Annotated in this window: 51 protein-coding genes, 3 tRNA genes and 2 pseudogenes (1 of these 56 only partly in view); 22 read left to right on the top strand and 34 right to left on the bottom strand. The window is 63.2% G+C overall.

Annotation, left to right across the window (positions count from 1 at the left end; genetic code table 11):
* From RYH74_RS17405 to RYH74_RS17395, 4 genes and pseudogenes are all read left to right on the top strand, one after another.
* Positions 1–254, top strand: partial view of an APC family permease gene (locus tag RYH74_RS17405; protein ID WP_317409822.1) — the 3' portion only. The gene continues 1,099 nt to the left of window position 1, outside the view; 254 of the gene's 1,353 nt are visible here — the last part of the coding sequence; its start codon lies beyond the left edge, outside the window; its stop codon occupies positions 252–254.
* Between the two features lie 66 nt (positions 255–320).
* Positions 321–1,526, top strand: a pseudogene (locus tag RYH74_RS26550) (HAMP domain-containing protein); the annotation flags it as partial.
* Positions 1,527–1,628: 102 nt separating this feature from the next.
* The gene (locus RYH74_RS26545) at positions 1,629–2,384 is read left to right on the top strand and encodes a methyl-accepting chemotaxis protein (RefSeq protein WP_371858046.1); all 756 of its coding nucleotides are present in this window, start codon (positions 1,629–1,631) and stop codon (positions 2,382–2,384) included.
* A 147-nt stretch (positions 2,385–2,531) separates the two neighbouring features.
* Positions 2,532–3,491, top strand: a complete 960-nt coding sequence (locus RYH74_RS17395; protein WP_317409820.1) for a cation diffusion facilitator family transporter — start codon at positions 2,532–2,534, stop codon at positions 3,489–3,491.
* Between the two features lie 178 nt (positions 3,492–3,669).
* On the opposite strand, the gene RYH74_RS17390 is transcribed toward RYH74_RS17395, so the two are convergent.
* The 18 genes from RYH74_RS17390 to RYH74_RS17305 form a co-directional block, all read right to left on the bottom strand.
* A tRNA-Lys gene (locus tag RYH74_RS17390) sits at positions 3,670–3,745 on the bottom strand.
* A 60-nt stretch (positions 3,746–3,805) separates the two neighbouring features.
* Positions 3,806–4,480, bottom strand: coding sequence for a 7-cyano-7-deazaguanine synthase QueC (queC, locus tag RYH74_RS17385; protein WP_317409819.1), 675 nt, complete (start codon positions 4,478–4,480; stop codon positions 3,806–3,808).
* Positions 4,481–4,497: 17 nt separating this feature from the next.
* The gene (queE, locus tag RYH74_RS17380; protein WP_015271468.1) at positions 4,498–5,145 is read right to left on the bottom strand and encodes a 7-carboxy-7-deazaguanine synthase QueE; all 648 of its coding nucleotides are present in this window, start codon (positions 5,143–5,145) and stop codon (positions 4,498–4,500) included.
* A gap of 160 nt (positions 5,146–5,305) precedes the next feature.
* Positions 5,306–6,112, bottom strand: a complete 807-nt coding sequence (ybgF, locus tag RYH74_RS17375; protein WP_004375252.1) for a tol-pal system protein YbgF — start codon at positions 6,110–6,112, stop codon at positions 5,306–5,308.
* 6 nt (positions 6,113–6,118) lie between these two features.
* Positions 6,119–6,619: a peptidoglycan-associated lipoprotein Pal gene (gene pal, locus RYH74_RS17370; protein WP_003254755.1), complete on the bottom strand. Its 501-nt coding sequence runs from the start codon at positions 6,617–6,619 to the stop codon at positions 6,119–6,121.
* A 53-nt stretch (positions 6,620–6,672) separates the two neighbouring features.
* Positions 6,673–7,944 carry a Tol-Pal system beta propeller repeat protein TolB gene (gene tolB / locus RYH74_RS17365; protein WP_038408273.1) on the bottom strand — a complete coding sequence of 424 codons (1,272 nt, stop codon included), beginning with the start codon at positions 7,942–7,944 and terminating at the stop codon, positions 6,673–6,675.
* 26 nt (positions 7,945–7,970) lie between these two features.
* A complete protein-coding gene (gene tolA / locus RYH74_RS17360) occupies positions 7,971–9,068 on the bottom strand; it encodes a cell envelope integrity protein TolA (protein WP_317409818.1) in 1,098 nt (365 codons plus the stop codon).
* The gene (tolR, locus tag RYH74_RS17355) at positions 9,068–9,520 is read right to left on the bottom strand and encodes a protein TolR (protein WP_003254760.1); all 453 of its coding nucleotides are present in this window, start codon (positions 9,518–9,520) and stop codon (positions 9,068–9,070) included. The genes tolA and tolR overlap by 1 nt, the downstream gene beginning before the upstream one ends.
* Before the next feature lie 14 nt (positions 9,521–9,534).
* On the bottom strand, positions 9,535–10,230 hold the full coding sequence (gene tolQ / locus RYH74_RS17350) for a protein TolQ (RefSeq protein ID WP_139657458.1): 696 nt from the start codon (positions 10,228–10,230) through the stop codon (positions 9,535–9,537).
* 2 nt (positions 10,231–10,232) lie between these two features.
* Positions 10,233–10,685: a tol-pal system-associated acyl-CoA thioesterase gene (gene ybgC / locus RYH74_RS17345; protein WP_015271472.1), complete on the bottom strand. Its 453-nt coding sequence runs from the start codon at positions 10,683–10,685 to the stop codon at positions 10,233–10,235.
* Positions 10,686–10,810: 125 nt separating this feature from the next.
* On the bottom strand, positions 10,811–11,857 hold the full coding sequence (gene ruvB / locus RYH74_RS17340; RefSeq protein WP_004375289.1) for a Holliday junction branch migration DNA helicase RuvB: 1,047 nt from the start codon (positions 11,855–11,857) through the stop codon (positions 10,811–10,813).
* Positions 11,854–12,471 (bottom strand): Holliday junction branch migration protein RuvA, encoded by a 618-nt coding sequence (gene ruvA, locus RYH74_RS17335; RefSeq protein WP_015271473.1) that lies wholly within the window; start codon positions 12,469–12,471, stop codon positions 11,854–11,856. Before ruvA ends, ruvB begins: the two co-directional genes overlap by 4 nt.
* Before the next feature lie 109 nt (positions 12,472–12,580).
* Positions 12,581–13,105, bottom strand: a complete 525-nt coding sequence (gene ruvC / locus RYH74_RS17330) for a crossover junction endodeoxyribonuclease RuvC (protein WP_004375291.1) — start codon at positions 13,103–13,105, stop codon at positions 12,581–12,583.
* A 185-nt stretch (positions 13,106–13,290) separates the two neighbouring features.
* The gene (locus RYH74_RS17325) at positions 13,291–14,037 is read right to left on the bottom strand and encodes a YebC/PmpR family DNA-binding transcriptional regulator (protein WP_013973810.1); all 747 of its coding nucleotides are present in this window, start codon (positions 14,035–14,037) and stop codon (positions 13,291–13,293) included.
* 114 nt (positions 14,038–14,151) lie between these two features.
* Positions 14,152–15,927: an aspartate--tRNA ligase gene (gene aspS, locus RYH74_RS17320; protein WP_025340263.1), complete on the bottom strand. Its 1,776-nt coding sequence runs from the start codon at positions 15,925–15,927 to the stop codon at positions 14,152–14,154.
* Positions 15,928–16,022: 95 nt separating this feature from the next.
* Positions 16,023–16,244 carry an FmdB family zinc ribbon protein gene (locus RYH74_RS17315; RefSeq protein WP_003254776.1) on the bottom strand — a complete coding sequence of 74 codons (222 nt, stop codon included), beginning with the start codon at positions 16,242–16,244 and terminating at the stop codon, positions 16,023–16,025.
* A gap of 92 nt (positions 16,245–16,336) precedes the next feature.
* Positions 16,337–16,666 (bottom strand): ribbon-helix-helix domain-containing protein, encoded by a 330-nt coding sequence (locus RYH74_RS17310; protein ID WP_024087590.1) that lies wholly within the window; start codon positions 16,664–16,666, stop codon positions 16,337–16,339.
* Between the two features lie 273 nt (positions 16,667–16,939).
* Positions 16,940–17,413: a Dps family protein gene (locus RYH74_RS17305; RefSeq protein ID WP_025340264.1), complete on the bottom strand. Its 474-nt coding sequence runs from the start codon at positions 17,411–17,413 to the stop codon at positions 16,940–16,942.
* Positions 17,414–17,692: 279 nt separating this feature from the next.
* Between RYH74_RS17305 and RYH74_RS17300 the strand changes: the two genes are divergently transcribed.
* Positions 17,693–18,286, top strand: coding sequence for a cold-shock protein (locus RYH74_RS17300; protein WP_025340265.1), 594 nt, complete (start codon positions 17,693–17,695; stop codon positions 18,284–18,286).
* Positions 18,287–18,349: 63 nt separating this feature from the next.
* Here the strand turns inward: RYH74_RS17300 and RYH74_RS17295 are convergent, their stop codons facing one another.
* Together RYH74_RS17295 and RYH74_RS17290 are read right to left on the bottom strand one after the other, a co-directional pair.
* Positions 18,350–18,556: a SlyX family protein gene (locus RYH74_RS17295; protein WP_025340266.1), complete on the bottom strand. Its 207-nt coding sequence runs from the start codon at positions 18,554–18,556 to the stop codon at positions 18,350–18,352.
* 1 nt (position 18,557) lies between these two features.
* Positions 18,558–18,977, bottom strand: coding sequence for an HIT family protein (locus RYH74_RS17290; protein ID WP_286100375.1), 420 nt, complete (start codon positions 18,975–18,977; stop codon positions 18,558–18,560).
* Between the two features lie 692 nt (positions 18,978–19,669).
* On the opposite strand from RYH74_RS17290, the gene RYH74_RS17285 reads away from it, so the two are divergent.
* The 3 genes from RYH74_RS17285 to RYH74_RS17275 all read left to right on the top strand — a co-directional run bounded on the left by RYH74_RS17285 (position 19,670) and on the right by RYH74_RS17275 (position 23,785).
* Positions 19,670–20,935, top strand: coding sequence for an OprD family porin (locus RYH74_RS17285; protein WP_075046061.1), 1,266 nt, complete (start codon positions 19,670–19,672; stop codon positions 20,933–20,935).
* A 160-nt stretch (positions 20,936–21,095) separates the two neighbouring features.
* A complete protein-coding gene (locus RYH74_RS17280) occupies positions 21,096–22,811 on the top strand; it encodes a proline--tRNA ligase (protein ID WP_075046062.1) in 1,716 nt (571 codons plus the stop codon).
* Between the two features lie 20 nt (positions 22,812–22,831).
* Positions 22,832–23,785: a hypothetical protein gene (locus RYH74_RS17275; protein ID WP_084785247.1), complete on the top strand. Its 954-nt coding sequence runs from the start codon at positions 22,832–22,834 to the stop codon at positions 23,783–23,785.
* A gap of 167 nt (positions 23,786–23,952) precedes the next feature.
* Here the strand turns inward: RYH74_RS17275 and dinB are convergent, their stop codons facing one another.
* Complete coding sequence (gene dinB / locus RYH74_RS17270; RefSeq protein WP_162276788.1) at positions 23,953–25,011, bottom strand: DNA polymerase IV; 1,059 nt, start codon at positions 25,009–25,011, stop codon at positions 23,953–23,955.
* A 220-nt stretch (positions 25,012–25,231) separates the two neighbouring features.
* Here dinB and RYH74_RS17265 point away from each other — a divergent pair.
* From RYH74_RS17265 to RYH74_RS17250, 4 genes are all read left to right on the top strand, one after another.
* Positions 25,232–25,308, top strand: a tRNA-Met gene (locus RYH74_RS17265).
* Positions 25,309–25,442: 134 nt separating this feature from the next.
* Positions 25,443–25,519 (top strand) — tRNA-Met (locus RYH74_RS17260).
* Between the two features lie 260 nt (positions 25,520–25,779).
* Positions 25,780–28,422, top strand: a complete 2,643-nt coding sequence (gene mprF / locus RYH74_RS17255) for a bifunctional lysylphosphatidylglycerol flippase/synthetase MprF (protein ID WP_317409817.1) — start codon at positions 25,780–25,782, stop codon at positions 28,420–28,422.
* Positions 28,422–29,714 carry a virulence factor family protein gene (locus RYH74_RS17250; protein WP_025340272.1) on the top strand — a complete coding sequence of 431 codons (1,293 nt, stop codon included), beginning with the start codon at positions 28,422–28,424 and terminating at the stop codon, positions 29,712–29,714. Before mprF ends, RYH74_RS17250 begins: the two co-directional genes overlap by 1 nt.
* 388 nt (positions 29,715–30,102) lie before the next feature.
* On the opposite strand, the gene RYH74_RS17245 is transcribed toward RYH74_RS17250, so the two are convergent.
* The 3 genes from RYH74_RS17245 to RYH74_RS17235 all read right to left on the bottom strand — a co-directional run bounded on the left by RYH74_RS17245 (position 30,103) and on the right by RYH74_RS17235 (position 32,728).
* Positions 30,103–32,013, bottom strand: coding sequence for a potassium transporter Kup (locus RYH74_RS17245; protein ID WP_286100376.1), 1,911 nt, complete (start codon positions 32,011–32,013; stop codon positions 30,103–30,105).
* Positions 32,014–32,163: 150 nt separating this feature from the next.
* The gene (locus RYH74_RS17240) at positions 32,164–32,490 is read right to left on the bottom strand and encodes a helix-turn-helix domain-containing protein (protein ID WP_075046068.1); all 327 of its coding nucleotides are present in this window, start codon (positions 32,488–32,490) and stop codon (positions 32,164–32,166) included.
* Positions 32,474–32,728: a type II toxin-antitoxin system RelE family toxin gene (locus RYH74_RS17235; RefSeq protein ID WP_075046069.1), complete on the bottom strand. Its 255-nt coding sequence runs from the start codon at positions 32,726–32,728 to the stop codon at positions 32,474–32,476. The genes RYH74_RS17240 and RYH74_RS17235 overlap by 17 nt, the downstream gene beginning before the upstream one ends.
* A gap of 310 nt (positions 32,729–33,038) precedes the next feature.
* On the opposite strand from RYH74_RS17235, the gene rimO reads away from it, so the two are divergent.
* On the top strand, positions 33,039–34,370 hold the full coding sequence (rimO, locus tag RYH74_RS17230) for a 30S ribosomal protein S12 methylthiotransferase RimO (protein WP_013973825.1): 1,332 nt from the start codon (positions 33,039–33,041) through the stop codon (positions 34,368–34,370).
* A gap of 200 nt (positions 34,371–34,570) precedes the next feature.
* Here the strand turns inward: rimO and RYH74_RS17225 are convergent, their stop codons facing one another.
* The 4 genes and pseudogenes from RYH74_RS17225 to RYH74_RS26540 all read right to left on the bottom strand — a co-directional run.
* On the bottom strand, positions 34,571–35,320 hold the full coding sequence (locus RYH74_RS17225; protein ID WP_024087593.1) for a hypothetical protein: 750 nt from the start codon (positions 35,318–35,320) through the stop codon (positions 34,571–34,573).
* Between the two features lie 55 nt (positions 35,321–35,375).
* Complete coding sequence (locus tag RYH74_RS17220; protein WP_317409816.1) at positions 35,376–37,040, bottom strand: DUF5666 domain-containing protein; 1,665 nt, start codon at positions 37,038–37,040, stop codon at positions 35,376–35,378.
* Complete coding sequence (locus RYH74_RS17215; RefSeq protein ID WP_274121081.1) at positions 37,037–37,882, bottom strand: DUF6502 family protein; 846 nt, start codon at positions 37,880–37,882, stop codon at positions 37,037–37,039. Before RYH74_RS17215 ends, RYH74_RS17220 begins: the two co-directional genes overlap by 4 nt.
* A gap of 195 nt (positions 37,883–38,077) precedes the next feature.
* Positions 38,078–38,626 (bottom strand): annotated as a pseudogene (locus RYH74_RS26540) (hypothetical protein); the annotation flags it as partial.
* Positions 38,627–39,135: 509 nt separating this feature from the next.
* Here RYH74_RS26540 and RYH74_RS17205 point away from each other — a divergent pair.
* The 4 genes from RYH74_RS17205 (at position 39,136) to tsaA (ending at position 41,585) form a co-directional block, all read left to right on the top strand.
* A complete protein-coding gene (locus tag RYH74_RS17205) occupies positions 39,136–39,588 on the top strand; it encodes a GNAT family N-acetyltransferase (RefSeq protein ID WP_317409814.1) in 453 nt (150 codons plus the stop codon).
* Between the two features lie 77 nt (positions 39,589–39,665).
* Entirely contained in the window at positions 39,666–40,376 is a 711-nt protein-coding gene (locus RYH74_RS17200; RefSeq protein WP_013973831.1) for an rRNA pseudouridine synthase, read from the top strand.
* A gap of 48 nt (positions 40,377–40,424) precedes the next feature.
* A complete protein-coding gene (locus RYH74_RS17195; protein WP_075046074.1) occupies positions 40,425–40,886 on the top strand; it encodes a DUF1456 family protein in 462 nt (153 codons plus the stop codon).
* 6 nt (positions 40,887–40,892) lie between these two features.
* On the top strand, positions 40,893–41,585 hold the full coding sequence (tsaA, locus tag RYH74_RS17190; RefSeq protein WP_317409813.1) for a tRNA (N6-threonylcarbamoyladenosine(37)-N6)-methyltransferase TrmO: 693 nt from the start codon (positions 40,893–40,895) through the stop codon (positions 41,583–41,585).
* A gap of 179 nt (positions 41,586–41,764) precedes the next feature.
* Here tsaA and RYH74_RS17185 read toward each other — a convergent pair whose 3' ends face one another.
* From RYH74_RS17185 to RYH74_RS17170, 4 genes are all read right to left on the bottom strand, one after another.
* Positions 41,765–43,087 (bottom strand): dicarboxylate/amino acid:cation symporter, encoded by a 1,323-nt coding sequence (locus tag RYH74_RS17185; protein WP_075046076.1) that lies wholly within the window; start codon positions 43,085–43,087, stop codon positions 41,765–41,767.
* 411 nt (positions 43,088–43,498) lie between these two features.
* Positions 43,499–44,845, bottom strand: coding sequence for an ATP-binding protein (locus RYH74_RS17180; protein ID WP_075046077.1), 1,347 nt, complete (start codon positions 44,843–44,845; stop codon positions 43,499–43,501).
* Positions 44,842–45,519: a response regulator gene (locus RYH74_RS17175; protein ID WP_025340281.1), complete on the bottom strand. Its 678-nt coding sequence runs from the start codon at positions 45,517–45,519 to the stop codon at positions 44,842–44,844. Before RYH74_RS17175 ends, RYH74_RS17180 begins: the two co-directional genes overlap by 4 nt.
* A 150-nt stretch (positions 45,520–45,669) precedes the next feature.
* Complete coding sequence (locus RYH74_RS17170; protein ID WP_013973837.1) at positions 45,670–46,275, bottom strand: outer membrane beta-barrel protein; 606 nt, start codon at positions 46,273–46,275, stop codon at positions 45,670–45,672.
* 129 nt (positions 46,276–46,404) lie between these two features.
* Here RYH74_RS17170 and RYH74_RS17165 point away from each other — a divergent pair, with 129 nt between their 5' ends.
* Both RYH74_RS17165 and RYH74_RS17160 read left to right on the top strand, forming a co-directional pair.
* On the top strand, positions 46,405–47,196 hold the full coding sequence (locus RYH74_RS17165; RefSeq protein ID WP_084785251.1) for a dienelactone hydrolase family protein: 792 nt from the start codon (positions 46,405–46,407) through the stop codon (positions 47,194–47,196).
* 176 nt (positions 47,197–47,372) lie between these two features.
* Positions 47,373–48,074, top strand: coding sequence for a 4'-phosphopantetheinyl transferase (locus tag RYH74_RS17160; protein ID WP_075046079.1), 702 nt, complete (start codon positions 47,373–47,375; stop codon positions 48,072–48,074).
* 3 nt (positions 48,075–48,077) lie between these two features.
* Here RYH74_RS17160 and RYH74_RS17155 read toward each other — a convergent pair whose 3' ends face one another.
* Positions 48,078–49,685, bottom strand: coding sequence for an ATP-binding protein (locus RYH74_RS17155; RefSeq protein WP_317409812.1), 1,608 nt, complete (start codon positions 49,683–49,685; stop codon positions 48,078–48,080).
* Complete coding sequence (locus RYH74_RS17150; RefSeq protein ID WP_317409811.1) at positions 49,682–50,380, bottom strand: response regulator transcription factor; 699 nt, start codon at positions 50,378–50,380, stop codon at positions 49,682–49,684. Before RYH74_RS17150 ends, RYH74_RS17155 begins: the two co-directional genes overlap by 4 nt.
* Before the next feature lie 829 nt (positions 50,381–51,209).
* Between RYH74_RS17150 and RYH74_RS17145 the strand changes: the two genes are divergently transcribed.
* From RYH74_RS17145 to RYH74_RS17135, 3 genes are all read left to right on the top strand, one after another.
* Positions 51,210–54,089 carry a ribonucleoside-diphosphate reductase subunit alpha gene (locus RYH74_RS17145; protein ID WP_025340287.1) on the top strand — a complete coding sequence of 960 codons (2,880 nt, stop codon included), beginning with the start codon at positions 51,210–51,212 and terminating at the stop codon, positions 54,087–54,089.
* Between the two features lie 246 nt (positions 54,090–54,335).
* Complete coding sequence (locus RYH74_RS17140; protein WP_024087598.1) at positions 54,336–55,586, top strand: ribonucleotide-diphosphate reductase subunit beta; 1,251 nt, start codon at positions 54,336–54,338, stop codon at positions 55,584–55,586.
* A 196-nt stretch (positions 55,587–55,782) separates the two neighbouring features.
* Positions 55,783–56,247 carry a Bro-N domain-containing protein gene (locus RYH74_RS17135; protein ID WP_286100385.1) on the top strand — a complete coding sequence of 155 codons (465 nt, stop codon included), beginning with the start codon at positions 55,783–55,785 and terminating at the stop codon, positions 56,245–56,247.
* Positions 56,248–56,355 lie beyond the last annotated feature (108 nt).

Raw genomic sequence — 56,355 nt, 5'->3', positions numbered from 1 at the left:
TCGCGTTCAGCTTCGTCAACCTGTCGGTGATCAACCACTGCTACCTGCGCGAAGGCAAGCGCCAGGGCCTGGCCAACCAGCTGACATACCTGGTGGCACCCACCATCGGCTTCTGCATCATCGTCTCGCTGTGGCTGGACCTGAACGCACACTCGCTGCTGTTCGGTGGCGTCTGGGCACTGCTCGGCCTGCTGTACCTGGCCTGGCTGACCAAAGCCTTCAGGGTCTCCCCGCCCAACTACATCGCTGAATGACCCATGCTGCCGACAACGCCCGCGCCTGATCGCGGGCGTTGCATTTGATCGAAAAGGAAAGCCCTCATGCCGCTGCGTCGCCTCTCCATCCAGTGGAAGATCACCCTGCTCGCCGGCCTGTGCCTGCTGGCCATTGTCGCCCTGCTGGTAACCACATCGCTGGCCCAGGCGCGGCGCAGCGCGGCATTGGTCAACCAGGCCAACACCGAAATGCTCGACAGCAGCGCACGCCTGCGCCTGCAGGCCCATGCCGAAACCCAGGCCCTGCGCATCCAGCGCTATTTCATGGACGCCTACCAGTACGGCAATGGCTTTGCCCGCCTGGTGCAGGTGCTCAAGGCCCGTGGCGGCAACGACCTGCGCGCCGAACTGACGCGCCAGGCCCGAGCCAGCCTGGCCGGCAACCCGGATGTGATCGGCCTGTACCTGGTGTTCCAGCCCAACGCCCTGGACCCGGACAACCAGTACCTCGGCCAGGATGCAATGGGCAGCAATGAGAGCGGGCGCTTCTCGCTGTACTGGTCACAACCCCGCCCCGGCACCCTGGAGCTTGAAGCCATGCCGGAATCGATGCTCGGTGACGCCAGCATCGGCAGCAACGGTGTGGCGAAGAACCGCTGGCTGACCTGCCCGCAGGACACTGCCAGAACCTGCATGCTCGAGCCATACCTCGACGAAGTGAATGGCCGCCAGGTGCTGATGACCAGCATCGCCCTGCCGCTGCTGGAGCACGGCAAGGTGGTCGGCGTGGTCGGCCTGGACATCGGCCTGGCCAACCTGCAACAGCTGAGCCTGGACGGCCGCCGGGAGCTGTTCGATGGCCAGGGCCAGGTCAGTATCGCCAGCGCGGCCGGCCTGCTGGCCGGCAACAGCCGCGACGACAGCAAGCTCGGCGAGCCCATGGACAAGGCGGTAGCCGACGGCCTGCTGCGTGTTGCCCATCCGTTCACGCCAATCCCTGATGCCGCCCCTTGGCAGGTATTGCTGGAACTGCCGGAAAGCGTGCTGCAGGCGCCTGCCGTCGCCCTCAACCAGCGCCTGGATGCGCACAACCACAGCGCCAACCTCACCAGCCTGCTGGTTGGCCTGGGCGCTGCGGTAGTCGGTTTGCTGCTGGTGTGGCTGACCGCGCGCGGGGTGACCCGGCCAATCCTGGCCGTGGCCGCGCGCCTGGAAGACATCGCCAGCGGCGAAGGCGACCTCACCCGCCGCCTGGACTATGCCCGCCAGGACGAACTGGGCCAACTCACCGGTTGGTTCAACCGTTTTCTCGACAAACTGCAGCCGGTCATAGCCCAGGTCAAAGGCTCACTGCAGGAAGCCCGCGGCACCGCCGACCAGTCGGCAGCCATCGCCAGCCAGACCAGCAACGGCATGCAGCAACAGCACCGTGAGATCGAACAGGTGGCCACCGCCGCCAATGAAATGAGCGCCACCGCTCTGGATGTCGCCCATAACGCTTCGCAGGCGGCCCAGGCCGCACGCGCTGCCGACCAAGCCAGCCGCGAGGGCCTGCAACTGATCGACAGCACCCGCCAGGGCATCGACCGCCTGGCCGCCGGCATGAACACCGCCATGGGCGAGGCACGCGCGCTGGAAGGCCGCAGCGGGCAGATCGGTTCGGTGCTGGAAGTGATCCGCACCATTGCCGAGCAAACCAACCTGCTGGCACTCAACGCCGCCATCGAAGCCGCCCGTGCAGGCGAAGCCGGGCGTGGTTTTGCCGTGGTGGCCGATGAAGTGCGTGGCCTGGCCCAGCGCACCCAGGTGTCGGTGGAGGAAATTCGCCAGGTCATCGAAGGCTTGCAGCAAGGCACCCAGGATGTGGTGGGTGCCATGCACGAAGGCCAGCGCCAGGCCCAGGACAGCGCCGCGCGGATGGAACAGGCGTTGCCGGCGCTACAACGTATTGGCGAGGCAGTGGCGGTGATCAGCGACATGAACCTGCAGATTGCCTCGGCGGCTGAAGAGCAGAGCGCCGTAGCCGAAGAGGTGAACCGTAATGTGGCCGGCATTCGCGATGTGACCGAATCGCTGGCAGGCCAGGCCGATGAGTCAGCGCGGATCAGCCAGGCCCTGAACCGGCTGGCCAACCAGCAGCAGGCGCTGATGGAGCAGTTCCGCGTCTAACCTGTCAGGGCCTCTTCGCGGGTGAACCCGCTCCCACAAGGTCCGGCGCTGCCTTCAAGGTCAGAGCATAACCCTGTGGGAGCGGGTTTACCCGCGAAGAGGCCAGCACATACAACATAGCAGCAGGGCTATTTACCGAGCACAATCATGCAAACCCCAACCAGATCTTCCGTCTTCGACATCACCAGCGAACAGGGCCTGTTACGCACCTCGATCGCCGTCACCCTCTTCATCGCCATCATCGGCATCGCCTTCGGCCTGGCCTCCGGCTCGTTCTCCATCGTGTTCGACGGCGTCTATTCGCTGGTCGATGCCAGCATGAGCGGGCTGTCGCTGGTGGTGGTCAGGCTGATTACCGCGCACACCACCAGCGTGCAAATGTCACGCAAGTTGCGCGAGCGCTTCACCATGGGCTTCTGGCACCTGGAGCCCATGGTGCTGGCGCTCAACGGCATCCTGCTCAGCGGCGTGGCCATCTATGCGCTGATCAACGCCGTCAGCAGCCTGCTGCAAGGCGGGCGTCACCTGGAGTTCGGCATCGCCATGGTCTACGCGGTACTGACCGTGATCGCCTGCGTGACCATCGCCATTGTCGAGGCCCGCGCCAACCGCAAGCTGGGCTCGGATTTCGTACGCATGGACGTCAAGGGCTGGGTAATGTCGGCCAGCATCACCGCCGCGCTGCTGATCGCCTTCTGCTTTGGCTATGCGGTGCAGGGCACATCGCTGGAGTGGGTGTCGCCGTATATCGACCCGGCGGTGCTGGCGCTGGTCTGCCTGGTGATCGTGCCGTTACCGATGTCGGTGGTGCGCCAGGCCCTTTCGGAAATTTTCCTGGTGACCCCTGGCGACCTCAAGCTGCACGTGGATGAAGTCGCCAAGGCCTTCGTCGCACGCCATGGGTTGCAGTCGTACCGCGCCTACGTGGCCAAGGTCGGGCGCTCGCGGGAGATCGAACTGTATTTCATCGTGCCGAAGGCCATGGCCGCGAAAACCATCGATGAATGGGATGCGTGGCGTAACGAGATCGGTGATGCCGTGGGTGGTGAAGGTCCGGACCGTTGGCTGACCGTGGTATTTACCGGGGATCCAGAGTGGGCTGAATAAGCCTGGGGGCGCTTTGCGCCCCTTTCGCCGGCAAGCCAGCTCCCACCTCGTCCGCATTAGCCTCGAGTCATGCGCAAGCCCTGTGGGAGCTGGCTTGCCGGCGATGAGGCCAGTACAAGCAGCCGAAAACGAAAAAGCCCGCCACCGTTGCCGGTAGCGGGCTTTGACGTACTGCGTATGGTGGGTCGTGTAGGATTCGAACCTACGACCAATTGGTTAAAAGCCAACTGCTCTACCAACTGAGCTAACGACCCGTTGGATGGCGCGTATAATACTGATTTCTAACGGGAAATCAACACCCCATCAAACTTTTTTCAAAAATACCGCGTCGGATCTTCGACTCCGGCGGCCTTGAAGCCGTCGGCACGCAGGCGACAACTGTCGCATTTGCCGCAGGCACGGCCGTCATCGTCGGCCTGGTAGCAGGAAACGGTCAGGCTGTAGTCCACGCCGCGAGCCATACCGGCCTGCACGATCTGCGCCTTGCTCATGTTCTGCAGCGGCGCCTGGATGCGGAAGCCCTGCCCTTCGACGCCAGCCTTGGTCGCCAGGTTGGCCATGCGCTCGAAGGCTTCGACGAACTCGGGGCGGCAATCGGGGTAGCCGGAGTAATCCACGGCATTCACACCAATGAAGATGTCACGGGCTTCCAGCACCTCTGCCCAGCCCAGGGCCAGGGACAGGAACACGGTGTTGCGCGCCGGCACGTAGGTGACCGGGATGCCTTCACCCGGGGTTTCCGGCACTTCGATGCTACTGTCGGTCAAAGCCGAACCGCCGATGCCGTCCAGGTTCAGGCCAATCACCTTGTGCTCGACCACACCCAGGTCGCGGGCAACGCGGGCGGCGGCGTTCAGTTCGGCGCGGTGGCGCTGGCCGTAGTCGAAACTCATGGTGTAGCAGCTGTAGCCTTCGGCCTTGGCCATGGCGACCACGGTGGCCGAGTCCAGGCCGCCGGACAACAGGATTACTGCGCGTTTGTCGGTCATGTGTGCTTGCTCCTCAATCAACGTCCGGGTTCGTCGTTCCACAGCAGCTTGTGCAGCTGCAGCTGGAAACGTACGGGCAGGTTGTCGGCGACGATCCAGTCCGCCAGCTCGCTGGCGTTCACCTGGTGGTGGCTGGGCGAGAACAGTACCTCGCCGGCACGCTCGGCCAGGTTGTACTGGATCAGCTTGGAGACCGCCCAGTCGTAGTCCTCGCGGGAACAGATGACGAACTTGACCTGGTCGTTGCGGGTCAGCTGCTCGATGTTCTCGTAGCGGTTACGGTGCGACTCTTCGGAGCCAGGGGTCTTCAGGTCGACCACGCGGCTGACGCGGGTATCGGTGCCGGCAATATCCAGCGCGCCGCTGGTTTCCAGCGACACCTCGTAACCGGCGTCACACAGGCGCTGCAACAGCGGCAAGGCGTTGGGCTGGGCCAATGGCTCGCCACCGGTGACGCAGACGTAGCGCGGCTTGAAGCCGGCGACCTGCTCAAGGATCGAATCGAGGGTGCGGACGGTACCGCCACTGAAGGCATAGGCACTGTCACAGTACTGGCAGCGCAGGGGGCAACCGGTGAGGCGCACGAATACCGTGGGCAACCCAGCCGTTCGCGTTTCACCCTGCAAGGAGTAAAAGACTTCGGTGATGCGTAATGTGTCTTGCATGCTCGCCACGGGCGTGACAGCTAAACAGGCTGCCCGCCTCCGTCAGGCACTGTCGCGGACTCGACATAGCGTTATCCGCAGCAGCGTGTTTACGAAAAAAGGGCAGTGATTCTAACGAAAAAACCCGCGACAAGCGCGGGTTTCTTTCAAGCGGTACTGCTTAGAGCTTCTGCAGGTCACGCTGAGCCAGTTGCGCGGCCGAGGTGCCGGGGTACTGGGTGATGACCTGCTGCAGGATACCCTTGACCTTGTCGGTGTGGCCCATGCGGCGCTCGACGTCGGCCAGCTTGTACAGCGAATCCGGCACCTTGCTGTGCTTCGGATACTTCTGGCTGACCTGGGCGAAGGCCTGGCTGGCAGCCGGCAGGTCGCCCTTGGCCAGGTTCACTTCACCCAACCAGTACTGGGCATTGCCGGCGTACTGGCTGTTGGGGTACTTGCGCAGGAAGGCGTTGAACGCCTGGCTGGCCTTGTCGAAGTCTTTCTGCTTGATCAGGTCGAAAGCGGCATCGTAGTAGAGCTTTTCTTTCGCCGGATCACCAGGCTCGCTACTGGCGGCCGGTTGTTGCGCAGCAGCACCTGCTGCTGCATCGGGGGCGGCATTGGATGCACCACCACCGGAGGAATTGTCAGGGGTCGCGGCAGGCGCGGCGCCACTGTTGATGCGACGGTCCAGGTCCTGATAACGCTCCAGGTTTTCCTGCTTCATGCGCGACACATCGTTCTGCAGCTCTTCGATGATGCCTTGCTGGCGGGAAAGCTGATCCTGCATCTGTTGCAGCTGCATGAACAGCTGGCCCTGTGCAGAGGCAGGGGCCGAAGCCCCTGACCCGGCATAGGCGCCGCTCGTGCCATAACCCGCAGGCGGATAGCTGCCTGCGTTGTCATCAACTACAGGGACCTCAGCCCAGGCCGCGAGCGGCAGGCTGAGTGCGAGGACGGTTACTACACGGCGGCACATACGCATAAGAACTTACTTACGCAGTTCTACGCGACGGTTCTGAGCCCAGGACTGCTCGTCGTTGCCAGTGGCAACCGGACGCTCTTCACCGTAGGAGACCAGTTCCAGCTGAGCAGGGGAAACGCCCTGCAGAACCAGGTAGCGCTGGACGGCCTTGGCACGACGCTCACCCAGAGCCATGTTGTACTCGCGGGTGCCGCGCTCGTCGGTGTTGCCTTCCAGGACAACGCGGTTGCCGTTGGCTTTCAGGTCCTTGGCGTGAACGTCCAGAGCGCGCATGGCTTCTGGCTTCAGGTCCGAGCTGTCGTATTCGAAGTAGAAGGTGGTGATTGCGCGCAGGGCAGCTTCTTCGCTCAGGGAGCCGTCAACAGCGCCAGTGTTGGCACCGTAGCCAGCGTTCGGATCTACGGCAGCGCCTTCGCCTGCGTTGTCACCGCCCTTCGAGGAGCAACCTACAGCTACGGCCATGGCCAGAGCCAGCGCAGCAAATTTACCAAACTTCAGCATTTCCATCGTGAAACTCCTAATGAAACCCCAGTGTGTTAAGCAAAAGTATTACGCCGCAATCAGTTCAGGTAAGGGGACCAGGACGGTTCTCTGACTTCGCCTTGAGCGGTAGGAAGTGGGAGCCTCACGCGGCCATTAAGCGACACGAGCATCAAGACTCCCCGGCCCTGCTGGCGGGTGGCGTAGATTAGCATGGTGCCGTTTGGCGCAACAGTGGGAGACTCATCAAGACTCGTTTCCGAGAGAATCTTTACACTTCCGCGTTGCAAATCCTGGGCCGCAACTTTGAAGTTGGTGAAGCCCTGCTGGCGATGGATCATCACCAGGGTCTTTTCGTCCGCCGACAGTTTCGGGTTGGCGTTGTAGTTACCCACGAAAGTTACACGCTCGGCACCACCGCCACCGACCGACTGCTTGTAGATCTGCGGCTTGCCGCCACGGTCGGAGGTGAAGTACAGGGTGTTGCCATCCTTGCCCCAGAACGGCTCGGTGTTGATGCCCGGGCCGGCGGTGACACGGCTGATCTGGCGCGAAGCCACGTTCATCACGTAGATGTCCGGGTTGCCGTCCTTCGACAGCACGAACGCCAGGCGCGTGCCATCCGGCGACCAGGCTGGCGCACCGTTCAGGCCTTCGAAGTTGGTGACCTGCTCGCGGCGACCGGTATCGATGTGCTGGACGAAGATGCGCGGGCGCTTCTGCTCGAACGAAACATAGGCGATGCGCTTGCCATCCGGAGCAAAGCGTGGCGACAGGATCGGTTCACGCGATTGCAGCAGGGTAACTGCACGTGCACCGTCGTAGTCCGAACGCTGCAAGGTATAGCGGGTGTTGTTGGTGGAGAAGCGCTCGGCCGTCACGTACAGCATGCGGGTGGAGAACGCACCCTTGATGCCAGTGAGCTTCTCGAACGACTGGTCGGCAATGTAGTGCGCCATGTCGCGCAGCTGGTCGACGCTGCCCGCCACGCTACCGGTCAGCACCTGCTGCTCGGTGGCGACGTTGAACAGCGCGTACTGTACCTGCAGGCGACCGCCCGACGGCACGATGCTGCCGACCATCACGTACTGCGCGCCCAGCGCTTTCCAGTCACGGAAGATCACTTCGCTGGCCTGCGACGGCTGGCTGATCATGTTCTGCCGCGGAATCGGCGAGTAGTAGCCGGAGTTGCGCAGGTCGTTGCCGATGATGTCGGCCATGTCTTCCGGCAGCACGCTGCCGCCCTGCAGACCGAACGGCACTACCGCGATGGGCGTGGCCCGGTCGCTGCCGCTGGTGACCAGGATGTTCTTTTCCTCTGCCACGGCCATGCCTGCCACGCAGCACAGCATGACCAGCAGTCCTCTCAGACGTTTAATCACAACGCTAGATCCTCAGGTGTAAATGTCATCTTGAACGAACGATATTGGTTGAAATCGCTCGGCTTCATACCCTGCATCTCGGTCAGACGACCGATGTTCTTCACTGCTGCCACCGCCGAGCTGTCGTACGGGCCGTCACCACTGGACCGGGCCACGCTGACGCTGGTGATGGTACCGTCCGGCAACATGTTGATCTGCAGGACCACCGTCATGCCCTTGCGCGCGGAAGGCGGACGTGCCCAGCCCTCGGCCGCGCGCATGCGGATCAGGTCGTCGAAGTCGCCGGCCACCTGGTCACCCTGCTCGTCGGCCAGCGCCTGCTGCCGTTCGGTGGTGTCGGACAACAGCTCGGCCAGGGCCTGGGCTTTCTTGTCTTCCGCCGCCTTGCGGGCCGCTTCCTGTGCCTTTTTCTTCTGGGCATCTGCAGCGGCCTTTTTCTTGGCCTCTTCAGCTGCCTTCTTCTTCGCTTCCTCGGCTACCGCTTTCTTCTTGGCGTCCTCGGCTGCTTTCTTCTTGGCCTCTTCGGCCGCCTTTTTCTTGGCGTCCTCGGCGGCTTGTTTCTTCGCCTCTTCAGCGGCCTCTTTCTTGGCCTCTTCTTCGGCTTTTTTCTTTTCTTCCTCGGCCTTCTTCTTGGCGATGTCGGCCTGCTGCTTCTCGGCAGCCTTCTTCGCCTCTTCGGCCTTCTTGGCTTCGGCGGCTTTCTTGGCCTCGGCGGCTTCGGCAGCTGCCTCGGCTTTCTTGGCTTCGGCGGCCTCGCGAGCCTCTTCGGCCTTTTGAGCGGCGTCGGCTTTCTTTTGTTCCGCGGCCTTCACGGCATCCTGCTCGACCTTCTTCTGTTCCAGCTGCTCGACCTCGGTCTGGCGCGAAGCGGTTTTCTTCGCTTCCCCGGCAATCTTCTGATTGGTCTGGGTGGTCGCCTGGCTCTTGGACTTGAGCTGGTACAGGGTAGCCTGGACGATCGGCTTGGATGGCGGCAGCTCAGGCGTCATGGCAAAACTGACGAACAGCAGGGCGAACACCAGCACATGCAGGCCGATGGCCCAGATACTGGGCCAGAAGTAGCTTTCCGAGGCGGATGGCTCTCGCTGTTGCATCAGGGCGCCTCGGTAATCAGGCCAACGTTACCGACACCGGCCTTCTGCAACCCGCCCATGGCACCCATGACCGCGCCATAGTCGACAGCCTTGTCGCCACGAATGAACACCTGGGTCTGCTTGCCCTGGTCACGGCCGGCGGCAATGATCTTGGTCACCGCGTCGGTCATGGCAGGCAAGGTCATGGCCTTGTCCATCTGCTTGTCGGTATCGACTTCGCTGCCGAGGTTCCAGTAGTAGGTCTTGTCGGCCTTGATGGAGATGGTGAGGATCTGGACGTTGTTGTCCTGCGGCAAGGCTTCACTGGAAACCTTGGGCAGGTCTACCTTCACGCCCTGGTTGAGCATGGGCGCCGTCACCATGAAGATGACCAGCAGTACCAGCATCACGTCGATGTAGGGCACCACGTTCATCTCGGCGACGGGCTTGCGTTTGTGGCGAACTCGGGCCATGGGCTTCTACCTGATTACTCTTCGCTGGTGTGCACTTTGCGGTGCAGGATCGCCTGGAACTCGTCGGCGAAGGTGTAGTAACGGCCGATCAGCACTTCGCTGCGGGCCGAGAAGCGGTTGTAGGCGATGACCGCCGGGATTGCCGCGAACAGGCCGATGGCGGTGGCGATCAGCGCTTCGGCGATACCCGGGGCAACCGTGGCCAGGGTGGCCTGCTGGGCGCTGGCCAGGCCGCGGAAGGAGTTCATGATGCCCCATACGGTACCGAACAGGCCGATGTACGGGCTGGTCGAACCGACGGTGGCCAGGAACGGCAGGCTCTGCTCGAGTTTTTCTTCCTCGCGCGAGATGGCTACGCGCATGGCACGGGCAACACCCTCCATGACCGCGTCCGGGTCAACGCCCGGCTGCTGGCGCAGGCGCGAGAATTCCTTGAAGCCGGCACGGAAGACCTGCTCGACACCGGAATCCGGGTCTGGGTTGCTGCCTGCCTGACGGTACAGCTTGGACAGGTCGATGCCCGACCAGAAGCGCTCCTCGAAGGCATCCAGCGCACGACGACCGGCGCGCAGCATGGTGCTGCGCTGGAAGATCATGATCCATGAGGTGACCGAGGCGGCCACCAGGGTCAGCATTACCAGCTGTACCAGCACACTGGCATTGCTGACCAGACTCCACATGGAGGTATGGTCGACGACGTTAGCTTCCACGCTTATTCTCCTGCATTCGATTGAGTACCCGAGCCGTCCGCCGCAAAGGCGTCACGCAGCTCCGGGGGTATGGCTCGGGGTTTGAAAGTGTCGGCGCGCACGGCGGCCACCAGGAACTGCCCTTCGCAGAGCAGCGTTTCATCCTTTTCCCGCCAGACCTGCTGCACGAAGCGCAGGCTGGCGCGATTGAGTTCAAGTACTTGCGCGGTGACCCGCAGCTCGTCGTCCAGCCGCGCCGGCGCGTGATAGCGCGCTTCGCTGGAGTGGACCACGAACAGCAGGTTGTCTTCGGCCAGCTGCGCCTGGGAAAAGCCCAGGTGCCGCAGCCGCTCGGTACGCGCGCGCTCCATGAATTTCAGGTAATTGACGTAATACACCACGCCACCGGCATCGGTATCTTCGTAATAGACACGACAACGGTGTGCGAACGGTTCCAGGCCATTTTGCGCGCGCATACTCTAGTGCTTACTCCTCAGCTTGCCAATCCGCTGTGGCAACTGTTTTTTCTTCATTAATGTCTTATTGCCAGCGCACCCTCGGCATGCCAGCGGTAGGACCACGAAAAGCCGTTTTCGATCTGTCACTCATCGCCCGTTTCGGAAAAATCCCCACCCTCCCCCAGGCGCCCGGGCACGTTCAAGCCAAAGTGCAGGTAGGCATGCCGGGTGACCACGCGGCCGCGCGGCGTGCGCATGATGTAGCCTTGCTGGATCAGGTACGGCTCGAGCACATCCTCGATGGTGTGGCGCTCTTCACTGATGGCCGCGGCCAGGTTGTCCACGCCGACCGGGCCACCGTCGAACTTCTCGATCATGGTCAGCAGCAGGCGGCGGTCGGAGTGGTCGAAACCGCGCTCGTCGACGTCCAGCAGGTTGAGCGCCATGTCGGCAACGGCCTTGGTGATCTGGCCCTTGCCGCGCACTTCGGCGTAGTCGCGCACGCGGCGCAGCAGGCGGTTGGCGATACGTGGCGTGCCACGGGCGCGGCGGGCGATCTCGTAGGCACCCTGGTCTTCGATGGCCAGGCCGAGGATGCCGGCGGAACGGCTGACGATGGTGGCCAGGTCCTTGTCGCTGTAGAACTCCAGGCGTTGGACGATACCGAAACGGTCCCGCAGCGGGTTGGTGAGCATGCCGGCACGGGTGGTGGCACCGACCAGGGTGAACGGCGGCAGGTCAAGCTTGATCGAGCGGGCCGCAGGCCCTTCGCCGATCATGATGTCGAGCTGGAAGTCCTCCATCGCCGGGTACAGCACCTCTTCGACGACCGGTGACAACCGATGGATCTCGTCGATGAACAGCACATCGTGCGGTTCGAGGTTGGTCAGCATGGCCGCGAGGTCGCCCGGGCGCTCGAGGATGGGCCCCGAGGTACTCTTGACCGACACGCCCATTTCCTGGGCAATGATGTTGGCCAGGGTGGTCTTGCCCAGGCCGGGCGGGCCGAAGATCAGCGTATGATCGAGCGACTCGCTGCGGCCACGGGCGGCCTGGATGAACAGCGCCATCTGCTCGCGCACCACAGGCTGGCCGATGTACTCGTCCAGCCGCAGCGGGCGGATCGCACGGTCCTGGACTTCTTCACGGTCGCGGCCACTGGCGGCGATCAGGCGGTCGGCTTCGATCACTTGGTAATCATCCCTTTCAGGCTGCGGCGGATCAGCTCCTCACTGCTCAGGCCGGCCTTGTCCTTGATCGCGGCGATCGCCTTGCTGGCTTCCTGCGGCTTGTAGCCCAGCGAAACCAGGGCGCTGACGGCATCGGCTTCGGCCGTGGATGCGCTGGCGACCGGCAGCGGCCCGTCGGAGACCAGGGTGAACATGGCCGGGGACGTTTCCCAAGCCTTGAAGCGGTCCTTGAGCTCGACCAGCAGGCGTTCGGCGGTTTTCTTGCCAACACCGGGCACGCGCACCAAGGCCGAGGTGTCCTGAGCCTGCACGCAGCGCACCAGCTCGTCCACTTCCAGCCCGGACATCAGCGCCAGGGCCAGCTTCGGCCCTACGCCATTCAGGCGGATGAGTTCGCGGAACAGTTCGCGCTCGCGCTTTTCGGCAAAACCGTAGAGCAGGTGAGCATCCTCGCGCACCACCAGGTGGGTGTGCACGGTTACGGGTTCGCCCACCTTGGGCAGACGGTACAGCGTGGTCATGGGAACTTCCAGTTCGTAACCTACGCCGTTGACGTCGATAATCAGGTGCGGCGGCTGTTTTTCCGCCAGGGTGCCGCGCAAACGTCCAATCACGTTCCGATCCTTCCTCTCGGGGAGCCGGTCAAAGACCGCTCAACCCTATCAGCAAATGCAGCGGGTGAACGCATCACCCGAACAAAATGTGTATCAGCGCATGAAGCGCCTACAGACGCAAGCGCCCGCCGCGTCGCCTTGCCGTGGCCAGGCCATGCGGCACCAGGCTGGAGCGGGTATGGGCATGGCACAGGGCGATGGCCAGGGCGTCGGAGGCGTCGATCTGCGGCTTTTGCGTCAGTTTCAGCAGGTGCATGACCATCATCATCACCTGCTCCTTGTTGGCCCCACCGGTACCGGCTACCGCCTGCTTGACCTGGGTGGCGCTGTATTCGGCGATTTCCAGGCCGGCTTCGGCGGCGGCAACGATGGCCGCGCCACGGGCCTGGCCGAGCTTGAGCGCCGAGTCGGCGTTACGGGCCATGAACACCCGTTCGATGCCCATGGTTACCGGGCCGTGCTGGGCGATGATTTCACCCACGCCACGAAAAACGATCTGCAACCGCTCGTGCAGCTCGCCGCTGCCGGTGCGGATGCAGCCCGACGCCACGTACTCGCAACCACGGGCGGTCTGGCGTACCACGCCATAGCCGGTGATGCGCGAGCCGGGGTCGATACCAAGAATCAGAGTCATAGTGCCTGTCGAAAAATTGATGCATCTCTGCAAACTGTACCGGCCCTTTCGCGGGTAAACCCGCTCCCACAGGTACTGCACCGACTCTGAATGTGGTGCAGTACCTGTGGGAGCGGGTTTACCCGCGAAAGGGCCGGTACAGGCGCTGACAAACTTAAAGAACTGGCATGGATCGCCAGGACACCTTAGCCGAGGTTTTCCATGATCTCATCGGAAATCTGGGCATTGGAGTAGACGTTCTGCACGTCATCCAGGTCTTCGAGCATGTCGATCAGCTTGAGTACTTTCTCGGCACCGTCCTGGTCGAGTTCGGCGCTGGTGGTCGGCTGCATGACGATTTCCGCGTCAGCGGCCTTGAAGCCCGCCTCTTCCAGGGCATTGCGCACGGCGTAGAAGCTGTTGAACGAGGTGAACACGTCGAACGAGCCGTCGTCGTTGGCCACCACGTCATCGGCATCGGCTTCCATCGCCGCTTCCATCAGCGCGTCTTCTTCCACGCCCGGGGCAAAGCTGATCTGCCCCTTGCGCTCGAACAGGTAGGCCACCGAACCGTCGGTGCCCAGGTTGCCACCACACTTGGTGAAGGCATGACGCACGGCAGCGGCGGTACGGTTGCGGTTGTCGGTCATGGCCTCGACCATGATCGCCACGCCACCCGGGCCGTAACCTTCGTAGCTGAGCTCTTCGACGTTGTCGCTTTCGTTGGTGCCGGCACCACGGGCCACGGCACGATCGATGATGTCGCGGCTCATGTTGGCGCCCAGGGCCTTGTCCAGCGCCAAACGCAGGCGCGGGTTGGATGCCGGGTCAGCACCACCCTGCTTGGCAGCGACCGTCAGTTCGCGGATCCACTTGGTGAAGATCTTGCCTCTCTTGGCATCCTGGCGCTCTTTGCGGTGCTTGATGTTCGCCCACTTGGAATGACCAGCCATAACGACTCCGAATCCTTTGAATCACAAACAGCCCCGCCCCTGTACGGGGCGGGACGGGAAATTGCCTGCGCCGAAACGCAAAGGCGCATCCATGTGGATGCGCCCGGGGACTGCTTACTCGACCTTGGTCTGTTCGCGCAGTCGGATGTGCAGCTCGCGCAGGGCCTTGGCGTCGACCATGCCAGGGGCCTGGGTCATGACGCACGCGGCGCTCTGGGTTTTCGGGAAGGCGATCACTTCACGGATCGACTGGGCGCCGGTCATCAGCATGACCAGGCGGTCCAGGCCGAAGGCCAGGCCACCGTGAGGCGGTGCACCGAACTTCAGGGCGTCGAGCAGGAAGCCGAACTTCTCTTCCTGTTCTGCCGCCTCGATGCCCAGCAGGCGGAACACGGCCTGCTGCATCTCTTTACGGTGGATACGGATCGAACCACCACCCAGCTCGGTACCGTTCAGGACCATGTCGTAGGCACGGGACAGGGCCACGGCCGGGTTGGCCTCGAGCTCTTCCGGGGTGCACTTCGGCGCGGTGAACGGGTGGTGCAGCGCGGTGAAGCTGCCGTCTTCGTTCTCTTCGAACATCGGGAAGTCGACCACCCACATCGGTGCCCACTCGCAGGTCAGCAGCTCGAAGTCGTGACCCAGGCGGATACGCAGCGCGCCCAGGGCTTCGCTGACCACCTTGAACTTGTCGGCACCGAAGAACACGATGTCGCCGTCAACGGCGCCAACGCGGTCGAGGATGGTGTTGAGGTTGGCCTCGGGGATGTTCTTGACGATCGGCGACTGCAGGCCTTCGACGCCCTTGGCGCGCTCGTTGACCTTGATGTAGGCCAGGCCCTTGGCACCGTAGATGCCGACGAACTTGGTGTACTCGTCGATCTTGCTGCGCGGCATGCTGGCGCCGCCTGGCAGGCGCAGGGCGGTAACGCGGCACTTCGGATCGTTGGCCGGGCCGGCGAACACCTTGAAGTCGACATCCTTGAGCTGGTCGGCAACGTCGACCAGTTCCAGCGGAATACGCAGGTCCGGCTTGTCGGAACCGTAGCGGCGCATGGCCTCTTCGAAGGTCATGTGCGGGAATTCGCCGAATTCCAGGTCCAGCACTTCCTTGAACAGCTTGCGGATCATGCTTTCGGTCAGGCCCATGATCTCGCTTTCATCGAGGAAGCTGGTCTCGATGTCGATCTGGGTGAATTCCGGCTGGCGGTCGGCACGCAGGTCTTCGTCACGGAAGCACTTGGCGATCTGGTAGTAGCGGTCGAAGCCGGCGACCATCAACAGCTGCTTGAACAGCTGCGGCGACTGCGGCAGGGCGAAGAAGCTACCGGCGTGGGTACGGCTAGGCACCAGGTAGTCACGGGCGCCTTCCGGGGTGGCACGGGTCAGGATCGGCGTCTCGACGTCGAGGAAGCCATTCTCGTCGAGGAAGCGACGGATGCTGCTGGTGATGCGCGAACGCAGGCGCAGCTTGTCGGCCATTTCCGGGCGACGCAGGTCGATGAAGCGGTAGCGCAGGCGGGTTTCCTCGCCGACGTCGGAGTATTCGTTCAGCGGGAACGGCGGGGTTTCCGCTTCGTTGAGCACGTTCAGCTGGTAGCCGAGGATCTCGATGGCGCCGGAAGCCATGTTGGCATTCACCGCACCTTCAGGGCGCTTGCGGACCTTGCCGGTGATCTGCACGACGTATTCGCTGCGCACGCGGTCGGCAGCGGCGAAGGTTTCGGCGCGATCCGGGTCGAACACGACCTGGGCCATGCCTTCGCGGTCACGGATGTCGAGGAAGATCACCCCGCCGTGGTCGCGGCGACGATGGACCCAGCCGCAAAGGGTGACTTCCTGGCCGTCCAGGCTCTCGTTCAGTTGGCCGCAATAATGGCTGCGCATCATGATGGTGGTTTCGCTTCTCGTGATTCGTGTATTCGGTGGAGGCCTTGGCCGCCCGCAGAGGGCTAATACTGCAAGACCCGGTCACAGCATTCAACTCAGTCGGCCTTGTCGCCGCCTGCCAGATTCTTTTTCGCCCCGGTCTTGAAGTCGGTTTCGTACCAACCGTTACCGCTCAGGCGGAAGCCTGGCACCGACAGCAGCTTCTTCAGCGCCGGCGCCTGGCAGGCCGGGCAATCGGTCAGCGGCGCGGCGCTGATCTTCTGCAGCACTTCCATGCGGTGCTCGCAGGATGCACATTGATAGTCATAAAGGGGCATGGGTGTCTCTCGTCAACCACAACGCTGGCTGCCGGGGCAGCAAAAAGCGGGATTATATATGGTTAGCAAGCACTGCGCAGCCCGCCAGGCGATCAGCGCACACTTGGCGGGTCCAGCAGCCAGGCGACGCAGATCACCCTGATCAGCCCGCTGAAGTTGCGCACCCCACCCTGGCGCAGGTGTACCTCGCGGTCGACGTAGGACAGCACCGCGCTGACCGAGCAGCGGTTGGCCGCGGCGATGCGCTCCAGGATGCCCCAGTAGACGGCTTCCAGCCGCAGGCAGGTGGAAAAGCCGTTGAGCCGCACCGAGCGTGACACCGGCTGGGTCTGCAACATGTCGAAATCCGCCTTGAACGGGTCGATGCACTGTTTACCCGGCCAACGCCCCTGGCCAGCCACACGTTTGCTTGCTTGCATCATGCGCCACACTTCCTCGTCACAGGTACCAGGTGGCCTATGAAGCGCTGATGGGCGAGCTTAAAGCAGCGGCAAAATCTTCCTGCGCAAACACTCGATGGGTAAGCGTGACGGAAAACCTGTGGGAGCGGGCGAGCCCGCGAAGCAGGCGACGCGGTGGATGGCACCGGCCTTGCCGGTGTTCGCGGGCATGCCCGCTCCCACAAGGTTTGTGCAAGCTTTCGGATTTTGAACAAGAAAGCTGCATTCAAATTGCCATGTGACAGCCCTGGTCAATTACTTGCCGTCGAGCAGCACCCGCAGCATCCAGGCGGTTTTCTCGTGCACCTGCATGCGCTGGGTCAGCAGGTCGGCGGTCGGCTCGTCACTGACCTTGTCCACCACCGGGAAGATGCTGCGCGCGGTACGCACCACGGCTTCCTGGCCCTGGACCAGCTGGCGGATCATCTCGTCGGCAGGCGGCACCCCTTCTTCCTCCTTGATCGAGGAGTGCCGCGCATAGAATGCATAAGCCCCCGGCGCCGGAAAGCCCAGAGCGCGAATGCGCTCGGCGATCGAGTCGACCGCCAGCGCCAGTTCGTTGTACTGCTCTTCGAACATCAGGTGCAGCGTGCGGAACGACGGACCGGTGACGTTCCAGTGGAAGTTATGGGTTTTCAGATACAGCACGTAGGTATCCGACAACAGGCGGGACAGCCCATCGACGATGGACTTGCGATCTTCTTCACTGATACCGATATCGATTGCCATGAAGTTCCCCTTTCCATAAGGCTTGAGACCCAAGCAGGTGACGACCACTGTAGCAACACTTGGTACACGCCGCATGTGACATGGCGCAACACATCGCCCGTCGCGGCCTGCGGTTTGAGTAGCCTGCGGCTTTACTGTTAAATAGGCATGGTGCCACCCGTGCGGATTGTCATTGCCGGGTGCATAGGCTGGCCTGCCACGTGTTCGCGCTCTACACCTCATGCGCACCGTGCTGCCAGCTCTTCCTGTGATCGGCCTTATCAACTGTGAGCCAACCCCATGTTCAAGATCGTCCATCTGGTGACGGGCGTGGCAGCCTTGCTGCTATCGCTCATACCCAGCCTGAAAACCGATGCGACACCCTTCCTGCAACAACCCGACGCGGTCTACCTTGCCCTGCTCGGCCTGCTCAACCTGGTGCTGGCCCCGGTCGTGCCACTGTACTACCGCGGCGCGCGGCAGCAGTTGCAGCACCTGGCCTGTGCCCTGCTGGTGGTGGCCGTGGTGCTGCAGACCCTGACACTGCTGGCCCGCCCGGAAATGGGCAACCTGGCCGCACTGGTCTGCGCGGCGCTGGCCGTGGCCGTGCACCTGGCCGTGGGCTTTGCCCGCATCCCGCGCAAGGCACGCGCCAGCCAGCACGCGGCGCAGGATGCCGGCAATCGTGATACCGGTACCGTGAAGTGGTTCAACACGTCCAAAGGCTTCGGCTTCATCTCCCGCGACTCGGGCGATGATATCTTCGTGCACTTTCGCGCCATTCGCGGCGAAGGCCACCGCATCCTGGTGGAAGGCCAGCGCGTGGAGTTTTCCGTGATGCACCGCGACAAGGGCCTGCAGGCCGAGGATGTGGTTGCGGTAACCCGCCGCTGATCCAACTTGCAGAAACCACCCCCTGCAGGAGCGGGCATGCCCGCTCCTGCAGGGGTTCAGGTATCAATAATGAGGCGGTGGCGCCTCGTCCCCTTCGCTGCCGTACTGGCCAACCATCTCTTCGTAACGCTTGATCAGCTCGGCCATCTGCAACTGCAGCCGCTCGATCACCCGCCCCTGCTCGACCACCACGTCATTCAGCGCCTGGATGGTGTCATCCTGGAACGCCTGGCGTGTTTCCAGTTCAACCACTCGCGATTCAAGCGACATGTCAGGCCTCCTGGTAGCCGGCGAGCTGCAGCCCGCGCAGGCGCTGGCGAATGGCTTGCACCTGGTCGTCGGTGTAGGCCACCGCCGGGCACTTGCCCCACACCGGTGCCGGCCAGGCGGCGTCGTCGCGCTGGCGCACGATCACGTGCATGTGCAACTGGCTGACCACATTGCCCAGGGTGGCCACGTTCATCTTGTCGGCGCTGTAGCTGGCTTTCAGCGCTCCGGCCAGGCTGGTGGTTTCCTGCCACAACTGCTGCTGCTCCGCAGCATCGAGCTCGAACAGTTCGCTGATGCCGGCGCGCTTGGGCACCAGGATGAACCATGGATAGTTGGCATCCTTGCTCAGCAGCAACTGGCACAGCGCAAACTCCCCCAGCACCAGCGAATCCTGCTGCAAACGCGAATCGAGGACGAACACGGCAAATCTCCTTCAGGCAGAACCAACCCGCGTCACGCGGAAAACAGGCCTGCAAGGATACCCTGCACGTTCCCGGTAACACAGCGCTACTTTTCGCACCAAAATGAGGCCACCCGTACACCTCGCACCACACTTGCCACCCCAAAGGTGACGCTGCATGAACAAGTTGCGGTAACACATTGACTTTCATGACAGCTTTTCAAATTTTAATGATTCTCGACTGTGACACCCCGTCAGGCGGCTCCCGCCCCGTGTTTACGGCACTTTCCGACCCCCGGTAGCAGGTTTTGTGAAAATTTCATGAAGCGTTGCGAATTTTGAGCACGCTTGTTGCATTCCTTTCACGCCAAGTCGGCACGACATCTGCATCGACAGGTGTACGCGACAAATAACAACAGCGGCATTGGTTACCAGGGAGTTTCCCCAACCGGAATCGGTAGTTACAGGTTCGTTACGGTGAAAGAAACAGCGCTGGTGTTGTACGGCCCTTAAACCGGGGCGTGATTTGCGACATGGAAATACTCAAAAGCGACATGGTGAAAAAGTTCCGAAAAGGATGTTTATACCCATATCGCCAACAACAGTCAGCGTGCTATACATTTTCGCCGACATAACAAGAAAGAGCTGCCCCATATAACTAAAACACTTGGACGCAGCGGTACTCTTCCTAAAAACCAAAGGAGCAAATCACGATGCGCGTGATGAAGTGGAGCATGATCGCCCTGGCCGTTGCGGCAGGGACCTCGCAGTTGGCATTGGCCTCTTCCCAGGACGAGTCCAAAGGTTTCATCGAAGACAGCAAGCTGAACGTCAAGACCCGCATGCTGTACTTCAGCCGTGACTTCCGTAACAACGAAGGCGGCCAGAGCCGTCGCGAAGAAACCGGCCTGGGCTTCCTCGGCACCTTCGAGTCCGGCTTCACCCAGGGCACCGTGGGTGTGGGTGTGGATGCCATCGGCATGCTCGGCCTGAAACTGGACAGCGGCAGGGGCCGCGTCAATACCGGCCTGTTCCCGAACGACTCCGACGGTCGTGCGCAGGATGAATATTCCAAGGGCGGCGGCGCGGTCAAGTTCCGCATCTCCGACACCGTGCTGAAAGTGGGTGACCAGTTCACCGCTCTGCCGGTCTTCGCCACTGACGACAGCCGCCTGCTGCCAGAAATCGCTCAGGGCACCCTGATCACCAGCAACGAGATCGAGGGCCTGACCCTGCATGCTGGTCACTTCACCAGCCTGACCGCCCAGGAGCAGACCAACCGGGACAGCTTCGGCCTGAAGGAAGCCAACGTGGTCGGTGGTACCTACGCCTTCACCGACAACCTCAGCACCAGCCTGTACTACTCGAAGGTTGAAGACTACTGGCGCAAGTACTACGCCAACGTCAACTGGGCACTGCCGATCTCGGACAAACAAGGCCTGGTGTTCGACTTCAACATCTATGACACCAAGAGCGAAGGCTCGGCCGATTACCTCGCATTCGATGGCGACAAGCTGGACAACCGCGCGTTCAGCCTGTCGGGCGCCTACAATATCGGCGCTCACACCTTCACCCTGGCCTACCAGAAAGTCACCGGCGACGGCGACTATGGCTATGGCATCGACGGTGGCGGCACCATCTTCCTGGCCAACTCCGTGGCCCGTTCCGACTTCAACGCCGAAGACGAGAAATCCTGGCAGGCTCGCTACGACCTGAACTTCGCCGAATACGGCATCCCGGGCCTGACCTTCATGACCCGTTATGTACGCGGTACCGACGCCAACGTCGCCGGCACCAGCAACGGCAAGGAATGGGAACGCGACGTCGATATCAAGTACGTACTGCAGAGCGGCCCGGCGAAAGACCTGAGCTTCCGCGTACGTCAGGCCACCTACCGCTCTTCCGATGGCGTTTACTACGATTCCCCATCGATCGACGAACTGCGCCTGATCGTGGAGTACCCGCTGAGCATCCTGTAAGCCTGGCTTGCAGTGCCCCGCACCTGAAAAAGCCCGGCGATCACGCCGGGCTTTTTCTTGGCTGACAAGCGTCACGCCCTGGGGCATCCTGTACGCCTTCGTTTCGCCCCCGTACAATGCGGGGTCATTTCAATGTCTTAGGCAATCGACACGGCTCACCATGCGCACCAGTCAATATTTGCTCGCCACCCAGAAAGAAACCCCTGCCGACGCAGTGGTCATCAGCCATCAGCTCATGCTGCGTGCCGGCATGATCCGCAAACTGGCCTCCGGCCTGTACACCTGGCTGCCGATGGGCTTGCGGGTGATGCGCAAGGTCGAGGCCGTGGTGCGTGAGGAAATGAACGCCGCCGGCGCCCTGGAAGTGCTGATGCCCAGCATCCAACCAGCCGAACTGTGGCAGGAATCCGGCCGCTGGGAACAGTACGGCCCCGAGCTGCTGCGCCTGAAGGACCGCCACCAGCGCGACTTCTGCGTCGGCCCGACCCACGAAGAAGTGATCACCGACCTGGCCCGCAACGAGCTGTCCAGCTATAAACAGCTGCCGCTCAACATGTACCAGATCCAGACCAAGTTCCGTGACGAGATCCGCCCGCGCTTCGGCCTGATGCGCGGCCGCGAGTTCATCATGAAGGACGCCTACTCGTTCCATGCCGACCAGGCTTCCCTGCAGGAAACCTACGACCGCATGCACCAGGCGTACAGCAACGTGTTCACCCGCCTGGGCCTGGACTTCCGCCCAGTGCAGGCCGACACCGGCTCTATCGGTGGCAGCTACTCGCACGAATTCCACGTACTGGCCGAGTCCGGCGAAGACGACGTGATCTTCAGCGACAGCTCCGACTACGCCGCCAACATCGAGAAGGCCGAGGCCATCCCGCGTGAAACCGTGCGCCCGGCCCCTACCGAGGAGCTGCGCCTGGTCGACACGCCGAACGCCAAGACCATCGCCCAGCTGGTGGAAAACTTCGGCCTGCCGATCGAGAAGACCGTCAAGACCCTGATCGTGCGTGGTGCCGAGGAAGGCAAGCTGGTAGCACTGATCGTGCGTGGCGACCATGAGCTCAACGAAATCAAGGCGGCCAAGCTGGAACAGGTTGCCGACCCGCTGGTCATGGCCACCGACGCCGAACTGCGCGAGGCCATCGGTGCCGGCGCCGGCTCGCTCGGCCCGCTGAACCTGCCGCTGGAAATCGTTATCGACCGCTCGGTTGCCCTGATGAGCGACTTCGGCATTGGCGCCAACATCGACGACAAGCACTACTTCGGCGTGAACTGGGAGCGCGACCTGCCGGTTCCACAGGTCGCCGACCTGCGTAACGTGGTCGAAGGCGACCCGAGCCCGGACGGCCAGGGTACCCTGGTGATCAAGCGCGGTATCGAAGTGGGCCACATCTTCCAGCTCGGCACCAAGTACAGCGAGGCGCTGAAGTGCCAGGTACTGGGCGAGAACGGCAAGCCGGTAACCCTGTCCATGGGCTGCTACGGTATCGGTGTGTCCCGCGTGGTGGCCGCTGCCATCGAGCAGAGCTACGACGACAAGGGCATCATCTGGAACGACGCCCTGGCCCCGTTCCAGATCGCCCTGGTACCGCTGCGCTACGAAACCGAGGTAGTTCGCGAGGCGACCGACAAGCTGTACGCCGAGCTGACTGCTGCCGGCTACGAAGTGCTGCTGGACGACCGTGACAAGAAGACCAGCCCAGGCATCAAGTTTGCCGACATGGAGCTGATCGGCATCCCGCACCGCATCGTCGTCAGCGATCGCGGCCTGGCCGAAGGCAACCTGGAGTACAAGCACCGCACCGAGCAGGACGCCCAGTCGTTGCCGCTCAATGAAGTGCTGACCTTCCTGCAGGCCCGCGTTCGCCGCTGATAACCAATGCACGAGTGATCATGTTCAAGCGAAGTACCTTTCCCCTGGGGGGCGCCGCACTGTGCGGCGCCCTGCTCGTCAGCGGCTGCGCCAATCAGATGTCCCAGCGCAGCGACCATGAGGAGCGCGTCGAGCGCAAACTGCTCGAGCACACCCTGCAGATCGATGTCGGCGAGCCGAAGGTGATGGAGCTTCCGCAACGACGTGTGCGCGTGCATGAGCAGAAGCGCTTCGAAGTCACCGAATTCGAAGTCACCCGCAGCTATGACCGCTATACGCCTTACCAACCCTGGCGGGAGATCTACGAGATCCCGCTGGGTGCGGTGGCCGTGGTGGCAGGCGTGGGTGCCAACGTGGTCAATGTCTTCGCCCTGGGCAACCTGCCGGACAGCATCACCCACGACTGGCTCAGCTATGGCGTGGACGGGCTCAACCCGTTCATGAACGTGCCGTCCAACGGCCGTGCCCAGCAGAACCTGGCCAGGATCAGCGAAGTGCAGAAAGGCAAGCGCGAGGAATCTACCAGCGTGCCCTGGAGCGAGCGCCTGGTCGAGGTCAAGGCCGGCAAGATGACACACGAGCTGACCACCGACAGGAACGGCGTGCTGCGCCTGAACCTGCTCGACAGCCCGTTCTCCGAGCAGAACCTCAACCACATCGGCACCCTGCACCTGCAGGTGCTGGACGAGGACAACGCGGTACGTGGCGATGCCAGCCTGCTGGTCAGCGCCACCCTGCGTAACAAGCTGCTCGAGGCCCATGAACTGATCTTCGATGACCTCGAAGATGACGATGTCGGCCAATGGGTACACCGGGTCAAGCGCTTGTCCGAACTGGGCCTGGAAGAGGAAGCCAGTGAAATGGAACAGAGCCTGATCGAACTGACCCGCAACGACCCGGAGTTGCAGCAGGAGTTTCTGCAGTCGCTGACCAAGGCCACTGGCCGGTTGGTGGCCGACCCGGGCGCGCAGTAACTGCTGCGGCAACGCATCCCCCTGTGGGAGCGGCCTTGTGTCGCGAAAGGGCTGCAGAGCAGTCCCGACAATTGATGCATCACTGCTGAAATCCTGGGGCCGCTGCGCGGCCCTTTCGCGACACAAGGCTGCTCCCACAGGGGGCCATGCAGCCAGGCCCAGGCCATTTATTGAGGCGGGAACAGCTCCAGCTGCTCATGCGCCCCGCGCAAGTCGCGCAACCTCACGCCTACCCCCAGCAAGCGCACCGGCTTGCCACCACGGGCAAACGCCTGACCCAGCAATTGTCGATAACTTTCCAGGTCCCTGCCCGCCCCCGCCTGCTCCATGGTGGTCTGGCTGAAGTCATGGAACTTGACCTTGACGAAGGGTTTTTCCGGCCGGTAACTGCTGTCCATGCGGGCGATACGCTCGTTCAGGCTTTCCAGCAGGTCGGGCAGCCGTGCCAGGCAACTGGCCAGGTCCGGCAGATCGGTGTCGTAGGTGTTTTCCACGCTGACCGACTGCCGGCGACTGTCATTGTGCACCGCACGTTCATCGATACCCCGCGCCAGCCCCCACAAACGCTCGCCAAAGCTGCCGAACTCGCGCACCAGCGCCAGGCGCGACCATTCGCGCAATTCCAGGCAGGTTTCGATACCCAACCGCGCCAGCTTGTCTGCCGTTACCTTGCCCACCCCGTGCAGCCTGGCCACCGGCAGGGCGGCGACGAATGCCTCCACTTCGCCCGGGGTAATCACGAACAGGCCATTGGGCTTGCGCCAGTCACTGGCGATCTTGGCCAGGAACTTGTTCGGCGCCACACCGGCCGAGACAGTGATATGCAGGGTGCGGGCGACGCGCCGGCGGATATCCTCGGCAATGCGCGTGGCGCTGCCCGAATACCACTGGCTGTCGCTCACATCCAGGTATGCCTCGTCCAGCGACAGTGGCTCGATCAACTCGGTGTAGTCGCGGAAGATTGTGTGGATTTCCCGCGAGGCCTCACGGTAGGCCTCGAAGCGCGGCTTGACGATCAGCAGGTCCGGGCACAGCTTCAGGGCGTGCCGCGACGACATGGCCGAACGCACGCCGTAGGCACGCGCTTCATAGTTGCAGGTGGCGATCACCCCACGGTGGTCGGCCGACCCACCCACCGCCATGGGCCGCCCGGCCAGGCGCGGGTCGTCACGCATTTCGATCGCGGCATAAAAGCAATCGCAGTCGACGTGGATGATCTTGCGCAAGGACATGGATGACCGTCAGCACTGTAAATTCATACAGATAGTATCGCATGTGCCTTCGGGGCATGCAGCCTGTGCGCGGCATTGGTCGATAATCGGCCTGAAAGCCCCGTCGCGCCTGAGCTGCGCGCTATATTCAAACGCTAAGAGTTTGAACAGGAAAGGTTTTTTCAGAAAATAGCTTGACACCCACGGGTAAATCCGTAGAATTCGATCTCACAGGCGCGGGATGGAGCAGCCTGGTAGCTCGTCGGGCTCATAACCCGAAGGTCGTCGGTTCAAATCCGGCTCCCGCAACCAGATTCGAGAAAAGGCCACTGTTCACACAGTGGCCTTTTTCTTTTGCGTCAAATAATGCGTTGAAAGAAATTTCAAAAAAATCAACGAGTAGCGCTTGACACCCATTCTGGAAACTGTAGAATGCGCCCCACTGACGCGGGATGGAGCAGCCTGGTAGCTCGTCGGGCTCATAACCCGAAGGTCGTCGGTTCAAATCCGGCTCCCGCAACCATATTCGTCAGAACAAACCCCGCCTGTGTAACAGCAGCGCGGGGTTTGTTGCTTTTCCCCTCCTGATTTTCGTCTCCCCCCATTTTCCCGCCCTCCAGCCAACCCGCAGGCTTGAAAGGTCGCTCCCAGCATGAACTATCTTTAACCCTGCCAGGCGGCTGAAAACGCTTGAGGCCGGAGTAACATTGGATACGTTTTCCTAAGGGACTTTCACTTGGCCACACCTCTCCCTCACCTCGCGCTGCAAGCCCGGGGCAATCCATGACTTCGCACAACCCCGAACCCCCGGTGCCGCTTGCCTCGGCGCTACCCGGCGCGGTGCAACGCCTGCCCTTGCTCGAACGCTTGAGCCGCTACCGCCAGCCCATCGGCCTGGTAGTGACCCTGGTGTTGTTCACCATGGCCTTGGTCGCCTGCCGCCACCTGTTAAGCGAATTGGACATCTATGCCTTGCACGATGCCATGCTCAGCGTGCCGACCCAGTCGTTACTTGGCGCCTTGCTGGCTACCGTGCTCGGTTTCGTTGTCCTGCTGGGCTACGAGTGGTCTGCCAGCCGCTATGCCGGCGTGAAGCTGCCGGCGAGCAGCCTGGTGATGGGCGGCTTCAGCGCCTTTGCCATCGGCAACGCCATCGGCCTGTCGATGCTTTCGGGCGGTTCGGTGCGCTACCGCCTGTATGCACGCCAGGGGGTTGGCGCAGGTGAAGTTGCACGGATGACTGTTTTTGCCAGCCTGTCACTGGGCTGCGCGCTGCCGCCCCTGGCCGCCTTGGCGACCTTGAGCGACCTGCCGGCAGCCTCGGCCGCACTGGGTTTGGCGCCTGGCTTGCTGGCGGGTGTCGCAATAGCCGTGCTGCTGGTATGCAGCGTGCTGGTGTTCGGCTTGTACCGCCGGGGCCTGGCTGAGCAACCACTGGCCAACAGCCTGCTGGTACAACTGGGCCGCCGCACGCTGCGCCTGCCGGGCGCACGCCTGGCAGCCCTGCAATTGCTGATCACCGCACTGGATGTCGCCGCTGCCGCCACCGTGCTGTATCTGCTGCTGCCCGAAGCACCGCCGTTCGGTGCCTTTGTGCTGGTGTACCTGCTGGCCTTGGCCGCAGGTGTGCTCAGCCACGTACCGGGCGGCGTCGGGGTATTCGAAGCGATCCTGCTGGCAGCTTTTGCCGACCAACTCGGCGCCGCGCCGCTGGCAGCGGCCCTGCTGCTGTATCGGCTGATCTACGTGGTGCTGCCGCTGCTGCTGGCCTGCGTGCTGCTGCTGGCCAACGAGGCCCGGCGCCTGCTGTTCGCGCAACAGGCTATCAAGGCCGCTTCCGGGCTGGCCGCGCCGATCCTGTCGATCCTGGTGTTCCTGTCCGGGGTGGTGCTGCTGTTCTCCGGGGCCACGCCCGAGATCGACACCCGCCTGGAGCACATGGGTTTCCTGGTTCCGCACCGCCTGATCGACGCCTCGCACTTCGGCGCCAGCCTGATCGGCGTACTGTGCCTGCTGCTGGCCCAGGGCCTGCGCCGGCGCCTGTCCGCCGCCTGGCTGCTGACCACCGTGCTGTTGCTGGTCGGCGCCCTGCTGTCGCTGCTCAAGGGCTTCGATTGGGAAGAGGCCTGCCTGCTGACCCTCACTGCCGCCCTGCTCGCCTTGTTCCGCCGCTCCTTCTACCGCCCCAGCCGTTTGCTCGAGTTGCCATTCTCGCCGGTGTTTCTGGTGGCCAGCGCCTGTGTGGTAGGCGCATCGGTGTGGTTGTTGCTGTTCGCCTACCAGGATGTGCCCTACAGCCATCAGCTGTGGTGGCAGTTCACCCTCGATGCCGATGCCCCGCGTGGCCTGCGCGCCGCCATGGGCAGCGCAGTGCTGCTGGCGGCCGTGGCCCTGACCTGGCTGCTGCGCACTGCACCACCGGTGATCCACCTGCCTGACGAAGAAGAGCTGCTGCGTGCCAACCGCATTCTGCTGGCCTCCGACCAGCCCGATGGCGGCCTGGCCCTGACCGGTGACAAGGCGCTGCTGTTCCACCCTCGCGACAACGCCTTCCTCATGTACGCCCGTCGCGGCCGCAGCCTGGTGGCGCTGTACGACCCGATCGGCCCGGCCCAGGAGCGCGCCGAAATGATCTGGCAGTTCCGCGACCTGTGCGACCTGCACCATGCCCGCCCGGTGTTCTATCAGGTGCGCGCCGAGAACCTGCCGTTCTACATGGACATCGGCCTGACCGCGCTGAAGCTGGGTGAAGAAGCCCGGGTCGACTTGCGCCGCTTCGACCTCGAAGCCAAGGGCAAGGAGATGAAGGACCTGCGCTACACTTGGAACCGTGGCGGCCGTGACGGCCTGAGCCTGGAAATCCACGAACCCGGGCATGCCCCGCTGGCAGAGCTGAAGGAAATATCCGACGCCTGGCTTGGCGGCAAGAACGTGCGCGAGAAAGGCTTCTCGCTGGGGCGCTTCAGCCCTGAATACCTGCAGCATTTTCGCATTGCCCTGATCCGCTTCCAGGGCCGCCCGGTGGCTTTCGCCAACCTGCTGGAAACCCATGGCAACGAACTGGCCAGCCTCGACCTGATGCGTGCGCACCCCGAGGCCCCGAAGCTGACCATGGAATTCATGATGATCGGTCTGATCTTGCACTACAAAAGCCATGACTACGCCCGCTTCAGCCTGGGCATGGTGCCGCTTTCCGGCCTGCAGCCGCGGCGTGGCGCGCCCTTGACCCAGCGCCTGGGCTCGATGGTGTTCCGCCGAGGCGAGCAGCTGTACAACTTCCAGGGGCTTCGACGCTTCAAGGACAAGTTCCAACCGGACTGGGAACCCCGCTACATGGCCGTGCCGGCCGGGCTCGACCCGCTGGTGGCACTGGCCGACACCGCCGCCCTGATCGCAGGCGGCCTGACTGGATTGGTGAAACGTTGATGACCCGACGCTTTTGGCTGTACCTGCTGGTTCCCCTGCTGTTGGCCGCCCTGGGAGGCGCGCTGGCGTTCTGGCTATGGACCCGCCCTGCCCCCGAGGCACGCCTGGAACAACTGAGCATCAATGACACCCGCATCACCCGTGTGACCCCGGGCGTGCACCCCAAGGCCCGAGTGGCCATCGGTGTACCCCAGGACCAGGCGCTGACCGACAGACAGCTGCTGGACCTGGCCCAGGCTGGCGAAGCGCAACTGGTGCAGGTGATCCTGCCGCCCAACGACTGCAGCAAGCAGCAACAGGCCTTGGACCAGGCCATGGGCCAGCTGCCGGAGAAACCGACCCTGGTCGCCGGTATCGGCCCTGGCGCCTCTCAGGCGTGGCGCTGGCTGGCCAGCCAGAACAACGACAAGGCGCGGGCGATTTCCGTGGACTTCAGCCTGGAACAGCCCGGCTGCCAGGCAGCGCTGCCGAAGTCGGCCGCCCACGGCCACTGGAACGTCGCCTGGAACGACAACCCGGATGACGCCAGCGCCGCCTTCGTGCGCGACCAGGCCAATGCCGAAACCAGCATCAGCGACTACGACATTCACCTGCCACAAGTGCTCAAGGCCCAGCTGACCCAGGCCCTGGTCGGCCACGACGGCAACGCCCTGGCCATCCCGGTAGTCGAGGTGCCAGCCGGGCAGACCACCGACACGGTCACCCTGTTCCTTTCCGGTGATGGCGGCTGGCGGGACCTGGACCGCGACGTGGCCGGGGAAATGGCCAAGCTTGGCTACCCGGTGGTCGGCATCGACACGCTGCGCTACTACTGGCAGCACAAGACCCCGGAACAAAGCGCCGCCGACTTGTCCGAGCTGATGCAGCACTACCGGCAGAAATGGGGCACCAAGCGCTTCGTGCTGACCGGTTATTCGTTCGGTGCCGACGTGCTGCCGGCGATCTACAACCGCCTGCCGGCCGAGGACCAGCAGCGTATCGACGCGGTGATGCTGCTGGCCTTTGCCCGCAGCGGCAGCTTCGAGATCGAAGTCGAGGGCTGGCTGGGCAAGGAAGGCCAGGAAGCGCCAACCGGGCCGGAAATGGCCAGGCTGCCGGCCTCCAAGGTGGTGTGCGTGTATGGTGTGGAAGAAACCGACGAGAGCGGTTGCACCGACAAGACTGCGGTGGGTGAACGCCTGAAGCTGCCGGGGGGCCACCACTTCGACGAAAACTACCCGGCACTGGCCAAGCGCTTGATCGGCGAGATCGAGACGCGCCAGGGCAAGTCCAGCGTGGCTGAGCAGAACTGATAAGCCTTGCGGCCCATTCGCGGGTAAACCCGCTCTCATAGAACTGCACATAACTCATTGATTTAGCAGAGACCCTGTGGGAGCGGCTTTAGCCGCGAACACCGGCGCAGCCGGTGCCATGCACCGCGTTGGATTCTTCGCGGCTAAAGCCGCTCCCACAGGGTACGAGGATCGCTTGCGAATCCAGTTATCTGCGCGACAGCGCAGCCCAAAGGGCTGGGCAATCTCCCACAGGTACAGCGCAAGCTTTGAAAGCCATGCGGGTCCATGTGGGAGCGGGCATGCCCGCGAACACCGGCGAAGCCGGTGCCCTACACCGAGTTGCCGGCTTCGCGGGCACGCCCGCTCCCACATGGGGCGGGTACTGCCTTGAAATCTGTGTTGCACCTCAGATCTCGACCTGGGTCCCCAGCTCGATCACCCGGTTCAGCGGCAGGTTGAAGAAGCGCAAGTTGCCGTTGGCATTCTTCAGCAGGAACGCGAACAGGTTGCCCCGCCAGCGCGACATTCCCTCCAGCCGTGAGGCGATCACGGTCTCGCGGCTGAGGAAGAAGGTGGTGCGCATCGGGCTGAAATCCAGGTCTTCCAGGTGGCACAGCTTCAACGCGGCCGGCACGTCCGGTTCGTCCATGAAGCCGAAGTGCAGCAACACGCGGAAGAACCCGTCGCCATAGGCTTCCACCTCAAAGCGCTCCTGCTCCGGCACCCGTGGCCGATCCTCGCTGACCACCGTCAGCAGCACCACCTGGCTGTGCAGCACCTGGTTATGCAGCATGTTGTGCAACAGCGCATGGGGTACCGCATCGGAGCGCGCCGTGAGGAACACCGCCGTGCCTTCGACCCGGTGCGGCGGCTGAATGCGGATACTGCTGATGAACAGCTGCAGCGGCAGCGCGCCTTCGTCGATACGCTCCATCAGGATCTGCTTGCCGCGCTTCCAGGTGCTCATCAACAGGAACAGCACAGCGCCGGCCAGGACCGGGAAGGCCCCACCCTGGATGATCTTCGGCACGTTGGCGGCAAAGAACAGCCCATCCACAAACAGGAAACCCAGCAGGATCGGCACCGCCAGCACCGGTGGCCACTTCCACAGCAGCAACATCACCGCCGAGACCAGGAGGGTGGTCATCAGCATGGTACCGGTCACCGCCACGCCGTAGGCCGCCGCCAGGGCGCCGGACGACCCGAAGCCGATCACCAGCAGCACCACGCCAACCATCAGCGCCCAGTTCACCGCACCGATGTAGATCTGCCCCTGCTCGTCGCTGGAGGTGTGCTGGATCTGCATGCGTGGAATGTAGCCCAGCTGGATGGCCTGGCGGGTCAGGGAGAAGGCCCCCGAGATCACCGCCTGCGAGGCGATCACCGTGGCCATGGTGGCCAACCCGACCAGCGGCAGCAGTGCCCAGCCCGGCGCCAGCAGGTAGAAGGGGTTGCGTGCCGCCTCCGGGTCCTGCAGCAGTATCGCGCCCTGGCCAAAGTAGTTGAGCACCAGCGCCGGCAGCACCAGGACGAACCAGGCGCGGGCGATCGGCTTGCGGCCAAAGTGGCCCATGTCGGCGTACAGCGCCTCGGCACCGGTCAGCGCCAGCACCACCGCGCCGAGGATGGCCACGCCCATGCCGGGGTGAACCACGAAGAAGTTCACCGCCCAGACCGGGTTGAATGCCTTGAGCACTTCCGGGCTCTGCGAGATGCCATGCGCTCCCAGCGCGCCCAGCGCCACGAACCAGGTGACCATGATCGGGCCGAACAGCTTGCCGATCTTCTCGGTGCCGTGCTTCTGCACCAGGAACAGCGCCACCAGCACCACCAGCGAAATCGGCACAACCCAGTGGTCGATGCCTTCGAAGGCCAGCCCCATGCCCTCCACCGCCGACAGCACCGACACCGCCGGGGTGATCATGCTGTCGCCATAGAACAGCGAAGCGCCGATCAACCCGCACACCACCATCAGCGTACGCAACCTCGGGTAGGCCGCCGTGGCCCGCCGCGCCAGTGCAGTCAGTGCCATGGTGCCACCCTCGCCCTGGTTGTCGGCGCGCAGGATGAACATCACGTACTTGAACGACACTACCCACAGCAGCGACCACAGGATCAGCGACAGGATCCCCAGCACGCCGTCATGGTTGACCGGCACTCCGTACCCGCCGCTGAAGACTTCCTTGAGGGTATACAACGGGCTGGTACCGATATCGCCATAAACCACCCCGACCGCCGCCACGAGCAGGCTCAACGACCGCGTCGCGCCCTGCTTCCCCTCGTGCCCGCCCTCGGCGTGACTGCTTGCCTGAACCATCGACCACTCCCGCAGACGGCCTTGCAAGGCCAGTAGAATTCCCCATGCGCCAGGTGATACTGATCCCCCCGACACAATGGCGCGAAGCATAGCGCAGCGTTCGTGGATTTTCTGCTGGTGCGCCTCTGGCGAGTCCCCTGGCGGTTACAACTAAAGGTCCAGAAACTGCATGGGTATGCCCAACGCTGCAGCAATCTTTTCGCGAGTGGCCTTGCGTGGGCGCTCGGCAGCTTCCTGCTGGGCATACGCCGACTGCGAGACGCCCAGGCGCTGGGCAACTTCAGCCTGAGTCAGGTCCAGATGCCTGCGCCAGGCAGCAATGGCGGTCATACCGTCCTTCACCATATAGCCAACGACTTCATTGGGTACCAGGTCCGGTTGCGGATGGCTGGCGATATAATCGGCATACGGCAGCACGACGAAGGCAGGACGCCCGTCAGCATCATTGATGATCTGTACGTTAGTAGGTGTGTTCATCGCGCTTCTTGACCTCCTCGATGCTGACAATTTTGACGCTACCGTCCCAGTCGAAAAGTATCCGGTAGTTACCCACCCTGAGACGGTAACCGTAATGGTGATTGACCAGCGCCCTGATGTTTTGAACGTGCGGCATGTGCATCAATGCCTGAACAGCATCGTAGACCTTTGACTGATCAATCCTGTCGATTTTCCTGAGTTGCTTCACAGCTTTGCGTGACCAGTTGATCGTATTCATTTCCACGCCAGTCTTATAAGAAAACTATAAGAATCGAATAAGTTCAAGAAAAGGTTTCATCGGCGCAGACGAGGGTGACGGGCGGGGTCTATTGATTCAAGGGGAACCATTGCCAGGCTGTGTTTCGAGGTTTTGCCGAGCAAGCAGCTTACGGTTGGCTGGCATAGCGCAGCGTTCGTCGCATTTCTGCTGGTCAAGCGACCCTGCGCTCGCTAGAATTGCGCACTTTTTGATCAGAGGCGCCAAAAGCGCCCGTCAAGATCGCCCCCGATTCCGGTCGGGCGACCTGCATTCAATACCGAGGTTAGTCATGTCCACCACGCCCGCCACCCCCAAGGTAGGTTTCGTAAGCCTGGGTTGCCCAAAAGCCCTGGTCGATTCCGAGCGCATCCTGACCCAGCTGCGCATGGAAGGCTATGAAGTCGTGCCCACCTACGAGGACGCCGACGTGGTGGTGGTCAACACCTGCGGCTTCATCGACAGCGCCAAGGCCGAGTCGCTGGAAGTGATCGGCGAAGCGATCAAGGAAAACGGCAAGGTCATCGTCACCGGCTGCATGGGTGTCGAGGAAGGCAGCATCCGTGACGTGCACCCGAGCGTGCTGTCGGTCACCGGCCCGCAGCAGTACGAGCAGGTGGTCAACGCCGTGCACGAAGTAGTGCCGCCGCGCCAGGACCACAACCCGCTGATCGACCTGGTACCGCCGCAGGGCGTCAAGCTGACCCCGCGCCACTATGCGTACCTGAAGATTTCCGAAGGCTGCAACCACAGCTGCAGCTTCTGCATCATCCCGTCGATGCGCGGCAAGCTGGTCAGCCGCCCGGTCGGCGAAGTGCTGAGCGAGGCCGAGCGCCTGGTCAAGGCCGGGGTCAAGGAGATCCTGGTGATTTCCCAGGACACCAGCGCCTACGGCGTCGACGTCAAGTACAAGACCGACTTCTGGAACGGCCGCCCGGTCAAGACCCGCATGCTCGAGCTGTGCGAAGCACTGAGCAGCCTGGGTGCCTGGGTACGCCTGCACTACGTGTACCCGTACCCGAACGTCGACGACGTGATCCCGCTGATGGCCGCCGGCAAGATCCTGCCGTACCTGGACATCCCGTTCCAGCACGCCAGCCCGAAAGTGCTCAAGGCCATGAAGCGCCCGGCCTTCGAAGACCGCACCCTGGCACGTATCAAGAACTGGCGCGAGCAGTGCCCGGAGCTGGTGATTCGCTCCACCTTCATCGTCGGCTTCCCGGGCGAGACCGAGGAAGACTTCCAGTACCTGCTGGACTGGCTGACCGAAGCCCAGCTGGACCGCGTGGGCTGCTTCCAGTACTCGCCGGTGGAAGGCGCCCCGGCCAACGACCTGGGCCTGGAAGAAGTGCCGGACGACGTCAAGCAGGACCGCTGGGACCGCTTCATGGCCCACCAGCAGGCCATCAGCGCCGCCCGCCTGCAACTGCGCATCGGCAAGGAAATCGACGTGCTGATCGATGAAGTGGAAGAGCAAGGTTCGGTTGGCCGCAGCTTCTTCGATGCCCCGGAAATCGACGGCAGCGTGTTCATCGATGGCGACCACGGCTTCAAGCCGGGTGACAAGGTGCGTTGCCGCGTGGTGGATGCCGACGAATACGACATGTGGGCTGAACCCATTTAATCGCGCTGGAACATAATGCCTGTCAGTTATGTAATTTGGGGCCGCTTCGCGGCCCATCGCCGGCAAGCCAGCTCCCACAGGGGATCGCGCAATTCCTGAATTCTGCGCGGTACCTGTGGGAGCTGGCTTGCCGGCGATGGGCTGCGTAGCAGCCCCATTGACGCTATCTGACAGGCATTACCCGGTCTGGGGCTTTTTCGTCAGAACGCGTGAAAAAGCATCAGGCCGCCCTCTGCATCCGGGCTGGCATCCGAGAAGCCTTTGACTGCATAGAGTTGCACTTTCCACTGCTGGTTGAGCTTGTGTGTCAGGAACAGGGTAAGTTCCTTGATCTGCGCGCCCGTCGAGACGACCTTCTGCCGCCAGTCGTAGGAGGCGCCCGCGGAAGTGCCTGCAGCCACGGGCATGGCGAAGCCGAGACTGGCAAATATCGGGTCGTCGAAATCGCTGTCGGGCGGGTCGCCGAACTTCTTCCAGCCCAGGGTCGCGAAGCCGGTCACCGGGCCAAAGGCCTTGGCGATGTCGACCTGGCCGGTGTAATCGTATTCACCGGTGCCCAGGCACTGGTCTTCATCGGCAGTGGGGAATTTGACCTTGCCGATCAGGTCCAGCATCAGGCCGCCGTCACTGCCATCGAGCAGGGCGTAACCGGCGCTGGCAACCGTGTCCCCCAGCCCGCTTTCCACATCCCGGCAGCCACCGGGCAAGGGGTCACCATTCGGGCCCACTTCAGGGTTGGTGATGCGCAGCCAGGGCACGGTGACCTTGTAGGTCATTGGGCCGGTTTCATACTTGCCGACCACGGGGACGTACCAGATTTCCGAGGTTGTACCCGTGCCATAGTCGCCACTTGAATAGTCCATGCCTATGGCGGCGCTGAAGGTATCGCCCAGCACCGATGCGCTGGCGCATGACAGCAAGCAGGCGAAAAGAGGGAGCGTGGGTCTCATCTGCACCTCGGTTTCCCGGACGGGAAGGGTGATAGCACTTACCCAGCCTAGTTGCCTAATGCCCGGATCGCTCTGGATGCTCCACTTTTTCGACTTTCTCTACTGTCTCGGGCCTTTCGACCTTTTCGACCTTCTCTACTTTCTCGACCTTCTCAACTTTTTCTACCTTCTCGACTTTCTCAGGTTTTTCGATCTTCTCGACCTTTTCGGGCTTCTCGGCTTTCTCGATCTTCTCGACTTTTTCTACTTTCTCTACCTTTTCAACCTTCTCTGCTTTTTCGATCTTTTCCACCTTTTCAAGCTCGACCTTCTCTACCCGGTCAGAGCTGCCACTATTGCTGCTCTCGGGTTGCTCCACGGTGTCGATATGTTCCGACTTTCCGGACTTGTCCACGCTTTCAGTACTGTCCCGACCACTGGAATCGTCAACACTGCCGTGCCCGCTGTGGTCATCGCTGTTTTCAATGCGATCACTGGTCGCCTCGCGTCCGCCATGCCCGCTATTGCTGGAAGCTTCAGCGTCACGGGTGCCGTGCTCGCTGCCACGCCCCGAATGCCCTCTGTCCGGGTTGTCGGCACGGTCGTCATCGAACTCCACGCGGGTTGCCCGCAGCTCGTGCCTGCCATTGAATACCCCGCTCACCCGCACACGTTGGTCGAGCGCCAATGCCGCGGGTTGCTTGCCGACGATCACGGTGCCCTGCCTCAGCGTCACCTTGATGCCTGCCACCACCAGTTGTTGAGCGTGGCTGCGCTGTACCAGCCCCTCGATCACCGCCGTCTGCACACGGCCAGCAAAAGGCAGGCTCGGGTCTGGGCGGGTTTGCGCCACTTCCAGCTGGCGTCCGGTCCACTGCCCACGTACCAGCACTTCCCGCGCAGGTGCCACACGGGTTCCCAGCTTCAGCCCCTGGAGGCTGCCGGCACGGTCAACCGCACCGATGGCACTGGCTTCCCTGAGGCCCGGCGCCCGCTCGATACGGCTGGCTACCACTTCGCCCCTGGCATCGCGCAGGCCACTGACCCTGACCGGCTCGCCCGGGCGCAGCCCTTCAGCCACCCGCGCCCCTGCAGCAAGCCGCACAGGTTGGCCCATGACCCGCAGGGGGGCCGAAGCATTGGGCAGTGCCGTCAGCGGCCCTTCGTAAACGTTGAGGATCGAGATGCGCCCTGCTTGCAGGCCGCGTTTGCCGGCAAATGCCTCCACCGCGACAACCTGGCCGATTGCCAGGTGAGCGCTACTGGCAGGCGCACCGTTTTCACTCACCGGCACGTCCTTGCCAAAGTGCACTTCCAGGCCATTGACGCAGATCGAGGCAAACCCGGTGATGGTGCCGACGATGCCCGTCCCACCGGTACCGCCCGGGCGCAGGATCGGTGCGCCGGTACCGCCTACCCCGCCGTGATCGATGAAGGTGCCGTCCACACCGTCGGCCACCGCACCGGTCCCGCCCGTGCCACCGGGACGCTGCGGCAGCGGCGCACCGGTGCCACCCACTCCGCCGTTTTCGCTGCGTACACCGGTACCACCGACCCCGCCCGTCCTGGCCCCGGTACCACCAATACCGCCCGGAACCTGCAAGCCCGCCGCCCCCGCCATACCCACTTCGTCACGGCTGACACATACCGGTGCTGCGGCCACCTCGGCAGGCGCCACCAGGTTCAGCCCGAAACCCAGGACCAGTGTGACGACACTGAGGCAGCGCGCGAGGGAAGTCATGGGTCGGGTGTCTTCGACAAATCGGGGTCGGTAGTTTCAGTGTAGAAATAAAGCCCGACCGTGATGCGCTGACGTTGCTCGGCGCTGGGCACATCGGCATCTTCCAGGCCTGATGCGAGCCGGCTGAAGGCAAGCAGCATCTGCATGCCGTCCTTGTCCACCGCCGCACGCAGATGGTCGACGCTGGCCGGGCTCAAGGCGTCGTAGTGCACACTGCGTTCAAAGAACGGCTGGCCGTCCCCACTCAGGTTGTGCACTGCCGCGCAGGCATGGTCATGCAGGTTGTGGCCAAAGTAAGCGGCCTTTTCGTCGAAGCCCTTCTGCGGCACGAATGCCTGGGCCTCCAGGTGAACACAGTCCTGGTCGTCGAGCCGGACGATACCCAGGCGCAACCACTCATCCAGCACCACCCGCCCGCGGATGTCGGTGCTGATCTTCGCCACCAGGGCATCGAAGGAACAATCGCCACCAACACTCGCCAGGCGCGGCAACGGCAGCGCCTGGCCAGGCGCCGAGCAGAACGGCTTGCCAGTGGTCCACATATTGACCAACTGTGCACCTAACGTGATGTTTTCCGGCAGCGCGGCGAGCAATGCGCCCCCCTCGCTGCGCAAACGCCGGACATCCTTGCGATGCACGCCCGTGAGCAGGCTGATGCGGCTGTCGGTCGGCACTGTACCGTCCAGGCGAAACTCGCGATGGGCCACATCGACGAACACTTCCTTGAGCAGGTCGGCGAACATCGTGTAGGTGACCCCTTTGCGCAGCATCAGGCGCACCAGAGGACGCATGACACGCCGCAGTGCGCTTAACATCGAAGGGGGGATGGTAGGCGATTGCATTGAGCGCATTCCTTGACAGATGAACCCAGTATACGACGCGGGAAAAGATCCCACACCAACTGTGACCATATCCCTGACGAGATGAGGGATAGTCGTCGGCGCTCATTGCATTCGCGTTGAGTGGGGCTGCCGTGTCCGAACCTGGCCTCATGCAGGCCCGCCCCGTGGGCGCTGCATGAGACCGTTCAGAGCCAGTCAGCTCCTGCTGTTGTCATCACCCGGTTCGCCTGCGGCATGCTCACCGCGGTCATCACCCGGTTCGCCACCCAGATGGTCGCCACGATCATCACCAGGTTCACCACCAGCGTGATTGCCGTGGTCATCGCCAGGCTCACCGCCAACATGATTGCCATGATCGTCCCCGGGCTCACCGCCAACGTGATTGCCATGATCGTCACCGGGTTCACCGCCAACGTGATTGCCGTGATCGTCCCCAGGCTCACCGCCAACGTGATTGCCATGATCATCACCTGCTTCAGCGTGGTTGCCGCTGCGCCCAGAGTTCGAGGAGCCGTCATGGCCGCGCCCACTATTGCCGGCATGGCCATCTCCATCCCCGCCAGCGCCGTGGCCGCCGCCTTCACCGCCATGACCGCCACCGCCGTGACCACCACCGCCACCACCATGGCCACCACCGCGACCACCGCCGCCACCATGGCCCCCCCCGCCACCGCCCCCACCATGGCCACCACGGCTACCGCCGTGACCACCACCGCCACCACCATGGCCACCACCGCTACCGCCGTGACCACCACCGCCACCACCATGGCCGCCACCGCCACCACCGTGACCACCGCCGCCACCACCATGGCCACCACCGCCGCCACCGTGACCACCGCCGCCGCCACCATGGCCACCTCCACCATGGCCACCTCCACCACCACCGTGGCCACCGCCGCCCCCACCTCCGTGACCACCACCGCCGCCACCATCCTTGGCGTAGGCGCTGGAGCCATTGGATATCGAGTCTGGGATCAGAACGATGGAAGTCGACAGCACGCCAGCAACGGCAACCGCCAATAGCGCCTTTTTGAACAGCACATGTATTTGCATATTTCGTCTCCAGGTCGTCGCCATGAGAAACGCCAAATCAAGCCGGGAATCCTGTGTTCGGTTCTTGCTTTTCATTGCGTGGGAATTTTTCCCACGACAAAGTAATAGACCGCCAAACCCCGAGGTTCAAGCAACGCACCGGGAAGCCGACCGGCGGTTGCCCTGCTATGTTTGCCTTATCGTCATGGAGGAACACCGGCATGCATTCGGTACTGACGCTGCAAACCCCGCGCTTGAGTGACTACGGCGAACTGGTACAGGTGTGGGAGGACTCGGTACGCGCCACCCACGACTTCCTGCCGGATTGCTACATCGTCTTGCTGCGCGACCAGGTGCTGCGTCGCTACCTCGATGCAGTGATGCTGATCTGCTGCAAGGACCGCCAGCGCATCTGCGGCTTCGCCGGGGTCGCCAACGGGCGCGTGGACATGCTGTTCGTCGCACCGGAGCACCGTGGCAAAGGGGTTGGCAAGCGCCTGCTGCACTATGCGATCGACGAACTGAATGCCGAGCGCCTGGACGTCAACGAACAGAACCCGCAAGCCTTGGGCTTCTACCTGCACGAGGGCTTCGAGGTGATCGGCCGTTCGGAAACCGACGGCCTGGGGCAACCCTACCCGCTGCTGCACATGCGCCTGCGCAAAACGGCGTAAATGACACAGATTCCCAGCCCCTCTGCCGCGCGGGCAGGTACAATGCAGGTCTTTCCCTGCCTTTGCGAATTGCCGTCATGTCCGAACCCGTCCGCCTGTCCAAACGCCTTATCGAGCAGCTTGGCTGCTCCCGCCGAGAGGCCGAGCTGTACATCGAGGGCGGCTGGGTCACGGTCGATGGCGTGGTGGTCGAGCAACCGCAGTTCAAGGTCGAGCAGCAGCGCGTCGAACTGCTGCCGGGTGCCCGTGCCGAAACGCTGGAACCGGTAACCCTGCTGCTGAACCAGCCGGCCAGCGTGGACAGCGAAACCGCCCGCGCCAGCATGAACATGAGCAACCTCAGCGAAGCCCACCGCGAAGGCGTGCGCGCACTTCACGGGCATTTTGCCCGGCAGGCCTGCGTGGCGCCGCTGGAGCGCGGTGCCAGCGGCCTGCAGGTATTCACCCAGGACTGGCGGGTAACCCGCAAGATCGACGCCGACCTGCGCCGCCTGGAACAGGAATTCATCGTTGAAGTGCGCGGCGAGACCACGCCCCAGGCGCTGGAACGCCTGGCGCGCGGTGCCACCCGCAATGACCGCGAGCTGCCCAAAGCCAAGGCCAGCTGGCAGAACGAAACCCACCTGCGCATGGCCCTGAAAAACCCGCAGCCCGGGCAGATCGCAGAGCTGTGCGCCTACCTGCGCCTGGAGCTGGTAGGCATGCGCCGCATTCGCCTGGGTGGCGTATCGATGGGCAAGCTGCCCCTGGGCCAGTGGCGCTACCTGGCCACTACCGAACGTTTCTAAGCAATACGCCGCGCCACAGGTGCGGCACCTGAACAGGATTCTGCAACAATGAACCACAACGACGTCCTGCGCAGCCTGCGCTACATGCTCAAGGTGAATGACGCCAAGATGGCCGAAATCATCGGGCTATCCGGCCTCGACGTGCATCCCCTGGTGCTGGCCACCTACCTGAAGAAGGACGACGAGGAAGGCTTCGTGCGGTGCCCGGAACGGGTCATGGCGCACTTTCTCGACGGCCTGGTGATCCACCGCCGCGGCAAGGATGACAGCCGCCCGCCGCAGCCGATCGAACTGCCGGTTACCAACAACCTCATCCTCAAGAAGCTGCGGGTGGCCTTCGAGCTCAAGGAAGATGACCTGCATGCGATCCTCAAGTCGGTCAACTTCCCTGTCAGCAAACCCGAGCTCAGCGCGCTGTTCCGCAAGGCCGGCCATGACAACTACCGCCCTTGCGGCGACCAGCTGCTGCGCAACTTCCTCAAGGGCCTGACCCTGCGCGTGCGCGGCTGATTGGCCATGCAGCATACGGTTACCCCGGTCGGCATCATCCGCTCCTGTTTCAAGGAGAAGTTCGCCATCCCGCGCCAGCCGCAACTGGCGCCCGCCGCACGCGGCGTGCTCGAGCTGCTGCCACCGTTCGACCAGGGCGATGCGGTCGAGGGGCTGGAGCAGGTCAGCCATGTCTGGTTGCTGTTCCTGTTCCACCAGGCACTGGAAGACAAACCCCGCCTTAAAGTGCGGCCACCGCGCCTGGGTGGCAACAAGAGCATGGGTGTCTTCGCCACCCGCGCCACTCACCGGCCCAATGGCATCGGCCAGTCGGTGGTACGCCTGGAAGGCGTGGAGCCAGGGCGCCTGCTGTTGTCTGGCATCGACCTGCTCGACGGTACGCCGGTGCTGGACATCAAGCCGTATGTGCCGTACGCCGATAGCATCGCTGGCGCCAGCAACCAGATGGCCAGCCAAGCGCCCGCCGTGATCGCCGTGCAGTGGGCCGACAACGCCCTGCCCCAGGCCCGCGAACATGCACTGCGCCTGGGTGAACCGCTGGTGGAGCTGATCGAGCAGTGCCTGGCGCAGGACCCACGGCCGGCCTACCAGGTGCCGCCGGCCGAGCGGGTGTATGGGGTGAAGTTCTGGGATGTGCAGGTGCGCTGGCACTACCCGCAACCGGACGTGATCCGGGTGCTGGAGGTGGTGAAAGATTGAGGATCACAGGCCCGGCCCTATCGCCGGCAAGCCAGCTCCCACAGGGACCGCACAATGCTCAGGCCTGTGGTGATCCTGTGGGAGCTGGCTTGCCGGCGATAGGGCCGGGCCTGAAAGCACAATAATCACCCACAAAAAGGCGACCCTGAGGTCGCCTTTTTCTTTTCACCATCCTGCGATCAGCGAGCCGGGCCTTCAGCCACGCCCAGGTCGTCGGTCGGACGGGTATCGACCAGCGGCGCACCACCGGAGGCCAGCTCCGCTGCCAGCTTGTCGTTGTCCATTTCCTTCACCCACTTGGCCACGACCACGGTGGCAACGGCGTTGCCAACCAGGTTGGTCAGGGCGCGGGCTTCGGACATGAAGCGGTCGATGCCGAGGATCAGCGCCAGGCCGGCAACCGGCAGGTGGCCAACGGCCGACAGGGTGGCGGCCAGTACGATGAAGCCCGAACCGGTAACACCGGCAGCACCCTTGGAAGCCACCAGCAGCACCAGCAGCAAGGTGATCTGGTGAGTGATGTCCATGGTGGTGTCAGTGGCCTGGGCGATGAACACCGCAGCCATGGTCAGGTAGATCGAGGTGCCATCGAGGTTGAACGAGTAACCGGTCGGGATCACCAGGCCAACCACCGACTTCTTCGCACCCAGGCGCTCCATCTTGGCCAGCATGCGTGGCAGGGCCGACTCCGAGGAGGAAGTACCCAGCACGATCAGCAGTTCTTCACGGATGTAGCGGATCAGCTTGAGGACACTGAAGCCGTGGGCGCGGCAGATACCGCCCAGCACCACCAGCACGAACAGCAGGCAGGTGATGTAGAAGCAGGCCATCAGGTAGCCCAGTTGCACCAGCGAGCCAACGCCGTACTGGCCGATGGTGAAGGCCATTGCACCGAAGGCACCGACCGGGGCCAGTTTCATGATCATGTTGATGATGTTGAACATGACATGGGCGAAGCGGTCGATCATGTCCAGCACCGGCTTGCCGTAGCTGCCCAGGCGGTGCAGGGCGAAGCCGAACAGCACGGAGAACATCAGCACTTGCAGGATGTCGCCGTTGGCGAAGGCGCCGACCACGGTGTTGGGGATGACGTTGAGCAGGAAGCCGACAGTGGTCTGCTGCGCGCCGGCGGCGGCGTAGGCAGCCACGCTGCTGGCGTTCAGGGTGCTGACGTCGATGTGCATGCCAGCGCCCGGCTTGACCACGTTGACGACGACCAGGCCGATGATCAGGGCGATGGTGGAGACGATTTCAAAGTACAGCAGCGCGTAGCCGCCGGTCTTGCCGACCGACTTCATGCTCTGCATGCCGGCGATGCCGCTGACCACGGTACAGAAGATGATCGGGGCGATGACCATCTTGATCAGTTTGACGAAGCCGTCACCCAAGGGTTTGAGGGCGACGCCCGTCTCCGGGTAGTAGTGGCCGAGCAGGATGCCGATGGTGATGGCGACCAACACCTGGACATACAGGGATTTGTACAGCGGCTGACGTGTCGTCATGGCTAATTTTCCTCAAGTGTGCCGGTTCACCCTTCCCAGGGCGATGGGGCACCTGAATCGCTAACCCTCCTGCACCTGGAGGGATTTGTCGTTGTGTTCGAGCTGCCTGGGCAGGCCTCTGCGAGGATCAATAGCAAGGGTGGTGCCAAAATGCCCACCAAGGGTGCAAAGGCTGTATTTGCGAGGGATAAACGCCCAACGACGGGGCGACTTGCCTGAGGAAGGCTGGCGGATTTCCGCCCGGTGGCGGGATTTGTACAGGGGCATTGGCGGGAATCCGCCCATTGTGGTTTGCCTGGGCCGGCCCTTTCGCGGGCTTGCCCGCTCCCACAGGTACTGCACAGGGCTCGAGTGCAGTGCGCCCCCTGTGGGAGCGGGTTTACCCGCGAAGAGGCCGGCCAACCCAGCAAATCACTCGAGGTTGAAGGTGATCCTGAACGCCGCGCCCCCCAGAGGAGAATCCCCCAGGCTCAGCTCGGCGTCATAGCTGTCGACGATATCCTTGACCACCGCCAGCCCGATCCCCTGCCCCGGGTGCTGGCTGTCCAGCCGCTCCCCACGCTCCAGAATCCGCTCACGCTGGTGCGCCGGCACCCCCGGCCCGTCGTCCTCGATGCACAAGGTCAACTGCCCAGGCGCCTGCTCCAGGCTTACGCGCACCTGGCCCAGGCTGAGGCGGTAGGCGTTCTCCAGCAGGTTGCCCAGCAGCTCCAGCAACGCGCCCTGCTCCATCGGCACCTGCGCCGCATCGGGCAGTTGCAGCGTCACGTCCACCCGCTTGTCCCGGTACACCTTGGCCAAGGTGCTGCACAGGCTTTCGAGCAACGGCCGCAGCAACACGCTATGGCGTACCAGACCGCTCTTGCGCAGGCTGGCGCGTTGCAGCTGGTAGTCGATCTGCTGGCTCATGCGCTCGATCTGGCTCTGCAGCACACGCGCCTGCTCGCGCTCGCCGCTACGCTGCTGCAGGCTTTCGCCCACCCCCTGCAACACCGCCAGCGGCGTCTTCAGGCTGTGCGCCAGGTCATCGAGCGAATCACGGTAGCGCTGACGCTGCTCGCGCTCGCTGCGCAACAGGCGGTTCAGCGAGCCGGTCAGGCGCAGCAGCTCCCGTGGGTGTTCGCCACTCAGGCCATCCCGCACGCCCGACTCCACGTCGTCCAGCTCGCGGCTGAGCCGCCGCAACGAACGCAGGCCCCAGGTCAGGCCGGCCCACAGCAGCACCAGCAGCGCCAGCAAGGCCGCGCCAAAGCCCAGGTAGAGCTTTTCGCGCAGGCCATCGAGGGTGTGCTGGTATTCGCGCACCGGTTGCAGGGCAACGATGCTGTAGGCGGCGCTCTGGCCACCCAGCAGCTTGATCTCGACGTCATAGACGAAGAACTCTTCGCCATCGGCCTGGTGAATGCGGGCGAATTCGTTGCCGCGGCCGTCGTAGCGCGGGCGGTAGTTGACGTTCTGCGCGGCGGTTGCCCGCGACTGCCAGACCAGCTTGCCGTCGCGGTCGAAGATATAGCCGAGCAGGCCGGTGTACGGCAGGTTGTAACGCTCGTCCGGCAGCAGCGTCGGCATCTGCAGTTGACCATGTTCGATGCGCGCAGCGGAAATCAGCGTGGTCACATCCGAGGCCAGGCGTTGTTCGATCGACTCCTGCAGGGCCAGGCTGAAGGCCTTCTGCAAGGCCGGCAGCAGCGCCAGCATGAACAGCAGCGCCAGCACCGCGGCCGCCAGCATCAGGCGCACCCGCAGCGAACGGATCATCGGCAGCGCTCGGTGAACAGGTAGCCCAGGCCGCGCACGGTGTCGATCGGTTTGAAGCCGTGCTCGCCCTCGAGCTTGCGCCGCAGGCGGCCGACCAGCACTTCGATGACATTGGGGTCGCGTTCCTCGTCACCTGGGTACAGCTGCTCCATCAGGCGGTCCTTGGCCACCACCTGCTGGTGATGGCGCATGAGGTATTCGAGGATGCGGTATTCATAGGCGGTCAGGGCCAGGGGCTGCTCGTCCAGCGTCGCCTGCTTGCGGTTGAGGTCGAGCACCAGCGGGCCGGCGGCAATGGTCGACTGGGTGAAGCCGCTGGAGCGGCGCAGCAGGGCGTTCAGGCGTGCCTCGAGTTCTTCGAACTGGAACGGCTTGACCAGGTAGTCGTCGGCACCCGCGGCCAGGCCCTCGACCTTGTCCTGCCAGTTGCCGCGGGCGGTTAGGATGAGAATGGGAAAGGTCTTGTCCTGGCTGCGCAGGCGCGTGATCAGCTCCAGCCCGCTGATGCCGGGCAGGCCCAGGTCGATGATGGCCAGGTCGAAGTGGTATTGCCCGGCCTGGTACAGCGCCTCCTCGGCATCGGCGACCGCCTCGACCACATGGCCGCTCTCGCCCAGGCGGGTGTAGAGGTGATGGCGAAGCAGGGCTTCGTCCTCGACCACCAGCAGTTTCATGTGCAGCTCCTTGATATGTATTGCCTGTACCGGCCCTTTCGCGGGTAAACCCGCTCCCACAGGTACTGCACAGGTTTGAAGAACTGCGCGATCCCTGTGGGAGCGGGTTTACCCGCGAAGAGGCCGGTACAGGATAACCCGGCTCGCCCGTCAGAACTTGTAGCTTGCAGCCAGGTAGGTCTGCGCGCTGCTGGTCAGGCGCAGGGTGCCGTCCTTCGGCCCGCCGTGCGCACCCACTTCGGTGGCGGCGTTGGTACGCAGGTAACGGTAGCCCAGTTCCACCGAAGCCTTGTCGGTAATGTCCTGGATCACACCGGCCTGCAGGCCATACGCGTAACCGTAGTCGGTATCCCGGCTGGCACCCGGCGAGTCCTGGGTCAGCTTGGTCACGCCCAGGCTGCCGCCGCCGAACAGCTTGGTGGTATCACCCACCGGCAGGAACAGGTCGTAGCTGCCCAGCAGGTTTTCCTGGCGCAGCTTCAGGCCGCTGTGGTCGCCCGAGACATTGTCGTAAGTCATGTAGTAGCGGCCCTGGTCATTGATCTTGCCCACGCGCACGCCCCAGGTGTCGTCCTTGCCGATGATGCCGTCGGCGTTGAGGTGGTCGGTGTTGCGCTGCAGCAGGCCGGACTTGCGAACCTTGTCGCTGGTCTGGCCGTAGGTCAGGCTGGCGAAGTTGTCGTCAGCGGCCTGGGCAGTGGTGATGCCAGCGGCGCAGACGGCCATGGCGGCAAGCAGGGTGTTGAAGGTTTTCATGGCTGGATACTCCAGTTGAGTGCGCTGTTTCGGTCTGGAAGCTAGAGTAAGCAGGGCACCCTGAACCGCGACTGAACCCTGGCTGAACCTCGGCTGAACGAACCGTTTGCAGAACAAGGAGTAGTGACCATGCGCGCCCTGCTGGCCTTGACCCTGATGTGCAGCGCCGCCCTCGCCCAAGCGGCGGTACAAACCCGCGAGATCCCCTACCAGGACGCCGACGGCAATCGCCTGGTCGGCTACTACGCCTATGACGACGCCATCGAAGGCAAGCGCCCCGGCATTGTCGTAGTGCATGAATGGTGGGGGCTGAACGACTATGCCAAGCGCCGCGCCCGCGACCTGGCTGCACTGGGCTACAACGCCCTGGCCATCGACATGTATGGCGACGGCAAGCAAACCGAGCACCCTGCCGACGCCATGGCATTCATGACAGCAGCGATGAAAGACCCCAAGGCCGCGGAGCGGCGCTTCGATGCCGGCCTCGAACTACTGAAACTGCAGCCGAACACCAACAAGCACCAGTTGGGGGCGGTCGGTTATTGCTTCGGCGGCAAGGTGGTACTGGATGCCGCACGCCGCGGCGAAAAACTGGACGGCGTGGTGAGCTTCCATGGCGCACTGGCCACCCAGACCCCGGCCAGGCCTGGGGTGGTACGCGCGGAGATCCTGGTCGAGCACGGCGCGGCAGATAGCATGGTTACTCAGCAGCAGGTGGAGGCATTCAAGGCCGAGATGGATGCAGCCAAGGTCAACTATGAGTTTGTCAGTATCGAAGGGGCCAAGCATGGGTTTACCAACCCGGATGCAGACCGGCTGAGCCATGGCGAGCATGGCGGGCCGGATATCGGCTACAACAAGGCGGCGGATGAAAGATCGTGGGCGGATATGCAGGCGTTCTTCAAGAAGGTGTTCAAGTAAACAACGCGAGGGGCCGCTTTGCGGCCCAATCGCCGGCAAGCCAGCTCCCACCGGGGCCGCGCAAAGCTTGGGCCGTGCACTGTACCTGTGGGAGCTGGCTTGCCGGCGATTGGGCTGCAAAGCAGCCCCTGCGATCCGATCTCCCACACCGTCGCCTCGGCTGGCACAATACCCCCATGAACACACTCCCCGCCTGCTGCGCCCCGCTCCAGCACCACTGGCCCCTGCCCCGCCCACTACCCGGCGCGGTGCTGGTCAGTTGTTACTTCGACCCCGCCCGCCTGGCACCCGACGACTTCCAGCGCGCCGGCGTCGTGCCAGGCGCCAGCCTGCAGCGCTCGGTGGCCAAGCGTCAGGCCGAGTACCTGGCCGGCCGGGTATGTGCCCGCGCCGCGCTGCAGCGCCTGGACGGCCGTGACTACGTGCCCGGTACCCACGAGGACCGTTCGCCCATCTGGCCCGCCGGCATCCACGGCTCGATCACCCACGGCAAAGGCTGGGCTGCCGCAGTGGTTGCTGCCGAGGGCAGTTGCCAGGGTCTGGGCCTGGATCAGGAAGCACTGCTGGATGACCAGCGTGCCGAGCGGCTGATGGGCGAAATCCTCACCCCGCCCGAACTCGAACGCCTGGACCGCCGCCAGCTCGGCCTTGCCGTCACCCTGACCTTCTCGCTGAAGGAAAGCCTGTTCAAGACGCTCTACCCGCTGACCCGCCAGCGCTTCTACTTCGAGCACGCCGAAGTGCTGGACTGGTCCGTCGAAGGCCTGGCCCGCCTGCGCCTGCTCACCGACCTGTCGCCGCAGTGGCGGCATGGCGCCGAACTGCAGGGCCAGTTCTGCCTGCAGGACGGCCACCTGCTCAGCCTGGTCAGCGTCTGACCGTCACAACGGTGCCTGCTGCCGTGGCCAGTTCAGGCTGAAGCAGGCACCGCCCAGCGCGGCGCTGCGCCCCACCGTGGCCCGCCCCGCGTGCCAGTAGATGATCCGCCGCACGATAGACAGGCCCAAGCCATGCCCGCCCGAGGCGCGGGTACGGCTGTTGTCGAGGCGAGTGAACGGTGTGAAGATACGGTCCCAGACGCCCTCGGGGATGCCCGGGCCGTCATCCTCCACATCGATGCGGCAGCGTTGCTGCCCCAACTGGTAGCTCAGGCGCACCTCGGCCTCGGCATGGCGCATGGCGTTACCCACCAGGTTCTGCAGGGCCCGGTGCAGGTAGCGCGGTTCGGCCTCGACCCAGGCGCCTTCGCCATCGGCGCCCTGGCACTCACCGCGCACCACCCGTACCTCGGCACGCAGCGGCGCAAGCTCTTCGATCACCCGGTCGAGCAAGGCGTCCAGGTCAACCCGCTCGAACTTCAGCGCCGGTGCGCCCTGCTCCAGGCGGGCGTAGGTGAGCATCTCGTCGACTAACTTGTCGAGGTCCTGGATATCGCCGTCCATGCCCGCTAGGTGCTTGGCGCGGGCCTGCTCGGTGGTGGCACTTTCGATCATCTCCAGGCCAAAGCGCAGGCGTGCCACCGGCGTGCGCAGCTCGTGGGAAACCGCCCGCACCAGCTCGCGCTGCATGGTCAGCGAGCGCTGCAGGTGCTCGGCCATGCCGTTGAAGGCCGCGGCCAGGCGCCCCACCGAGTCGGCGTCGCCGGCCGGCACACGGGTGTCCAGGCTGCCCTGGGCGATGCGCGTGGCGGCAATCTCCAGCCCCGACACACGCCGCTCCAGTTGGCGCACCAGCAGGTAGACCACCAGGCCGATCAGGCACAGGCCAAGAAAGGTGATCAGGACCAGCAACTGCGGCGGATACGGGTTGAGCTGGTACAGCGGGCCGATTTCCAGCACCCAGGGCGAACCCGCCAGCCCGGCGAACACGCGGATCGAGTCACCATCCTTGCCCAGGGCCATGACCGTGTCGCCCTCCTCGACCCGGCGCCGCTGGTCATCGTCCAGGCTCACCCGCTCGATGCGCTGCAGGGCCACGCCAAAGCCGAAGCCCTTTTCTTGCTTGATCTGTGCCAGGCGCTGCTGCTGTTCGGTCACCGGGTAGCGCACCAGTTCGTCGGCCAACAGATAGAGGGTGGCCCGCGCCAGTTGCTCGCTGATCTGTTTGATCTGCGCTACCAGCATCAGGTCTTCCTGGCCGACCTTGCGCAGCACCTGGGCCGCATGCGGGCCGGTCTTCTCGACCACCACCAGGCCGCGGTAAAGGCGCGCCCGCTGGCCGCCATCGAGTGTGCGCGCGGTCATCGGTTGCAGCGCCAGCGGCACGCCGAGCAGGCGCTCCCAGATCAGCAGCGAGCGCTTGCGTTCGGTGTCGTTCTGCAGCGCCAGGTTGTCGGCCATCAGGCTGAAGGTACCCTGGGCCAGGCCCTCGCGGTGCTGGGCGGCACGCACTTCGTTGACCAGGTGCAGGCTGAGCACCCCGAGCAGGGCCACCAGCACCAGCACGGCCAGCATGCCGCCATAGATGCGCAGGAAGATCGAGTTGTTCATGGGGCCTCGCCGACGAACAGGTAGCCCTTGCTGCGCAGGGTCTTGATCAGCCTTGGCTGGAGCGGGTCGTCGCCGATCTTGGGGCGGATCCTGGAGATGCGTATGTCGATGGAGCGGTCCTGGCCGTCGTAGCCGACGCCACGTAGCGCGGTGAAGATCTGCTCGCGCGTCAGCACCCGCCCGGCGTTGCTGGCCAGCAGCCAGAGCAGGTCGAATTCGGCGCCGGTCAGCTCGATCAGCTGTTCACCCAGATGCGCCTCGCGCAGGCGATTGTCGATGCGCAGCGCGCCGAAGGCCAGGTCCTGGCGCTTGCTGTCCGGTGCTTCGCTGCGGCGCAGCAGGGCCTGAATGCGTGCCAGCAGCAGTCGTGGGCGTACGGGTTTGCAGACGTAGTCGTCGGCCCCCAGGTCCAGGCCCTGGACCTGGTCGAGTTCATCGCTGCGGGCGGTCAGCATGAGGATCGGGCCAGGGTACTGGCTGCGCACCCGGCGGCAGATGCTCAGGCCGTCCTCGCCGGGCAGCATCAGGTCGAGAATGACCAGGTCGGGCTGGCTGTCGACGATGCGCCGCGCGGCGCGGGCGCCATCGCCCTCGACGCTGACTTCGTAGCCGTTGGCCTGCAGGTACTCGGCGGTGAGCTCGGCCAGGCGCTGGTCGTCTTCGACGATGAGGATGCGGGGTGCGGGGTGGTCCATGGCTTGTGCCTATGTTTGTTGTTTTTCTATGGCCTGTGCCGGCCCCTTCGCGGGTGAACCCGCTCCCACAGGGACCGAGCCGCTTTCGAAGCCTGTGCAATACCTGTGGGAGCGGGTTCACCCGCGAAAGGGCCAGCACAGGCAACATAACCCTTTAACCAAAAAGCAACATCCCCTCGGAATACTACGGCTGCCATCCGGTACTGCCAACCTGCCAGCAGCCCCTCGACTGAACCGTTTTTTGTGATAGGGTTCGCGCCCGAAAAATTCTGCCCCGGGGCAGCAAGGCGCAGAAAAATACTGCAAACCACTTGGCACAAGGCCTACAGCGAATACCCACCATTCACTCACAAAGTACGCACAAGTTATCCACAGGCGCTCGCCTTGCAAAGCCCCCAATACCGCATTATCTTGTATCCCGATCGCAGCGAACCACTAGATATAGGGGTTCGTGCAAAATCACACACAAAAGTCAACCCGCAAAATCAAGCGATTTTTTCGGGTGAACTTCAAGTGATTCCAGCAGCCAAACCGCTCCTGCGGAGGCGACCGAGGCAAGCCCTTCCAGGGCCTTGTTCGGGCATGGGTGTTACAGGCCAGGCCTGGCATCCATCAGCAACAGTTTTTGGGCCCGGCCCAGAACCTTTGACTTCGGCCAGGGAGCGGCGAGCCAATTGCCCTTATTCCTGAGTCTGTCCCGAAGTTGGTACGCCCGCGCGGGCGGATGCGCATGCATTGCCCATCCCCGCCGGGCCATCGAGCAAGTGGACGGAACGGTGGGCGCCCAAAAGGCGCCTGAACAATATAGAAACTGTGGAGACACCCACCCATGCAAACCGACACAACTCGCGAGAACCCGCAGGCCAAGGTGCCGCAGGCCGCCGATTCCAACCAGGATCTGGCCGCCACCGCTCCCGGCCAACTGCGTGTGATCAAGCGTAACGGCACTGTCGTCCCCTACACCGACGACAAGATCACCGTGGCCATCACCAAGGCGTTCCTCGCAGTTGAAGGCGGCACCGCCGCCGCTTCGTCGCGCATCCACGACACCGTCGCGCGCCTGACCGAGCAGGTCACCGCCACGTTCAAGCGTCGCATGCCATCGGGTGGCACCATCCACATCGAAGAAATCCAGGACCAGGTCGAACTGGCCCTGATGCGCGCCGGCGAGCAGAAGGTCGCCCGTGACTACGTGATCTACCGCGAGCAGCGCGCCAAGGAGCGTGCCACCCGCGTCAACACCGAGTCCGTGGTCGAGCCGCACCCAAGCATCCGCATCACCCTGGCCGACGGCAGCCTGGCGCCGCTCGACATGGCCCGCCTGAACACCATCATCAGCGAAGCCTGCGAAGGCCTGGCCGAAGTCGATGGCGACCTGATCCAGCGCGACACCCTGAAGAACCTGTACGACGGCGTGGCCATCAAGGACGTCAACACCGCCCTGGTGATGACCGCCCGTACCCTGGTCGAGCGCGAGCCGAACTACTCGTTCGTTACCGCCCGCCTGCTGATGGACACCCTGCGCGCCGAAGGCCTGGGCTTCCTGAACGTGGCCGAGAGCGCCACCCACCACGAAATGGCCGACCTGTACGCCAAGGCCCTGCCGGCCTACATCGACAAAGGCGTCGAGTTCGAGCTGCTGGACCCGGCCCTGAAAGGCTACGACCTGGACCGCCTGGGCAAGGCCATCGACCACGAGCGTGACCAGCAATTCACCTACCTGGGCCTGCAGACCCTGTACGACCGCTACTTCATCCACAAGGATGGCGTGCGCTTCGAGCTGCCACAGGTGTTCTTCATGCGTGTGGCCATGGGCCTGGCGCTGGAAGAGAAAGACAAAGAAGCCCGTGCCATCGAGTTCTACAACCTGTTGTCGTCCTTCGACTACATGGCCTCGACCCCGACCCTGTTCAACGCCGGCACCCTGCGCCCGCAGCTGTCCAGCTGCTACCTGACCACCGTGCCGGACGACCTGTCGGGCATCTACCACGCGATCCACGACAACGCCATGCTGTCGAAATTCGCCGGTGGCCTGGGCAACGACTGGACCCCTGTGCGTGCACTGGGCTCTTACATCAAGGGCACCAACGGCAAGTCGCAGGGCGTGGTTCCGTTCCTGAAAGTGGTCAACGACACCGCCGTTGCCGTCAACCAGGGTGGCAAGCGCAAGGGCGCCGTGTGTGCCTACCTGGAAACCTGGCACCTGGACATCGAAGAATTCATCGAGCTGCGCAAGAACACCGGTGATGATCGTCGTCGTACCCACGACATGAACACCGCCAACTGGATCCCTGACCTGTTCATGAAGCGTGTCTTCGATGACGGCAAGTGGACCCTGTTCTCGCCTTCGGAAGTGCCAGACCTGCACGACCTGACCGGCAAGGCCTTCGAAGAGCGCTACGAGTACTACGAAGCCCTGACCGAGTACAACAAGATCAAGGTGTTCAAGACCATCCAGGCCAAAGACCTGTGGCGCAAGATGCTGTCGATGCTGTTCGAGACCGGCCACCCGTGGCTGACCTTCAAGGACCCGTGCAACCTGCGTTCGCCGCAGCAGCACGTGGGCGTGGTCCACAGCTCCAACCTGTGCACCGAGATCACCCTGAACACCAACAAGGACGAGATCGCGGTCTGCAACCTGGGCTCGATCAACCTGCCGAACCACATCGTCGACGGCAAGCTGGACACCGCCAAGCTGCAACGCACCGTGAACACCGCCGTGCGCATGCTCGACAACGTGATCGACATCAACTACTACTCGGTGCCGCAAGCGCGTAACTCGAACTTCAAGCACCGCCCGGTCGGCCTGGGCATCATGGGCTTCCAGGATGCGCTGTACCTGCAGCACATTCCGTACGGCTCCGATGCTGCCGTCGAGTTCGCCGACAAGTCGATGGAAGCGGTCAGCTTCTACGCCATCCAGGCGTCCTGCGACCTGGCCGACGAGCGCGGTGCGTACGAGACCTTCCAGGGTTCGCTGTGGTCCAAGGGCATCCTGCCGCTGGATTCGCAACAGATCCTGATCGAGGCCCGTGGCGCCAAGTACATCGACGTCAACCTGGAAGAGTCCCTGGACTGGGCCCCGGTGCGCGAGCGCGTCAAGAAAGGTATTCGTAACTCGAACATCATGGCCATCGCGCCGACCGCGACCATCGCCAACATCACCGGCGTGTCGCAGTCCATCGAGCCGACCTACCAGAACCTGTACGTGAAATCGAACCTGTCGGGCGAGTTCACCGTGATCAACCCGTACCTGGTCCGCGACCTGAAGGCCCGTGGCCTGTGGGACTCGGTAATGATCAACGACCTGAAGTACTACGACGGTTCGGTGCAGCAGATCGAGCGTATCCCGCAAGAGCTGAAGGACCTGTACGCCACCGCGTTCGAAGTCGAGACCAAGTGGATCGTCGATGCCGCCTCGCGTCGCCAGAAGTGGATCGACCAGGCCCAGTCGCTGAACCTGTACATCGCCGGCGCCTCGGGCAAGAAGCTGGACGTTACCTACCGCATGGCCTGGTACCGTGGTCTGAAGACCACCTACTACCTCCGTGCCCTGGCCGCGACCAGCACCGAGAAGTCGACCATCAACACCGGCAAGCTCAACGCCGTTTCCAGCGGTGGCGACAGCGCCCCGGTCCAGGCAGCCGGCCCTGCGCCAGTGCCGAAGGCCTGCGCGATCGACGAGCCTGACTGCGAAGCCTGCCAGTAAGGCCAAGCCGAGGCTTCCTGCGGGAAGCCTCAACGCGTTTTCCGCACCATTGCGGACCCTGTGGGAGCGGGTTCACCCGCGATGAGGCCGGCACTCCCGCCGCCTCTCCACAGCCAGACACAACAAGCCGTGGCTACAAAGCCGCGGCCAGCCCTTTTCGGGCACCTCAGATTTGCGTGCACCGCACCGCAACCAAGATCCACCGGCCATACTTGATAGATGGCCCTCAAGCAGGAGAATCTCACCATGCTGAGTTGGGACGAATTCGATAAAGAAGACGGCGAAGTAGCCGCCAAAGGCAACACCCCTGCGCAGGCCGCTGCCGCCGCCACCCTCGACAAGCTCGACAGCGCCGGTGGTGCCGCCGCCCTGGAAGCCCGTGCCGCCACCGCCGACGACTCCGACGCCGTCAAGCGCGCCAAGGCTGCCCTGAACGACCTCGACATCGCCGAAGGCCTGGCCGAGCTGGAAGGCTCCGGCGCCCGCGTGCGTGTTGACGAAAAGCGCATGATCAACTGCCGCGCCGACCTCAACCAGCTGGTACCGTTCAAGTACGACTGGGCCTGGCAGAAGTACCTGGACGGCTGCGCCAACCACTGGATGCCGCAAGAGGTCAACATGACCGCCGACATCGCCCTGTGGAAGAGCATGGACGGCCTGACCGAAGACGAGCGTCGCATCGTCATGCGCAACCTCGGCTTCTTCTCCACTGCCGACTCGCTGGTAGCCAACAACCTGGCCCTGGCCGTGTACCGCCTGATCACCAACCCGGAGTGCCGCCAGTACATCCTGCGCCAGGCCTTCGAAGAGGCGATCCACACCCACGCCTACCAGTACTGCATCGAGTCGCTGGGCATGGATGAAGGCGAGATCTTCAACATGTACCACGAGATCCCGTCGGTAGCGAAGAAAGCCGCCTGGGGCCTGAAGTACACCCGCGCCATCTCCGACCCGGAATTCAACACCGGCACCGTCGAAACCGACAAAGAGCTGCTGCGCAACCTGATCGCCTACTACTGCGTACTGGAAGGCATCTTCTTCTACTGCGGCTTCACCCAGATCCTGTCCATGGGCCGCCGCAACAAGATGACCGGCGTGGCCGAGCAGTTCCAGTACATCCTGCGTGACGAGTCGATGCACCTGAACTTCGGTATCGACGTGATCAACCAGATCAAGATCGAGAACCCGCACCTGTGGGATGCGGCGATGAAGGAAGAAGCGACCCAGATGATCCTGCAAGGGACCCAGCTGGAGATCGAATACGCCCGTGACACCATGCCACGCGGCGTGCTGGGCATGAACGCAGCGATGATGGAGGACTACCTCAAGTTCATCGCCAACCGTCGCCTGACCCAGATTGGTCTGAAGGAAGAGTACCCAGGGACTACCAACCCATTCCCGTGGATGAGCGAGATCATGGACTTGAAGAAAGAGAAGAACTTCTTCGAGACCCGTGTGATCGAGTATCAGACTGGTGGGGCGTTGAGCTGGGATTGATATCCGAGCGAGCATAGAGAAGGCTGCCGATTGGCAGCCTTTTTTATTGGCCGGGAAAAGCCGAAGAGGAAGCTTCGTACAAGGTTCTCATTGTGACTTTTGTAGCGTCGCGATAACGTCTGTCGGCGCTTAAGAACGCTCACGCAGCGGTATTCCGTTCCCGTTAGCAGCGGCTCTCCAAATCAGGATGGCCAAGATGGACAGTTTCAATGCACCTACCCTCTTCACCCGCCACAACCGCCCCCTCCACACCCTCTGGCTCGAATCCCAAGCCTGGTTCTGCGCCCACGAACTCGGCCGGCTGAGTGGTCACTTCTACGACGAACACTGCATGCGCAAGCTCGACCCGGATCAGTGCCGCTCCGTGCAGTTGCTGCGCTATGGCAAGTACCAGGAAACCACGATGGTCAGCGAATCCGGGGCCTATACCTTATTGGCGCATCACCATGTACCGGAGAACCGGCATTTGCGCTGGTGGCTGACGCATGAGGTGGTGGCGGTGCTGCGTGATCGGCAGACGGACGGGATGGAGGATGTCCCGCGACTGGGGCAGATGTGCTGGCCTGGGGGGCGGAGCGCGACGTTGTTGTATTGGCAGAGTGAGCCTTGGGTGAGGATGCGGGAGTGTGCGCAGCGGGCGCTGCGGTTGCATGGGGTTTAAGCGGCGGGTTTGCCTGGGCGGGCCTCTTCGCGGGTGAACCCGCTCCCACAGGTACTGCGCTGGCTTCGGGTTAATGCTGTACCTGTGGGAGCGGCCGTGGCCGCGAAC

This window comes from Pseudomonas sp. LSJ-87, from assembly GCF_032971465.1.
Classification (GTDB): Bacteria; Pseudomonadota; Gammaproteobacteria; order Pseudomonadales; family Pseudomonadaceae; genus Aquipseudomonas; species Aquipseudomonas putida_Z.
This window is presented reverse-complemented; position numbering and strand designations above follow the sequence as displayed.

What these genes read in the sequence shown, in the direction of transcription:
- mprF (WP_317409817.1), top strand. Translation starts at nt 25,780, where the DNA reads ATGACTTCGCACAACCCCGAACCCCCGGTGCCGCTTGCCTCGGCGCTA.
- RYH74_RS17300 (WP_025340265.1), top strand. Translation starts at nt 17,693, where the DNA reads ATGTTCAAGATCGTCCATCTGGTGACGGGCGTGGCAGCCTTGCTGCTA.
- pal (WP_003254755.1), bottom strand. Translation starts at nt 6,619, where the DNA reads ATGGAAATGCTGAAGTTTGGTAAATTTGCTGCGCTGGCTCTGGCCATG.
- RYH74_RS17225 (WP_024087593.1), bottom strand. Translation starts at nt 35,320, where the DNA reads ATGAGACCCACGCTCCCTCTTTTCGCCTGCTTGCTGTCATGCGCCAGC.
- aspS (WP_025340263.1), bottom strand. Translation starts at nt 15,927, where the DNA reads ATGATGCGCAGCCATTATTGCGGCCAACTGAACGAGAGCCTGGACGGC.
- RYH74_RS17170 (WP_013973837.1), bottom strand. Translation starts at nt 46,275, where the DNA reads ATGAAAACCTTCAACACCCTGCTTGCCGCCATGGCCGTCTGCGCCGCT.
- RYH74_RS17145 (WP_025340287.1), top strand. Translation starts at nt 51,210, where the DNA reads ATGCAAACCGACACAACTCGCGAGAACCCGCAGGCCAAGGTGCCGCAG.
- RYH74_RS17280 (WP_075046062.1), top strand. Translation starts at nt 21,096, where the DNA reads ATGCGCACCAGTCAATATTTGCTCGCCACCCAGAAAGAAACCCCTGCC.
- RYH74_RS17140 (WP_024087598.1), top strand. Translation starts at nt 54,336, where the DNA reads ATGCTGAGTTGGGACGAATTCGATAAAGAAGACGGCGAAGTAGCCGCC.
- RYH74_RS17285 (WP_075046061.1), top strand. Translation starts at nt 19,670, where the DNA reads ATGCGCGTGATGAAGTGGAGCATGATCGCCCTGGCCGTTGCGGCAGGG.
- RYH74_RS17160 (WP_075046079.1), top strand. Translation starts at nt 47,373, where the DNA reads ATGAACACACTCCCCGCCTGCTGCGCCCCGCTCCAGCACCACTGGCCC.
- RYH74_RS17235 (WP_075046069.1), bottom strand. Translation starts at nt 32,728, where the DNA reads ATGAATACGATCAACTGGTCACGCAAAGCTGTGAAGCAACTCAGGAAA.
- RYH74_RS17250 (WP_025340272.1), top strand. Translation starts at nt 28,422, where the DNA reads ATGACCCGACGCTTTTGGCTGTACCTGCTGGTTCCCCTGCTGTTGGCC.
- RYH74_RS17175 (WP_025340281.1), bottom strand. Translation starts at nt 45,519, where the DNA reads ATGAAACTGCTGGTGGTCGAGGACGAAGCCCTGCTTCGCCATCACCTC.
- RYH74_RS17245 (WP_286100376.1), bottom strand. Translation starts at nt 32,013, where the DNA reads ATGGTTCAGGCAAGCAGTCACGCCGAGGGCGGGCACGAGGGGAAGCAG.
- RYH74_RS17305 (WP_025340264.1), bottom strand. Translation starts at nt 17,413, where the DNA reads ATGGCAATCGATATCGGTATCAGTGAAGAAGATCGCAAGTCCATCGTC.
- RYH74_RS17200 (WP_013973831.1), top strand. Translation starts at nt 39,666, where the DNA reads ATGTCCGAACCCGTCCGCCTGTCCAAACGCCTTATCGAGCAGCTTGGC.
- rimO (WP_013973825.1), top strand. Translation starts at nt 33,039, where the DNA reads ATGTCCACCACGCCCGCCACCCCCAAGGTAGGTTTCGTAAGCCTGGGT.
- tolA (WP_317409818.1), bottom strand. Translation starts at nt 9,068, where the DNA reads ATGCAACAGCGAGAGCCATCCGCCTCGGAAAGCTACTTCTGGCCCAGT.
- RYH74_RS17275 (WP_084785247.1), top strand. Translation starts at nt 22,832, where the DNA reads ATGTTCAAGCGAAGTACCTTTCCCCTGGGGGGCGCCGCACTGTGCGGC.
- RYH74_RS17310 (WP_024087590.1), bottom strand. Translation starts at nt 16,666, where the DNA reads ATGATGCAAGCAAGCAAACGTGTGGCTGGCCAGGGGCGTTGGCCGGGT.
- RYH74_RS17205 (WP_317409814.1), top strand. Translation starts at nt 39,136, where the DNA reads ATGCATTCGGTACTGACGCTGCAAACCCCGCGCTTGAGTGACTACGGC.
- RYH74_RS17395 (WP_317409820.1), top strand. Translation starts at nt 2,532, where the DNA reads ATGCAAACCCCAACCAGATCTTCCGTCTTCGACATCACCAGCGAACAG.
- ybgC (WP_015271472.1), bottom strand. Translation starts at nt 10,685, where the DNA reads ATGCGCGCGCAAAATGGCCTGGAACCGTTCGCACACCGTTGTCGTGTC.
- RYH74_RS17325 (WP_013973810.1), bottom strand. Translation starts at nt 14,037, where the DNA reads ATGGCTGGTCATTCCAAGTGGGCGAACATCAAGCACCGCAAAGAGCGC.
- RYH74_RS17240 (WP_075046068.1), bottom strand. Translation starts at nt 32,490, where the DNA reads ATGAACACACCTACTAACGTACAGATCATCAATGATGCTGACGGGCGT.
- RYH74_RS17185 (WP_075046076.1), bottom strand. Translation starts at nt 43,087, where the DNA reads ATGACGACACGTCAGCCGCTGTACAAATCCCTGTATGTCCAGGTGTTG.
- RYH74_RS17215 (WP_274121081.1), bottom strand. Translation starts at nt 37,882, where the DNA reads ATGCAATCGCCTACCATCCCCCCTTCGATGTTAAGCGCACTGCGGCGT.
- RYH74_RS17165 (WP_084785251.1), top strand. Translation starts at nt 46,405, where the DNA reads ATGCGCGCCCTGCTGGCCTTGACCCTGATGTGCAGCGCCGCCCTCGCC.
- RYH74_RS17155 (WP_317409812.1), bottom strand. Translation starts at nt 49,685, where the DNA reads ATGAACAACTCGATCTTCCTGCGCATCTATGGCGGCATGCTGGCCGTG.
- tsaA (WP_317409813.1), top strand. Translation starts at nt 40,893, where the DNA reads ATGCAGCATACGGTTACCCCGGTCGGCATCATCCGCTCCTGTTTCAAG.
- RYH74_RS17220 (WP_317409816.1), bottom strand. Translation starts at nt 37,040, where the DNA reads ATGACTTCCCTCGCGCGCTGCCTCAGTGTCGTCACACTGGTCCTGGGT.
- RYH74_RS17150 (WP_317409811.1), bottom strand. Translation starts at nt 50,380, where the DNA reads ATGGACCACCCCGCACCCCGCATCCTCATCGTCGAAGACGACCAGCGC.
- ybgF (WP_004375252.1), bottom strand. Translation starts at nt 6,112, where the DNA reads ATGCGTATGTGCCGCCGTGTAGTAACCGTCCTCGCACTCAGCCTGCCG.
- RYH74_RS17195 (WP_075046074.1), top strand. Translation starts at nt 40,425, where the DNA reads ATGAACCACAACGACGTCCTGCGCAGCCTGCGCTACATGCTCAAGGTG.
- RYH74_RS17315 (WP_003254776.1), bottom strand. Translation starts at nt 16,244, where the DNA reads ATGCCCCTTTATGACTATCAATGTGCATCCTGCGAGCACCGCATGGAA.
- tolR (WP_003254760.1), bottom strand. Translation starts at nt 9,520, where the DNA reads ATGGCCCGAGTTCGCCACAAACGCAAGCCCGTCGCCGAGATGAACGTG.
- queC (WP_317409819.1), bottom strand. Translation starts at nt 4,480, where the DNA reads ATGACCGACAAACGCGCAGTAATCCTGTTGTCCGGCGGCCTGGACTCG.
- ruvC (WP_004375291.1), bottom strand. Translation starts at nt 13,105, where the DNA reads ATGACTCTGATTCTTGGTATCGACCCCGGCTCGCGCATCACCGGCTAT.
- RYH74_RS17295 (WP_025340266.1), bottom strand. Translation starts at nt 18,556, where the DNA reads ATGTCGCTTGAATCGCGAGTGGTTGAACTGGAAACACGCCAGGCGTTC.
- RYH74_RS17135 (WP_286100385.1), top strand. Translation starts at nt 55,783, where the DNA reads ATGGACAGTTTCAATGCACCTACCCTCTTCACCCGCCACAACCGCCCC.
- tolB (WP_038408273.1), bottom strand. Translation starts at nt 7,944, where the DNA reads ATGCTGTGCTGCGTGGCAGGCATGGCCGTGGCAGAGGAAAAGAACATC.
- RYH74_RS17180 (WP_075046077.1), bottom strand. Translation starts at nt 44,845, where the DNA reads ATGATCCGTTCGCTGCGGGTGCGCCTGATGCTGGCGGCCGCGGTGCTG.
- RYH74_RS26545 (WP_371858046.1), top strand. Translation starts at nt 1,629, where the DNA reads ATGCAGCAACAGCACCGTGAGATCGAACAGGTGGCCACCGCCGCCAAT.
- queE (WP_015271468.1), bottom strand. Translation starts at nt 5,145, where the DNA reads ATGCAAGACACATTACGCATCACCGAAGTCTTTTACTCCTTGCAGGGT.